A 57,671-nucleotide genomic window follows, 5' to 3' on the forward strand; every position below is an offset into this window, starting at 1 on the left:
TCAGGAACCGTCAGACATGATAATTATTATGGATAACATCTGATGAAGGAAGAACGCCTTCTTCTGTTATCTATATAGAAACTTGTTAACCAAGCAGTCTTATTGATTACATCATTATTATACTAGGGGGGTGATAAAGTGGAAAAAGATTTGCTTGAACAAGTGTATATAAAGTATATGAAACCGGTATACCTTTATCTTTTTTCCCTTTGTCACAGCCGTGAGACTGCCGCAGATCTGACGCAGGAGACGTTCCTGAAGGCACTTTGTTCCCTCGAACAGGCAGAGGAGGTACTTCCATGGCTGCTTAAGGTGGCTAGAAATCTATATATAGACCTGTGGAGAAAGGACCGCAGGATGGATGCCATGGAGGAAATGGCATTGACAGACGAGGCGGAGGAAGTGCTGGAACAGCTTATACAAAAGGAGCAGAACCGAAGATTATACGAGATGATCTTCCGGCTGGGCAGACGGGAACGGGAAGCGGTCGTGTTATATTACTTTGCCGGCCTTTCACAGGAAGAAATCAGCCGGCAGCTCGGAACAGGACAGGGCAATACCCGGGTCATCCTTTACCGGTCCAAGCGAAAGCTTAAGAAGATGCTGGAAGATACCGACGGGCAGTGTATTGACGAAACGGATTCAGAAAGAAGGTGTGGCAGATGAATTATGCAGAACGGTTCAGGAACTATGTAGATGGAGAGATAGGGGAATAGGAGAAAGCCCGGATAGAGAAAGACTTGGATAAGGCAAGAGTGCTGCTGGAATATCTGGACAGCAGTATGGATGAGGCGCTGTATGCAGAAGAAGAGGGAGCTGCCGGAAAGCTGCAAATGATAGGCTGGGTGACTGGCTTTCCGGCGGACACCTGATGGTCCAAGGAGAAAACGTCACACCAATGCCTGCTCATTATACAGCTTAAACAATGAGAGGATTAAGTCCCAACTGGCTGTTGGGTACTGAAACCCTACACTTATATATTAGGAGGAGAATGACGGAAGGGCAGAAAAGGGCAGGGCTTACAACGAAATGGGCCGCAGGATATCCCGAGCAGTAAACAGAAAGCTGCGGCGCTATGCAGTGGTGACAGGTTCGGTCGTGCTGCTGCTCGTATTTATCGCTATTCACGCCCTGTCTCCTGTTATGGATGCCATATATTATAACCCGTCCAGTCACAGAAATACACAGCCGCCGCTTGATTTGAACATGGCTGTATATATGGAGCTTGTGTGCGGGGACAAAGGATTCGCCTCTGTCAACGTACGCCCGGAGGGGTACGGAAGGCATTCCCTGGACGTACAGACGCAGATAAGCGGCAGGATAAGCCATCATTATCTAGAACTGAATAAAGACCACCTCTACTGGACGGATATGAGCTGGAACCAGCCGGATCTTCCCGTAAATGCATTTACCTACTCGGTGGAAGACAGGGAGACATACGCCGGAACGACAGTAGAGGAAGCTGCCGGAAAACTATGCGGTTTGTCCGAATCTATGGTCGTGCGCGCGGCCCTGTCATTCAAAGAGGCAAAAGATACGGAGCAGCTTGCAGCGTTCATGAAGAAATACAGCGGGGAATATCTCTACGTTCCTTTCGAGACCTATGAGGACCAGAGAGGGACCATGTCCGGTTTCATGGGATACAGGCCGGATGCCGCAGGCTACGTAAGGACAGACAGCTATGACCAGATAAGATACCCATATCTGGATCTGGCACAGTACGAAGAAGAGGGAGAGATAGGCGCAGATGTACCGACGCAGCATGTCACCTCCATGCTGGCTTACATGAAAGATAACGAAAAGTTCGGACAGATATTTACATCAGACGTACCGGGGGAGAACGTGTTCAACAGACAGAAGTATGAAAACGCGCTGGACTACGTGCAGAAGAATGGGGCAAACGGATATGGCGTGGTGGTAAATGCGGGCAGGGATGAACTGCTGCAAATGCTGTCAGATTCAGATGTAGACGGCATATACCTTATGGACGCTCAGCTCAAATTGTGAAAATTATGTGAATAGGGACGTAACCTTTTTGAATTTAGTTACGTCCCAAATTGACTTTTGACCTGTACCGGATTGATACGGCAGCGGGTTTTAGTGCAGGTTTTCGATTGTCTCCCAGAATGTGGGATAGGATACATCTACACATTGGCTATTATGGATCTGGGTCTCGCCTTCGGCCGATAAGCCTGCTATGGCAAAGGACATGGCGATGCGGTGATCCATGTGGCTTTCGATAGATGCCCCTTTTAGCATGTGCCCCCCTTCTATCACCATGCCATCTTCTGTCGGGGCGATATGTGCGCCCATGGCGCGAAGATTTTCGGTAACGGTTTGAATACGGTCTGTCTCCTTGACCTTAAGTTCAGCAGCATCGCGGATGACAGTAGTTCCTTCGGCGCATGCAGCCATGACAGCAATGACCGGAATCTCGTCAATGAGTGACGGGATAAGGTCTCCTTCGATAACGGTTCCGTGGAGCCGGTCTGGCTTTACGAGGATGTCCGCGCGTGCCTCGCCGCTCTGTATGGTCTCGTTTTCTAGGGTGATATCTGCCCCCATGTTCTGGCATACGTTCAGGAAGCCGGCTCTTGTAAAGTTGGTACCTACATTTTTAATCAGGAGTTCGGAACCGGGTACGGTGAGCCCGGCCGCGATAAAGTATGCTGCGGATGAGATATCTCCGGGTACATCGATCTGCTGGCCGTATAGCTCCCGGCAAGGTGCTACTGCAGCGGTGGCACGACCGTCCGGATGCATCGTTGCTGTCAGAGCAGCACCGAAGCTCTGGAGCATCAGTTCCGTATGGTTTCGTGACAGGGTCGGTTCTGTGACAGAAGTTTCGCTGTCCGCATATAATCCGGCCAGCAGGACAGCAGACTTGACCTGCGCGGATGCCACAGGGGATTCATAGTGGATGCCGTGTATATAGCCCGGCTCGATTTTCAGCGGCGCACAGCCGCTGCCATCCACGCTTGTGACCGTAGCACCCATGTTCCGAAGGGGAGTGATGATACGTCCCATGGGACGAGAATTTAATGATTCGTCGCCGGAGAGGACGGACGTAAAATTCTGTCCACTGAGTATTCCGGATATGAGACGGGTGGTCGTACCGCTGTTTCCAACATCTAATATCCCTTCAGGTGCGTGCAGGCCTCTGAGGCCTTTTCCATGTACGAGGATGCTTTTGGGCTTATGTTCAATCTCTACGCCCATGTTCCGGAAGCAGCCTATGGTTGCCAGACAATCTGCGCCTTCCAGAAAATTAGTGATTTCCGTCGTTCCAAGTGCTATGGAGCCAAGCATGACGGCACGGTGGGAGATGGACTTGTCGCCAGGAACATTTACAGTTCCTCTCAGCCCGGAAGTTTTACTGATATACTTAACGCTCATATACGATATACCTGAATTTCTGCAGTAAATCCGCCGCTCTTGAGGATGATACCTCATCGTAGAATTCAATGCGCAGAACCCCTTCTTCAAATTCTCTGTTGTGTACGATTCCTATATTTTTAATATTCAGATTGTTGGATGCCAGTATGGTAGCGATAGCGGCGATACCGCCTGCTTCGTCTATGATGTCACAATATACGGCAAAGGCCTTCTTGATTGGACCCGCGGAAGATTCTGGTATGGAATTGCGGTAGCTGCGGGAGCTGTCGAACAGATGATAAAGCCCCCGTTCATCACCGGCGTCTACAGTTCTTTTGGCCTCTTGAAGCGTTGCTATATAATCCTCCAGAATTCTGGAGATGTTTTCCTTATTCTTCAGGCAGATGTGCTGCCACATAGTAGGAGAGGACGAAGCTATCCGCGTTATGTCTTTGAACCCCCCGGCCGCCAGCTGCTTCATCATCTCTTCTTCCGTATCCGTGTCCCTCACAAAATTTACAAGGCTGGAGGCGATGATGTGGGGCAGATGGCTGATCGTACCGGTGACATAATCGTGTTCCTTGTAACTGAGAATGACCGGAATAGCCTTCAAGGCTTCGACGAATTTCCGGTACCGTTCTGTCTTTTCCTCCGGAACCTTTGCGGATGGCGTCAGGACATAGTACGCATTTTCGATAAGCATGGCTTTGGAGTTCACATAGCCACTCTTTTCAGATCCTGCCATCGGGTGGCCGCCGATAAAGTGCTCCTCAAGCCCTAATGCTTCCACCTCCTCATGGATGTTCGTCTTTACGCTGCCCACGTCTGTCAGGATGCATCCATCATCCACATATCCCGCAATCTGTTTCAGATAAGCGGTATTGTAAGAGACAGGAGCGCACAGGAAAATGTAGCTGCAGCCTTTAAAATTGTCGTCAATAGAAGTTGCCGCCACATGAATCAAAGACTCCTGCGTGGCGAGGGCAAGCGTCTCCCTGTTCTTGTCAAATGCTATGATCTCATAATCCGGAAAATACTGCCGGACAGCTTTCGCGATAGAACCGCCGATAAGGCCTAGACCGATAAAACCAATTTTATGATACATAGGTACACACCTTTCTTCAAATGGGTACAGGTCAAAGTTTAATTTGGGACGTAACACTTTTCAAAAAGGTTACGTCCTAAATTCTATCTTTTCTTCTATCTTTTGTCAATACTATAGCGCTTTAAAGTAGAGAAGCACTATTTATTGTAAAGCATGCATAAAAGAGTTGTAAAAACGTACAAGTTTTAGTACAATATATACATGAGATTCTACCAATATAAGGAGGCAGCGAATTATGAAGGTTTACAGAACGGATGAGATTAGAAACGTAGTCCTTTTGGGGCACGGAGGAAGCGGTAAGACGAGCCTTGCAGAGGCTATGGCGTATGTATCAGGAGCAACAAATCGGATGGGAAAGATATCGGATGCCAACACGATTAGTGATTTTGATAAAGAGGAACAGAAACGTAAATTTTCAATCAGTACAACCTTAGTGCCTGTCGAGTGGGAGAAGGCCAAGATTAACGTACTTGACACTCCGGGATATTTTGACTTCGTGGGCGAAGTAGAGGAGGCGGTGAGCGCGGCGGATGCAGCGGTTATCGTGGTATCGGGCAAAGCAGGAGTGCAGGTAGGGACAGAGAAGGCATGGCAGCTGTGCGACAAATATAATCTGCCGCGTATGGTATACGTAACAGAGATGGATGTGGATGATGCCAGCTTCCGCGAAGTGGTGCAGGAGCTCACAGACAGATACGGGAAGGTGATAGCCCCTCATTTCCAGCCGATTCGTGAAAATGAAAAGCTGGTAGGCTATGTCAACGTCATAAAAAATGCAGGACGGCGCTATACAGGAATCGGCGAGCGTGAAGAATGCGAGATTCCGGATTACTGCAAGCCAAATCTTGAAATATATAGGGAAAAGCTGCTCGAAGCCGTTGCCGAGACGAGTGATGAATTCATGGAACGCTATTTCGCGGGAGAGGAATTCTCTGTGGAAGAGATTCGTGCGGCTATGAGGACAGAAGTTATGGACGGAAGCATCGTGCCGGTATCCATGGGATCCAATATCCAGGCACAGGGCGTTGCCAACCTGCTTTCAGATATCGTAAGGTTCTTCCCGAGCCCGGCCAACAGAGAATGCGCGGGCATCAACCGCAAGACGAATGAGATATTCGAGGCCAACTACGAGTTCTCCAAAGCGAAGTCGGCCTACGTATTTAAGACGATGGTGGATCCGTTCATCGGAAAGTATTCTTTTATCAAAGTGTGTTCCGGCGTACTGAAAGGTGAAGATGTGCTTTACAATGCAGACTCGGATACGGAAGAGAAGCTTGGAAAGATATATACGATGGTAGGAAACAAGCCGGTGGAAGTCACAGAGATGTTTGCAGGCGACATCGGGGCGATTGCCAAGCTGTCGAGCACAAGGACCGGAGATACGCTCTCTGCGAAAGGGACCCCTGTATTGTACGGAAGGACAGAATACTCCAAGCCGTACACATATATGAAGTATATATGCAAGAATAAAGGCGATGAGGATAAGGTATCCCAGGCGCTCCAGAAGATGATGGCAGAAGATGTCACGCTGAAGGCTGTCAACGACAGCGAGAACAGGCAGACGCTGCTCTACGGCATGGGCGATCAGCATCTCGATATTGCGGCCAGCAAGCTTGCGGCAAGATATAAATGCGAGATCAGCCTGGATACGCCGAAGGTTGCTTTCCGCGAGACGATAAAGAAGAAATCCGATGTAGATACGAAATATAAAAAGCAGTCCGGCGGACACGGCCAGTATGGCCACGTCAAGATGACATTCGAGCCGTCCGGAAATCTGGAGACGCCTTTCGTATTCGCAGAGACGGTCGTCGGCGGAGCCGTGCCGAAGAACTACTTCCCGGCAGTGGAAAAGGGACTTCAGGATTCTGTCGTCAAAGGTCCTCTTGCCGGCTATCCGGTAGTCGGTGTCAAGGCCACGCTGTATGATGGTTCCTACCATCCGGTTGACTCTTCTGAGATGGCGTTCAAGACTGCCACGGTGCAGGCATTTAAGAAAGGCTTCATGGAGGCTGCCCCGGTGCTGCTGGAGCCAATCGCCTCTCTGAAAGTCACGGTTCCGGATGATTACACCGGTGATGTCATGGGTGACCTGAACAAGCGCCGCGGACGTGTGCTCGGCATGAATCCGATTGCCGGGGGCCGGCAGGTGATTGAAGCCGACATACCGATGACGGGACTGTTCGGTTATTGTACGGTCCTTCGCTCTATGACAGGCGGAAGAGGCACGTATGAATATGAATTCAGCCGCTATGAGCAGACTCCTTCTGATATCCAGGAAGCTGAAGTTGCAAAGCGTGCTGCTGAGAGCGAGTAATAATTATAGAAGAAAAGCCCTTAAGGGCTTTTTTTCTTAATACAAAAGTGCTATAATCTCTATGCTATACCGAAAACATTAGAGAATAAATAAGAGGAATAGAAAATGAAAATAGTGATCATAGGTGACGGCAAAGTCGGCCATAAGCTGACCTCTCAGTTATCCGAAGAGAATTACGACATTGTGCTGATTGACCAGAATGAAGGAAAGTTGAAGGAGGCGCTGAACCAGCTGGATATATTCTGTATTACAGGAAACGGAGCGGATGTTGAGATTCAGAGGCAGGCCGATGTGCCCCATGCAGATCTTGTCATTGCCTGCGCGTCGACAGATGAGCTCAATATGCTCAGCTGCCTGCTGGCAAAGAGGCTTGGTGCAAAACATACGATTGCGAGGGTCAGGAATCCAGTCTATTACCGGCAGATCGATCTGCTCAAGGAAGACCTTCACCTGAGCATGGCAGTAAACCCGGAGCTGGCGGCGGCCAATGAGATAGCACGGGTGCTGCTTTTCCCCGAGACGAGCAAAGTGGAGACATTTATGAAGGGGAGGGTAGAACTCGTCGAGTTCCCTGTCCGCGAAGAGAGCCATCTCGTAGAGCTGTCACTTGCTGAAATCTACCAGAAATATCAGATAAAGATTCTCGTATGTGCGGTAAAAAGAGGAACGGAAGTGTTTATACCGGACGGTGACTTTGTACTGGAAAAAGGTGACAAGCTGCATATCGCGGCGGCCCACCAGGAGCTGAAGTCATTCTTCTGTGCACTTGGGCGCAAGACGACAAAGGTGAGGAAAGTGCTGATCTGCGGTGGCGGGCACGTGTGCTTCTACCTTGCGGGGCAGCTGCTGCAGGCGGGCATGCAGGTAAAGATCATTGAGAAAAATGAGAAGAGATGCGAAGTGCTCTGCGAGAATCTGCCGCGTGCGACAGTAATCCACGGCGATGCGGCAAGCCATGAGCTGCTTCTTGAAGAGGGCATCCAGAGCGCAGACGCGGTAGTTGCCCTGACCGGGATGGATGAGGAAAATATCATCATGGCGCTGTTTGCCAAGACGCAGGGTGTCAGCAAGATAGTAGCCAAGGTAAATGAAGATACGAGGGCGCAGATGGTGGAAGGGCTTGGGATAGACAGTATCATCTCAGCCAAAAGCGCGACCGCAGATGCCATACTTGGATACGTGAGGGCGAGGAACAATTCGGCCAGAAGCGTGAACATGGAGACGATGTACCGGCTGATCAACGGCAAGATAGAGGCACAGGAGTTCATTATAAAAAAAGAGGGCCCATATACGAACGTACCGCTGAAGGACCTGCCGACGAAGCCGAATAACCTTATCGCCTGCATCGGGCGTAAAAGAAAGATTATCATTCCGGGAGGGGAAGACCATCTGGAAGTCGGGGACAGTGTGATTATCATTACAAAAGAACATGTCATCAATGATTTGAGCGATATACTTGCATAGGGAGTCTAAAGGAAAGTTATGAATACGAAAATGATACGTTTTATATTGGGCAAGATGCTTGGAGTGGAAGCGATTCTGTTGCTTCTTCCGGCACTGGTGGGTGCTGTCTACGGAGAGAAGGACGCCATTTATTTTCTGCCGGTATCGGCGGTACTGCTTGTCTTTTATTTTATCGCGGGGCAGCGGAAGCCTCAGAACCGTACGATTTACGGGAAAGAGGGCATGATAATCGTTGCAAGCGCCTGGATTCTCTGGTCCCTGTTCGGAGCCCTGCCCTTTACGCTGTCCGGCTGCATCCCTTATTATCTGGATGCGGTGTTTGAGACGATATCCGGCTTTACTACGACGGGTTCTTCTATACTGATAGATATAGAGGCTCTTCCCCAGTGCATGCTTTTCTGGCGGAGCTTTACACACTGGGTCGGCGGCATGGGCGTGCTCGTGTTTGTCATGGTCCTCACAAGCCTGGATAAGAACAATACGATGTACCTCATGCGTGCTGAAGTACCGGGTCCTGAAAAGGATAAGCTCGTGCCGAAGATGATGTCCACGGCACGGATTTTATACGCAATGTATCTCGGGCTAACGCTCATAGAAGTCATACTTCTGCTATGCGGCGGCATGGATATGTTTGACAGCCTGATCCATGCTTTCGGAACAGCCGGGACCGGCGGTTTTTCAAATTATGCCGCCAGCGTCGGGCATTTTGAAAGCGCATATATCGATGGTGTCGTCACCGTCTTTATGATATTGTTTGGTATTAACTTCAACCTCTATTTCCTCCTTCTGCTTGGCGAGGCCAAATCCGTATGGAAGAATGAGGAGCTCAGGGTGTATCTCGGAATCATAGCCGGTGCGATTGCCATCATAACGCTGAATATAAGCGGCCAGTTCCCGAACCCGCTGAAAGCGTTACGATACGCGGCGTTCCAGGTAGCCTCCATCATAACGACTACCGGATACGCGACGGCTGATTATAATGGATGGCCGATGCTGTCGCAGTGCATATTGATTCTGCTAATGATCATCGGCGCCTGTGCGTCCTCGACCGGCGGCGGTATCAAGGTATCCCGTTTCATGATCGTCATCAAGAGCATCAGACGGGAGATGAAGCAGATGCTGCATCCGAAGTCCGTCAATATCATCAAGATCAACGGCAAGAAGATTGGGCCGGACGTGCTCCGGGTCGTGTATATCTATCTGCTGGCATATATGGGGATTGTCGTGGGCTCTGTACTGCTTATATCCATCGACAATCTGGATTTTGGAACTACATTCAGTTCAGTCATGGCGACGCTGAATAATATCGGTCCCGGTATCAATGATGTCGGACCGGCAGGCAACTTTGCAGAATTTTCACCACTTTCCAAGATAGTATTCTGTTTTGACATGCTGGCAGGAAGGCTTGAGATATTCCCGTTCCTCATGCTGTTTACACTGTCCGCATGGAGGAGAAAGTTCTAGAGGAGGGAATCAAGAGAAGGAGAAGTTTATGAAAAAGTCTAGGAAACTTATTGTCGCAATCATTATCATACTGGCAGCAGGTCTGTATTATTACGTCTCTTTGCCGGCTATCAACATCCATTCTACCGATGTCTGGTTTTTCATCCTGTTCCTGCTGGCTGCCGCGGCAGTGCTGTATGCAGTGCGTAAGAAGCTGGGAAGAGGGGAGCTGAAACAGAATAAAGTGATGAAGACGCTTGGATTTCTTGTTCTTGGCGTAGGCGTGATATATCTCATCGGGGCACTGCTATCCTCCCCTATCATCAACGCCAAGAAATACCAGAAGCTGATGAAGGTGGAAGAAGGAGAGTTTGCAGAAGACGTAGAGGAACTGTCCTTTGACAAGATCCCCCTGCTGGATAAAGACACGGCAGAACTCCTCGGCGACAGGAAGATGGGAAGCATGGTAGACATGGTATCCCAGTTCGAGGCGGATGAAATATACAGCCAGATCAACTACAAAGGCAATCCGGTGCGGGTGACGCCGTTGAAGTATGCAAGCGTAATCAAATGGTTTACGAACCGGTCCAAAGGAATACCGGCTTATATCCGTATCAATATGGCGACTCAGTCTACAGAGCTGGTTAAGCTCGAAGACGGGATAAAGTACACGACGAGCGAGCATTTCAACCGGAACATATACCGGCATCTGAGATTTGCCCACCCTACGTATATCTACGACGATTTGAGTTTTGAGATAGACGAAGAGGGGACTCCGTTCTGGATCGCTCCGGTCAAGAAGTTCAACATCGGCCTGTTCGGTGGAGAGACGGTAGGCAAGGTCGTGCTCTGTAATGCAGTTACCGGAGAGACGGAGGAGTATGATATCGAAAACGTACCTCAGTGGGTAGACCGTGCCTATTCGGCAGATCTGCTCGTAGATCTGTTCGATTATTACGGAACGCTGAAGCATGGCTTTTTTAACAGCGTACTTGGACAGAAGGACTGCCTGAAGACGACGGACGGCTATAATTATCTGGCGCTGGACGATGATGTGTGGATGTATACAGGCGTCACTTCCGTGAACGGAGACCAGTCCAATGTCGGGTTCGTCCTGTCGAACCAGCGGACGATGGAGACGAAGTACTATAAGGTGGAAGGTGCCACGGAGACATCGGCCATGTCTTCTGCAGAAGGGCAGGTACAGAACCTGAAATACACAGCGACCTTCCCGCTGCTCTTAAATATATCAGATGAACCGACGTATTTTATGGCGCTGAAGGACGATGCCGGGCTTGTGAAGAAGTATGCCATGGTAAACGTACAGAAATACCAGATCGTGGCTATCGGAGACAGCGTAAGCCAGTGTGAGGAGAATTATCTTGAACTGCTGCTGAGCAATGGCGTGAAAGAGGCGGAAAAAGACACGAGAGAAGTGATGACAGCCACCGGCAAGATAACAAAGATCGCCCAGGCGGTGATCGAAGGCTCGTCCCACTATTATATTATGCTGGAAGGCTCGGATGAGATATTTGATGTATCTGTAGTCGACTTTATCGATATCGTCAAATACGACGTAGGGCAGGAAGTCACGGTAGAATATAAGCAAGGGGAGAAAGCCAACACGGTAATGTCTCTTGCGGAAGGCAATGCAGAGGATAATACGAAAGCGGAGGAATAATGGAACTTAGTATCTTATTGGCTGAACAGATCGTAGCCCTGTTCCTGATGATGGCGGCGGGCTATGTGCTGGTAAAAGCCGGCTTGTTTGAGTCGAAGGACAGCAAGGTCCTGTCCAATATCGTAGTATATGTCTGTTCCCCCTGCGTAGTGGTGAATTCCTTTCAGATAACACTGACAAAAGATAAGATAATGGGGCTCCTGCTGGCAGCAGCAGGAGCTGTTATCGTCCATGCCCTTCTTGTGGGCCTGACGAGGCTTGTGCAGAAGCCCCTGCACTTGAATCCTATTGAGAAGATGTCGGTTATCTATTCCAATTCGGGCAACCTGATCGTCCCGCTCGTTTCTTCTGTACTCGGCCAGGAGTGGGTGTTCTATTCAACCGCGTATATGGTCGTGCAGACGCTGCTGCTCTGGACGCACGGAATCGGGGTCATTGACCGGGAACCGCAGAAGAATTATAAGAAGATACTTCTGAACCCCAACATAATAGCTATATTTGCAGGCGTGGTCCTCTTTGCAGGCGGCATACGCCTTCCGGTTCCGCTACGGGACTGTATCGGGGGCTTCGCGGATATGATAGGGCCGGCCAGCATGCTCGTCATAGGAATGATAATAGGAAATATCGATTTGAAATGGGTATTCCGGCAGAAGAGGCCGTATTTCATCTGCTTCATCAGGCTGATCGCATTCCCCCTGCTGTTCATCGCAGTATTCTGCTTCGCCGGAATGCAGGGGCTGCATAAAGACGCAGAGTACATACTGCTCGTGGTCCTGCTGGCGGGGTCGGCTCCGGCTGCGGCGATGGTGACACAGCTGGCACAGATATATAATAAGGACGCGATGTATGCAAGCGTCATAAATGTAATGTCCATCATCTTCTGCATTATATCGATGCCGGCCATGACATTATTGTACGAATATTTAGTGTAATTTGAAATATTTTGAAAGGGGTCAGACTTCCTGCCGCAGCAGGGGTCTGACCCCTTTCAAAATTCATTCAATTGCCTGACTATATTCGTCTATCTTGTTCAATACTCTCTCTTTTTCTGAACCTTCCAATGGAACCGGGCTGTAATCGTTATATCCGTTCGCCGATGACAAGGAACACGGTATCATATTGATATTTTCGTCCTTCTTAACGCCGTCCTTTGTTATGGTGAACGTCTGCTGGAATATCATCGTGTCCTTATCTTCCGGGTTGGAGTTTCCGCCGAAGCAGAAGTTGCCCAGGCTGTAGGCGATATATCTTCCTTTGTACTTTTCCACGCCCTGCAGCACATGCGGATGATGTCCGATGACGAGGTCAGCCCCCTCGTCGACGGCCAGACGTGCCAATGCCTTCTGCGTGTCGTTCGGGACATATTCACGCTCGATGCCCCAGTGGAAGTTGACGATGATAAGCTGCGCTCCGGCCTCCTTGAGGGCTGCGATGTTTTCCTTGACCTGCTGCTTCTTCTCCATATGTTCCGCCAGTTCATAGATGCCTGTCAGCCCGACCTTGACACCTTTGATTTCCATGATATCCGCCCGCTCATAGCCGAAGGTGGCAATTCCGGCATCCTCCAGGGCTGTGATGGTATCCGTATAGCTCTTCTCACCGTAGTCCCGGCTGTGGTTGTTGGCAAGGTTGGCCGCCTCCACCGAACTGCCGGACAGGATGGCGGCATATTCCGGCGGCCCTTTGAACGCGTACGTCTTGTCTTCGCGCTGCTCCTCCGTGGTTAGCGTTCCTTCCATGTTGACGATGGTCAGGTCGTCCGCTTCTAGTATCGGCCGAACATTCTGGAAAAAATAGTCGGCGCCCCGGGCGTTATAATACGCGTTCAGGCTCGTGTCGGGGTTGAAGTTCGCATCCGTGCCGAGCGTACAGTCGCCGATGGAGCTGACGGTGATGGTGGTAGACTTGGCGGAGTCTCTTTTATCTTTTTTCGTATGGATGACAATATTTTTAATCTCAACTTTGGAAGTGTCAGGCTTGTCTTTCTTTATCTCTTTCTTAGCCGTATTCTTCCCGCTGTTGGGCGTGCTCTTCGTAATCATGCTCTTTACGCCGGCAACGACCGCAACACACAATATGACGGTGAAGAGGGCGCCAAGCATCAACGTCAGCTTCCTCTGCTTCCTGCGCCTGTCCCTTTTCCGTTTTGCGTCTCTAATCCCACTCATAATTTTTTTCTCTTGTAAAATGGGCAGTTCATACCTGAACTGCCCCGCATTCTCTTATTTATGTAGTTACAGATAAATTATATCTTTGGAACATCGCCTCCATAGCCTAGTTCAATAACGTACAGTCTGCCATGTCTATTCCGGACAGCTCATCCTTCGTAGCACTGAGACTTACGTAGAATTCAATGTCGCATTCTCTCGAAACCTTTTTCAGCCTCTCAATAAATTCCGGTACGTTGTCTAATGATATATCGGCATGCTTTAAAAGTCCGTCGATAAATACACATTCAATATCGTGGTTGGAACTATACATGCCATATAAAAATCCGATGTACTCATCAATATTCTCGATAGATTTGAAGTCATCCATACAGATTGTGCGGATATCAAACGCCACGCTTGCCGTATCACGATGTGTCTTCTTAATAAATACTACATTGCCGTTGCAGACTTTCACCTGGCTGTTAGCCTGTTCGATCATCTGCTGTGTCTTTCCGCTGCCTTTCGGGCCAATCAATAAATTTACCATGGGAAACACTCCTTTTTTATGTATTTGACATACGTATTTTCTTGTCTTTTATTATACATTAATTCGGCATGATAGACAACCAGAAAAGTGAAATAAATTGAGGGTAATAACTTGACACAAAAAACGCATGTGGTACAATTAAAAATAGTGTTAAAATAGGAGGAATGAACCATGAGCACACCTTATAATCATAAGGCAATAGAGAAGAAATGGCGCGAGCGATGGGGGCAGGCCCCGGTGAATGTCAAAGAAGATGAGAATGGAAAACGCCAGAAATATTATTGTCTGGACATGTTCCCATACCCGTCGGGAAACGGGCTCCATGTGGGACATTGGAGAGGATATGTGATTTCTGACGTCTGGAGCAGATATAAATTACTACAGGGGTATTATATTGTCCATCCGATGGGATGGGACGCTTTCGGCCTTCCGGCGGAAAACTATGCCATCAAGATGGGGGTGCACCCTGCCAAATCTACGGCGGAGAATGTGGAGAACATCAAGCGCCAGATCAATGAGATAGCGGCTTTGTACGACTGGGATATGGAAGTGAACACGACAGACCCGGAATTCTATAAGTGGACACAGTGGATATTCGTGAAGATGTTTAAAGAAGGTCTGGCATATGAAAAGGAATTTCCTATCAACTGGTGTCCTTCCTGTAAGACCGGCCTTGCTAATGAAGAAGTTGTAAACGGCCAATGTGAACGCTGCGGCACAGAGGTGACGAAGAAGAACCTGCGCCAGTGGATGCTGAAGATTACCGCTTACGCGGAACGTCTGCTGAACGACCTCGACAAGCTGGACTGGCCGGAAAAGGTCAAGAAGATGCAGGCAGACTGGATCGGCAAGTCATACGGTGCAGAAGTAGATTTCCCGGTGGATGGAAGAGACGAGAAGATTACCGTATATACGACGAGGCCGGATACGCTGTATGGTGCGACGTTCATGGTACTTGCGCCGGAGCATGAGCTTGCCGCAAGCCTTGCCATTCCCGAGACAAAAGATGCGGTTGAGAAATACATCTATGATGCCTCGATGAAATCGAATGTAGACCGTATGCAGGATAAGGAAAAGACCGGTGTATTTACCGGCAGCTATGCAGTCAATCCGCTCAATGGAGAGAAGACGCCTATCTGGCTGTCCGACTATGTCCTTGCAGATTACGGTACCGGTGCAATCATGTGTGTTCCTGCCCATGATGACCGTGACTTTGAGTTTGCGAAGAAATTTGGCATACCGATCGTACAGGTCATTGCCAAGGACGGTAAAGAGATCGAGCATATGACGGAAGCTTACACAGAAGCGAACGGAACGATGATCAATTCCGGCGAGTGGAACGGTATGGAGTCCGCCGTTCTGAAAAAGGAAGCGCCACATACGATAGAAGAGCGGGGAATCGGAAAAGCTACTGTTAATTATAAGCTGAGAGACTGGGTGTTCTCACGCCAGCGCTACTGGGGCGAGCCGATACCTATCATCCATTGTCCGGATTGCGGTGCCGTGCCGGTGCCGGAAGACGAACTTCCGCTGACGCTGCCTGATGTAGAGTCGTATGAGCCGACCGGCACAGGCGAGTCTCCCCTCGCCGGCATCGACGAATGGGTGAACTGCAAGTGTCCGGTATGTGGCAAGCCGGCGAAGCGTGAGACGAACACGATGCCTCAGTGGGCAGGTTCATCATGGTATTTCCTCCGCTATGTGGACAACCACAACAGCGAGGCGCTCGTATCGAGAGAAAAAGCAGATGAGATGCTCCCGGTAGACATGTATATCGGCGGCGTGGAGCATGCGGTTCTTCACCTGCTGTACTCCCGTTTCTATACAAAGTTCCTCTGTGACATCGGAGCCGTTGACTTCGACGAGCCTTTCAAAAAGCTGTTCAACCAGGGTATGATTACCGGCAAGAACGGCATCAAGATGAGCAAGTCTAAAGGAAATGTAGTATCACCGGACGATCTGGTGAGAGATTACGGCTGTGATTCCCTGAGAATGTATGAGCTATTCGTCGGTCCTCCGGAGCTGGACGCCGAGTGGGACGACCGCGGCATCGATGGCGTGAACCGTTTCCTGAAGCGTGCCTGGAATCTCGTGATGGACAGCAGGGACAAAGACATCAAAGCGACCAGGGAGATGATAAAGGTACGCAATAAGATGGTTTATGACATTACGACGCGCCTGGACAGCTTCAGCCTTAATACTGTAATCTCCGGATTCATGGAACACAACAACAAGCTGATTGACATCGCCAGGAAGGAAGGCGGAGTAGACAAGGAGACACTGTCAACACTGGCAGTCCTGCTTGCCCCGTTTGCACCTCATATGGGGGAGGAGCTCTGGGAGCAGCTTGGACATGAAGGCAGCGTATTCCACGCCGGATGGCCGTCATATGATGTCGATGCCATGAAAGATGATGAAGTGGAAGTTCCGGTTCAGATTAACGGCAAGACAAGAGCCGTCGTAACGGTACCCGCGGATGTGTCCAAGGAAGATGCCATCGCGGCAGGCAAGGCGGCTGTTGCTGACAAGCTGACAGGTACGATAGTCAAGGAGATTTATGTGCCGAAGAAGATTATCAATATCGTGCAGAAATAATTTGAGAGAAAATCTCACAACAGAATAAAGTGCTTGAAAACATTGAAAAGTTCGCTGAATATCAAGGATTACAAGGATTTTGCTTCAAGAAAAAGGTATCGTAAAATACCGCAAAATATCGTAACAGATTTTTAAAATGGAGTAAATTTGGAGTAAAAAGCGAAAGAAAATGGAGTAAATATTTCAAGAATATGATTTGAAAATTGACGTAGGTAGTGAATAGATTACCTACGTTAGTTTGATATTATCGGAAAATATAAGTATAATTGTTATGGGAATAGACGAGGAATATAGATATTACAAGATATGGTATAGGGCTATTGAGATTTTCTTTGTTTTTTCGTATAATATCTATTGATAGATTATTTAATGTAAGAGAGGAAAATGATATGTTTGAAAATGTTGATACAAGAAAAGATAATGAGGATTTTGAAAAGAAGATAACACAAATATATAACAGATATTCTAAAATTGAAATCAGTGATAAATATCTTGAATTGTGGAATGGATTTGTTGAATTGATTCAATATGTACAAGGCCAGGATACCATTAATAATATGTCTCCAATGGAAGTGATAGCATTAATGAAAGAAATAGGACTTGAAGATTATGAAATTAAGGATTTATTTTTGCAACAGATAAAAGGGAAGTAATCTATGGATAAGATACACACAATTTCAGAATTGCTGAAAGAAATTATAGAATTTAAATCGGTAGTTTCAAATGAACAAATTTACTATAGAGGTCAAAAAAATGGGAAAAGGGCAGGCTGGACGTTACTGCCGACGTTTTATAGAGAGAGAAAGGACTATCCTAATATTTCATTTTATTTTGATAAGCAAGAAGAGCTAAATACAATATATAAATTTATTGAAAAAAATTATGATTATTTTAAAAATATTGCATTTAATGACTTGATAAGCATAATTAATATTTTGCAACATTATGGATTTCCAACGCGAGTTCTAGATGTTACTCAGAATCCATTGGTTGCACTGTATTTTGCTTTAGAGAAAGTTGAAAAAGATGATGGGAATGAACCAGTTATTTATTTGATATATGCTGAGAAATCCAATGCAGGGTATCTGATTAATAATGAATTGGAGAAATTTTACAATGAGGAGTTTGGGCAAAAAAAGAGATTAAATCCAATGATTCTTGTAAATGGATGTGTGTTATCAGAGCGAATACGGAATCAAAAGGGGGACTTTATTCTCTATTTTGAAGAGGGAGATATTAATGAAAACCGTAGTTTTACAATAAAAGAGCTTCAAATCTCTACAGATTCTATAGAAAGCTTAAAGGAAGAGTTAAATTTATTAGGAATAAGCGAAGCTACAATATATCCATCGCTAGCTACAGAAACACTTATATTAAAAGAGCAATTGCAAAATAGTGCACAACAAAGAGATATAAAAGAAAAAGTTAAGATTTCTATGTCAAAAGGATTATCAGATACAAAAGAGGTTGTTTCAAATGTTTTAGGTGATAAATTGGCGGATAGAAAATTCTTGGATAAGAAAAAAATGTTTGCAGAAATAAATATAAAACAATAATGTGGTTAGTAGTGTTTAAAAGAAGAGAAGAATTGTATTGTTACAAAGGAGAAATGAAGTGTCAAAATTAAATATAGACCAACAGACAATAAAAGAACTTTTTGAAAATAAAAAATCTGATTTTTTAATTCCAGACTATCAAAGACCATATGCATGGGGAGAAATGGAGTGTCAGACATTATGGGATGATATTTTTTCATTTGCTTTCCCGGAAAATGATTATTCCAAGTTCGATAGTGAAAATGATGAATATTTTTTAGGACCGATAGTTACGTACAAAAATAATAATAAATTAGAGATTATAGATGGACAACAAAGATTGACAACGCTAATGTTGCTCCTGCGTGCATTTTATTCTAAATTCACGAATATGCAAGATGAAAATTCAATTAGTACAAGAGATGATATTGCAAGATGCATTTGGAAAACTGATGAATTTGGAAAGCCTGATAAAAATAAACTAAAAATTGATTCAGAAGTATCAACAGATGATGATAAAGAAGAGTTCTTGACTATTTTAAAAACAGGAGTAGTGGAAAGCGACCATAAAAGTAGGTATGCAAAAACGTATAGATTTTTTGAAATGAGAATAAATGAATTTTTACAGGAGTATCCATCTTACTTTGCATATTTACCTACACGCATATTGAAAAATTGTATTTTATTGCCTATTGAAGCTGAATCACAAGATACGGCATTAAGAATTTTTTCTACTTTAAATGATAGAGGAAAGCCTTTATCGGATACAGATATTTTTAAAGCACAGTTTTATAAATTTTATTCGGATCAGGGCAGAAAAGGAGAGTTTATTAGTCGATGGAAAGCACTCGAAGAGTTAAGCGATAAGATTTTCCAAGCACCGTCAGGTTCTCCCATGGATGAGTTGTTTACGAGATATATGTACTATGAAAGAGCAAAACAACGTAATCGTAAAACCACAACGGAAGCATTGAGAAAATTTTATGAAAAAGATAAATATAGTTTGTTAAAAAAAGAAGAGACGTTAAAGAACTTAGAAGATTTGGCAACTTTTTGGAGTAATGTAGTATATCAAGATGATACATTTTCTGATAGAATACTTAGAAAACTTTTTGTTTTGAAATATGCTCCAAATGGTATGTGGACATATCTGGTAAGTGTATATTTTTTGAAAAATAAAAATGAAAACGGAGAATTGGATGAAGAAAAGTTTTATTATTTCTTGAATAAAATTATTGCATTTATCTGGACATATGCATTAGTACATCCGGGGGTTAATGCCTTGAGGACACCAGCTTATCCAGAAATGATAAATATAATAGATGGCTTACAGGTGGAATTTAAGGATTACAAATTTGATGTTGAACAAGTTCAAAACGTTTTAGATAATTATAGCTTTACAAATGGAAGACCTATTACAAAATCAATGTTGGCTTGGTGGGCATTTCATGATGAAAAGCAGATATTGCTAAGTTTGGATACTCAATTGCAGATAGAACATATTTTCCCTAAAAAAAGACAAGAAAATGAAAAAACATTGAAAGATAAAAATAATCTTGAATCCATAGGAAATAAGGCATTATTAGAAGAGAAAATCAATATTAGAGCCTCCGATTATCGTTTTCAAGATAAAAAGAAATATTATCAAGGGTTTCATACAGATTCTGGAAAAGTAAAAGAAGGAACAAAAATTCAAGAGCTATTGTCTTTAGCTATTGATAATGATAGCTTTACAGAAAGTAACATAGTAGAACGTGCAGAAAGAATGAAAAAAACGTTTATTGCTTATCTTAAAGAAACGGATTTACTTATAATTTAGTGATGTCAAGGAACAAGGCGAAGCCGATACGCCGTAGGGCAGTCCTTGACAGAACGGACACAGCCAACAACATCATGATACAACAGAGGACTTGAAAGGTCAGAACCTTGCAAGTCCTCTTGTCTGTTACTGGGCGTTCTGTTTTAGATACAGTGATTCTTTTTTCAGTTCTTTCAGAAATTCGGGAATAGCAGATATGTTTTGTTTTGTGGTGGTTTGGTAACACCTTTCTGTTTGTGAATAGGTCAGTTCTGTGATTCTCGGTTTATGTGTTTCGTTGTCAATTCCGTAGTAGTAGACAATAGAGGTTTCTAAAACCATGTGAATGCTGTCAAAATCTTTTGTGAAAATGCTGTGGCTGTCAGTATTGAAAAATTCACTCGGACATTCATAAAATTTAGAAGAATCTTTTTTGAAGAACATAGGGAGTATGTGCATTTCATTCATACTACGGTTTACAAGAACGTAGAACCGTGGAATGAGGGCAGAATGTTCATTCATCATACCGATATACACATCATGCAAATCATCAAGAAGATATTCCGTACACTCGTTGTTGTAAAAGACATATTGAGGTAAAGTGTCTGTTTTCTGCGTTGGAGTTTGCATAGGCACATTTTCTCCATTGAGCCATTTCACATCTACAGCTAATGAATCGGCAATTAGTTGTAGTTTATCTAGTTTTGGATTGTACTGTCCCGAAAGATAGGAACTAAACGCACCTTTGCTGATTCCTGTATCACGGACAATTTCTATCTGTTTTTTATTTCTTACTTTCATGGCAAATTTAATACGTTCTGAGATTGTATTCATCTGAAAAATCCTTTCTTTCCATATCTTGTTATAACTTCTCATATCTTATCGTTTAAGAATACTATACCACATGTTCAGAAAAAAGAAAACAAAAAGTTTATAAAAAACTAAACTTTCTATTGCAGAACGAATAATGCTGTGCTAAGATATAGTTAGTTCAGAAATAACTGAACCTATAACGACGTCGTAAATTGCAATATAAATAAGTGTGGCTGTCCTATCGGCAGAACGGGGAGAAAGGAAGATGTATGCAGATTACATTGACAAAGGAACAAGTGAAAGAAGCCTTTGGAGAACTTCGCTTTATGGGTGCGGATAACTGTTACCGCTATGACAAAGACAGCAAAAAGAAAACAGAGGAAGTGGAAGCTTTAAAACTTCATCTTGGAAGTATGAAACTAGGAAATAGTGTGGATATTCGTTTAGAAGCAACGGAACTTCCAAAGATTGAACCTTATGCGGTGGTGGAGTTGGAAGAAGCGGTCTATTCTCCTTATGTGCAGAGAGGCAATTTTCCTGTGTTAGTAGAACGGATTGTCTGCAAAGGTATTCGTACCATTTCAAATAAGCAGATGTAAACAGATTTTTGCCCCTTGTTCTGCTCCGTACCAAACGGACAGGTTGAGGGGCAAGGCAGTAGCTTTGGCTATTGCGGATAAAGGAGAGTGATAGATTGGACGAAAGAAACGAAAGTTTTCTTTCAGAACTCCCCTATACTAACAGGGGAGTAATACGGCAGAAAGAGGAATTGACAGCATTAATTGATTGGTGTCAGATAACCATAAAGGAAATTTCCCTTGAACAAGTGATAGAGGAAGTGTTGAGAATACCGTTAGAACTTATGGAAGTGTCAGATTATCAGAAAGGCATTGCAGGACATGAACTGGTGGGTGTCTTTGATAATATTAAGGTGTTGAAGCCGACTGGAAAGGCACAATATCAGGGATTTCAGATTTTAATGAGCGGTACAGGGTGTAGAAATTATGAGAACTTTCTGCAAATCAATGAAGAAACATGGTTTGATTTCTTGAAAAGAGTGTGCAGATATAATGTGAATTTTCCACGAATTGATTTGGCGATTGATGATAGAAAACCTTATTTGAATATCCCAACACTTATACAGAGGACAAAAGAGGGACTTTTATCAAGCAAATTGAGGGAGATAGATTTCCATGATTCGGGAGAACTGAAAGAGGAAGTCTTTCAGAGTAAAGGTGGCAGTCTGTATATCGGAAGTTCTGCAAGTAACCTACGACTGGTATTTTATGAAAAAGGATATGAGCAGAGCAGAAAATATGGTATAGAGATTGATACAAACTGGAATCGTTACGAGTTGCGATTTCGACAGGAAATGGCAGTCAGCGTGGTAAAAGAATTGTTACACTATCAAGATGTGGCAAGACTGGCAATGGAAGTGCTGAATAGTAAGATACGGTTTTTAGAGAAGCCGACAGACAGCACAAACACTCGGAAAAGGCTTTATCCTACTTATGGTGCATGGGCAGACCTGATGAATGATATTGGAAAAGTCAAACTGGTTATGCAACCACAAAAGAAAAGTCTGCAAAGGATATGGGAGTGGTTAGAGAAGTACGTTGCTCCGTCTTTGAAATTGTTTTCAGAGTTGGGAAAGATTGAAGAAAGAGATTATATCGGGAATTTGATAAAGAATGGAGAAATGAACAAAACGCAAAGACGGTTATTTGATGATTACAAAAAGGCTCAGTATTTTAGCGAAAGGGGGAAAACTACATAGAGAAAGCATTATTGAATTTAGAGGAATTTTGCGGATATATGGGGATTGGAAAAACAAAGGCAAGAGAGTTATTGAATAACCCGAAGAATAAATTTACAGTCCGCATTGGCAATCGGTTGTATGCAAACAAAAAATGCCTTGATGAATGGTTAGAATATCAATGCAAAAGGTCTTGAAAAGAAATGGGGGCACAGATATAATGAAAATTGAAATATTTACGTTACCATTTTTCTTTCATTAGCAGAAAGGAAAGTAGGTATGGGTAAAGATTTAAAAGGCAAAGAACTTGGTAAAGGGATTTCACAAAGAGCAGACGGGCGTTATATTGCACGATTCACAAGTAAAACAGGAAAAAGAAAAACGCTTTATGATTTTAAACTGAATGAGTTGAAACGGAAATTGCGTGAAGCGGTTTATGAAGATGAACATGGTTTGAATGGCAATGGCGAAAGTATCACTTTAAATGCATGGTATGTAACGTGGACGGAGTTGTATAAAAAGAAAACGGTCAAAATGACTACGATTTATAAGAATCACAGTTACTACAATGCAAGAGTGAAGAACTCTATCGGGAAAATGTATTTGCAGGACATCAAGACATATCACATTCAAAAATTTCTGAATGATTTAATGGATACTGGACTGGCACATGGAACAGTATCAAATATTCGATTTATGCTGAGTGATATGTTGGATAAAGCAGTATTGAGTGAGTACATTAGAAAAAATCCTTGTATCGGTGTGGAAATGCCAAAAAAAGTAAAAGCCGAAAGGCGTGTATTGATGAAAGAAGAACAAGAGAAGTTTTTTGCATTTGCTTCTTCTTACATACACATCAATGTATTGAAGTTTGCTGTGACCACAGGGTGTCGAATTGGAGAAGTGCTTGGACTAAAATGGGAAGATTGTGATTTTGAGAAAAGAGAAATTACAATCAATAAGACAATTCGTTATTCAAAGGCTTCCAGTCCTGTTGAGGGTTCAAAATTTTTCTATACGACGGCAAAAACGACATCAAGCAATCGTGTGATACCTATGACAGATGAAGTGTATGAGATTTTGCAGAATCAGAAGATAAAGCAGATGGAACAGAAGATGTGGAAACGCTCAATATGGAGACAGCATAAAGAATTTCAAAATTTGGTGTTTACCTGTTCGGACGGTTCGCCAGTTTACTATTACAACGTCAATAGTGCAATCAAAGACTATGTGACAAAAATCAATGTAATAGAGATTGAACTGGCAAAGGAAGAAAAGAGAGAGCCGAAGATATTTGAACTGTTTACCTGTCACACTCTGCGACATACATACGCTACAAGGTGCTATGAAAACGGAGTAGACCAACAGGTAGTACAGAAACTCTTAGGTCACTCCACATTGGCAACGACAACCGATTTATACACGCACGTTTCAGAAGAAAAGAAAAAGGAAGAAGTAGTCGAACTGAAAATAGTGGCTTAAATTTGGAGTAAAAATGGAGTAAATCAGAAGATAGATAGCGGAAAACAGCGTAAAATCAACATTTTTGAGTAGAAATAAATATTGTGCAGAAATAAAGCAATCGAAAGAAGATAGGGTAACTATTTCAAAGCAGTGGTGGAATAAGGCGTAGATAATGGAGACATTATCTGCGTCTTTTATAACATACGGATTTGTAGTCCGGTGTATAAAACAACATTGTCATATCTATCCGCCATATTATACTTATGTTTTTAACGGTACCGATTTGGTTTTCATGGATGAGGTGAGGCGGGATATCTGACATCAATTTACCATTGCTAGCCGGTCGAAGTTTCTGTATTATTATAGGTAGCAGACTGTAATCTTAAGATGAGAAAAGGATGGCAGGACGATGGTAGTAATAGACGATAACGCCAAGGCTTATATGCAGAAGTACGGGTGGAAACATATTGTGCTGAACATAGAGGACATCACGAGCTGATGCGCACCTCCGTACAAGGAGATGTCGGTAAGCTTTATCGACGAGGACAAGGATGTTATGTTGGAAAAAGGATACGACGTGGACGAAAGTGAACTGGGCAATGTATATTACCCGAAAGAAGGTATCATTATTCCGGGGCAGATAACTGTACGCTATGAAGAGTATCCGTGGATTACCTGTTTTGAGGTAGAGGGAATCGAGATTAAGAAGAAAGTCGGCGGTGAATCTGAAGAGAGGCCGGAGTGTTCTGGCGATATATGATATAGGTGGCCTTGACGGAAGGAATCAGAGGGAATGATAATGAAGATAGAAGGAAAATGGACCGGCTATCTTGGGCTGGGGCTGCATTCATCCTGTCTGTATTGGCTTACAGCAGAAGGCGTTATCATTATCCGGAAGGCAGAAAAGGATCGGGCAGGATACCGGCCAAAGGCTGGAAAGATGCTTGGATATGTCTGGCCCTCTGTAAGGTGATGACCTTTATTGACTGGCACACGCTGAAGATAATCGGGGAATCACGGGGACAGGACCTGTCCCGGATTGTTACACAGTATATATACTATATATTTGAAGTCGGCCTTGTCCTGCTTATCATCTTATATGGGCAGAAAGCAGCCGAAGTGATGCTTGGAAGAGAGAGCGGCATACCTTTTGGAGGCATCCTGCTGGCTCTGACGTGGGGAATGTTTCACTTCATTTCCCGCGGCGTTGGTATTGAATGGTGGAACGGGATTTCCTGCATGATTTTTTCTATATTGAGTGGTTTGATATATCTGAAACTAAAAAGAAGACCCATGTGCAGCTACCTCATGATAGCGGTAGGTTATCTTCTTTGATTTGCAATTCGCGGCGGGGAGTATTTATGGAGATTATAAGATTGGAAAATGTTACGAAAAGCTACGGAGACAAGCTCGTTCTGGACCATATAGACAAGGTGTTCCACCGGGGAGAAGCGCGGCCTTCGTAGGGCATAACGGCTGTGGAAAGAGTACGCTGCTTCGGATAATCGCGGGTCTTACGGTACCGTCGGACGGAAGAGCCGTGCAGGCGCCTGGGCTGCTGTTTCATTATATCCCTGAGAAATTCCCGCCGATACCGGTGACTGCAAGGCAGTATCTGCAGAACATGGGCATTCTTGACGGCATGAGAAGGGATGAGGCCGGAAGAAGGATAGAATCGCTCGGAGAGGACTTTTTCCTTAGCGAGCTGCTGGATGTCCCCATGAAGTCACTCTCAAAAGGTACGCTTCAGAAGATTGGGGTCATCCAGGCGCTCGTGACGAGGCCCGATGTACTGCTTCTGGACGAACCAGTGTCAGGACAGGACAAGGAGCCCCAGAAGGTGCTGATTGAGAAGACGAACGAGCTTCGGGGAAGAGGATGTGACGATACTGCTGTCGTGCCACGAAGAGCATATAGTGAATGCCATTGCACAAGACGTATATACCATACGGGAGGGAAGGCTGGAGGCCTATAAATCCGCCGGTACAAAAATGTGTACCGTCATATTGGAAAATGCAGGAGGTCTGGCGGCTGCCGGGAATATGATCAAATATGGCCGCTACTACCGGCTGAAGGCCGAAGAGCCGGAATGCGACCGTATATTGCCGGGGCTGCTTTCCCGTGGCTGGAGACTGAGAGGGATGTATAATGAAGAAGATAGCTGAACTGACAAGATATGGGCTGCACATCTACTTTAAAGGGAACAAATTCATCATGCCGCTTGTGGTCATTATAGTGTATCAGTACACGATGTATACCATCATGCCGGTTGGCATCGTGGACAGCTTTGTAATGGCGTCCTATCTCGTATTTTTCGTCCTTGTCTGGACAGGGCTCAGTGTATCAGCGGATGAAAATCCGGTGATGGAGCAGATTCAGCTGCTGCGTGTCAGGACAGCCTCTGCTACTATTTAAGCCGGGCGGCAGTTCTTGCAGTGCTTGGCCTGTCTGCGAGCACGATATGTGTGTTGTTTCCCGTTATCCAGAATCTTCTGAACCATAAGGCACTATTTCTAAGGCCGCTTACGGCATATGATGTGCTGAATGCTTTTATCCTTGTGGCAGGCTGCTCATTTGCGGGAGGTGCTTTAGGAAGCCTGCTGCATCCGAGAGTGATGGAGGACCGAAAGCTTGCGGTCGTGCTGACGGTGCTGTTCTCGGTTCTGACGGTAGTCAGAACCGGTCTTGTCCAGGAGATTACATCCCTTAAGTATGTGGCATGGATTCTGCCACCTGTGGACAGGGTATCATATATATATGGCAATGCAGATGAATTCCGTCTCATTCAGACCGGGATACTATTTGCAGCTCTTGCTGCATATGGTGCAGCCCTTGTCATTATCAGAAGCTGCATATGCCAGAAAAGAAAATTTTAAGCGGAAGGGGATGAGTTATCGTGGCGATGTGGAACCCATGGCGTGGATGCCATAGATACAGTGAAGGATGCATGTACTGTTATATTCATAAGGGAGATGCGAAGAGGGGGATGGACACCGGAGCAATCGTAAAACTGGACGGCTTCGACGCCCCGGTCAGAAAGACCAAAAAAGGGGAATATAAAATGAAGCCAGGCCAGACGGTCTATGTATGCTTCTCCACCGATTTTTTTATCGAGGAGGCAGACGAGTGGAGGAAGGAATGCTGGGAGATGATGCGGGAGCGACCAGACCTTCACTTCCTCTTTTTGACGAAGCGGATCGAGCGCTTCTGGAACTGCATCCCTGACGATTGGGGGGACGGGTATGAGAACGTGACGATCGGCTGTACGGTGGAGAATCAGGCGAGGGCAGACGAGAGGCTTTCTCTATTTAAGACGCTCCCGATCAGGCATAAGAATATTATCTGCCAGCCGCTGATTGAGAGAATCGATATCCGGGAGTATCTGGACGGAGTAGAACTGGTCGTTGTCGGAGGTGAGTCGGACCGGAACGCCAGGCCGCTTGATTATGAATGGGTGCTTGCTGTCAGAGAGCAGTGTATCAGTGCGGGGGTCCATTTTGAGTTCCGGCAGTGTGGGACACATTTTATAAAAGACGGCAGAGAATATACGCTCGATGTCCGGGAACTGGGCAGCCAGGCACGGAAGGCTGATATCAACTGCTGATGTAGATGGCTGCCTGCCTTTAATAGGGCTAACGGCAGAATGTGGCAGCAGAGCTCCGTGCCGTTCTGGATTGCCGGTCTGATAAAGCTCTGGTATCCGCAGGCGGCGTTGATTTTCTTTGCGCTGGCATGTACGGTTGGCATAGCGTGGGTTATGTGGTATCATAATATAATTGATGAAAGGTACAAGAAACTATAATAACGCCCAGATGGAGGAAGCAGCAATATGCTTGCAGAAGATATAGCGTATGCCCGGACGGATGAGTATCCGCTGCGGGACAGGGAATACAAGGATGAATGTCTGGCGGAAGAAGATATTCTGAAAATAGAATTCATTCATATCAAATTCATGCGATGCAGGTTCACTGGCTGTGATTTCAGCGGGGCAGGATTTTACAGCGTGGAATTTGATAAATGTGATTTTTCCAACTGCCGGTTCGGCGGAAGCTACTGGAAAGACTCCACTATAAAGGAATGCAAAGGGAACGGAGCTAAATTTGATATGGCGGTGCTGAAGCATGTAGGACTGGAGGACTGCCGTCTGGATCTCACTAATTTCACAGGCTCTTCATGGGAGAGATGCAGCGTGCGGGAATGCGGCTTCCGGGAATCTTTTTTTTCAGAAGTCCGGTTTCGGAAGGTCCGTTTTGAAAAGTCGGATTTATCAAAGACAGATTTTTTCCGGACGTCTCTGAAGGATATAGATTTTTCCGACAGCGTGATAGAAGGCATCACCGTATCGGAGGAGTACAGGGAGCTTCAGGGGATGAAGGTCAATATGTTCCAGGCGGCAGAGCTTGTAAAGCTGCTCGGTGTAAAAGTCATATGACATGGCTTGAAAATATGAATGTAAGAGGAGACAGGATATGAAGGTTGGATTTTTAGGGATGGGAAGCATGGCGCAGGCTATGATAGAAGGATTCCTCAAAAGCGGGGCGCTGGAAGGAAGAGACATATATGCAAGCGGAGGGAATTATGAGCGGCTTGAGAAGAACTGCAGGAGGTTCGGATGTATTCCGTGCCGGACTAACGAAGATGTGATTGAACATTCTGATATGGTCGTCATATCGCTGAAAGCCGCTATGGTGGCGGATGTCATACGCCCGCTTGCGGAGTCGATGAAAGGCAGAATCGTCGTTTCCATAGCGGCAGGCTATACATTTGACACGTTCAGGGATATACTGGGCCAAGACGTCCACTATATCTGTACGATACCAAATACACCGGTATCCGTAGGGGAAGGAATCACCGTATTCGAGGACAGGCATTCGCTTGAGAAAGAAGAGTATGAGGCATTCTACACGTTGTTTTCTGCCATCGGACTGGTACAGCCTGTCGAGACGGGACTTGTAGGTACGGCAGGTACCGTGGCTGGCTGCGGCCCCGCATTTGCCAGCATGTTTCTGGAAGCGCTTGGAGACGCGGGGGTCAAATACGGCCTGCCGAGACGTACGGCATATGAGCTTGCCGCCCAGATGCTCTGTGGGACCGGGAAGCTATACACGGAGAAGAGGCAGCATCCGGGCGAGATGAAGGACGCCGTCTGTTCCCCCGGCGGGACGACGATAAGAGGCGTGTCCGCGCTGGAACGCGCCGGTTTCAGGGATGCGGTGATTCGTGCGGTGGACGAGATAGAAGGCTGATCCTTCCGCTATGCGGCAAGGGCGGGAAAAGGAGTGGTGACGTTGAGGTTTTTTCATTTATCCGATCTACACATAGGCAGGCAGCTGCATCATTATAACCTGATGGAAGGCCAGAGGAAGGTGCTCGGGGAAATAGCCGCGTATGCGGCAGACCTGCATCCGGACGCCGTAGTCATAGCGGGAGACATATACGACAAGTCCGTACCGTCTGCCGAGGCGGTCACGGTATTTGATGAATTTCTGACAGCGCTGTCTGCGATAGAGCCATCCATTCCGATACTGGTAATAAGCGGGAACCATGACTCGCCGGAACGGCTCAGCTATGCGTCCGGTTTTTTGAGGGCGCATCACATCTACGTAGCCGGAACCGCGCCCGAACATGGCGGGGAACATATCCCTATGGTGACGCTGTCGGATGAATTTGGGGAAGTGGATTTTTATCTGCTTCCATTTTTAAAGCCTTCCTATGTAAAGAACGTATGGGAAGGCGGTGGACCGGAAAGCAGCAGTGAAGCCGTACGGATGCTCATAGAGCGGGAGGACATCGATTTTGTGGGGCGCAGGAACGTGCTCGTATCCCACCAGTTCTATACAGGGGAGGGAATCAGACCCGGCACATGCGATTCTGAGACGGTTGCAGTGGGCGGTGCCGACAACGTGGATACCGGTCCGGTAAAGCCGTTCGATTATGTAGCGCTTGGACATCTGCATGGTGCCCAGAAGGTGGGGGAAAACCATATACAGTATTGTGGGACTCCTATGAAGTATTCTGTCAGTGAGAGCGGGCACGATAAATCGCTTGCTATGGTTATTTTACGGGAAAAAGGGGAAGAAGCGGAAGTTGTCAGACTACCCCTTCACCCGGTGCGGGATGTCCGGAAAAAGAGAGGGAAGCTTCAGGATATCCTCAGCCGGCCGCAGGAGGACGGGCGGGATGATTACGTGAGCATAACGCTGACAGATGAGAAGGAGCCATATAAGCCGAAGGAGCAGCTGGAGCAGCTGTATTCCCATATCCTGGAAGTGCGGATTGACAATGAGCGGATAAGGCAGAAGCTGACAGAATTTGACGAAGAGCTTGTGTGGAAAAGCCCGATGGCCGCATTTGGCGATTTTTACGAGGAGATGCAGGGAAGAGAGCTGGACGAAGAGGAAGAGAAGATTCTGGAGCAGGTAATAGACTGGGCAGGAGAAGAGGAGAACCGCAGATGAAACCATTGAGATTAGTAATGTCGGCTTTTGGTTCGTATGCAGGCAGGACAGAGCTTGATTTCACCAAAGTGCAGGCGGGGATATTTCTGATTACGGGAGACACGGGGGCCGGAAAGACGACCATTTTTGATGCGGTCACCTATGCGCTATACGACCAGACAAGCGGAGGCAGACGGGACGGCAGCATGATGCGCAGCCAATATGCTTCCGAAGATGTGGAGACTTATGTGGAGTATACATTTTCTTACCGCGAGGACGTATATACCGTCCGGAGGAATCCGGAGTATATGCGGCTTGGCAGGCGGCGCCATGCAGACGGCTCCCCCCGTCTCGTCAGAGAAGCCCCGAAGGTAGAGCTCACGCTTCCGGACGGAAAAGCATATCATGGCAGGAAACGGGAGATTGACCAGAAGATTGCGGATATCATCGGACTGGACGCTGACCAGTTTACCCAGATAGCGATGATAGCACAGGGGGATTTTCTGAAGCTTCTGCATGCAGAGTCCAAGGAACGCAAGAAAATATTTACTAAAATATTCCATACACGGCTATATTACCGTGTGCAGGAGGAATTGAAACGGCAGGCATCGAAGCTGTACAGTGAGCTGGAGGACAATGCGAAAAGTGCACGGCGGGAGGCGGAAAGGGCAGAATGCGAGGCGGACAGCCAGTACAGCGAGGACTGGGAGGCTCTGAAGAGGCTCCCCATTCCGGACAGTGAGGAGACGCTTCGGCTGCTGGGGCTTATAATAAGAGAAGGGACGGAGAGAGAGCAGGTTAAGAAAAAGGAGGCAGCCCGTCTGCAGGAGCAGCTGGATAGGGTCAACGGCGCAATGAAAGAAGGGGAGACGCTGAACCGTCTGTTCCAGGCTTACGAAGAGGCGGGAGAAGAGGAAAGGAGGCTCCTGGATGAAAAAGACGCTTTCCGTAAGATCGCGGCTGACGTGTCCTGTGCCCGGAGGGTGGAAAGGGTATGTCTGAAAGAGGAGGAGCTCCATAGCATCAAGGCTTCGGCGGCGGAGTCGGGGCAGAACCTCATCCGGCTGGAGAGAAAAGGAAGGGAAGCGGCGGGGGCGGCACGTGCAGCGGCGGCGGAAGAAGAACGGGCGGAGGAAGAACTCGGTCGGAAGGAGCCTGCGTATACGGAAGTGCTCATGCGGCTGAAAGACGCGATGCAGCAGTATGATGAGCTGGAGCAGTATGAGGCTGAGACGGGAAGGCTGTCGGGGCTTCTGGATGAAACGAGAAGCCAGTCCGCCAGGGCGGAGGAAGAAGAGCAAAGGCTTGCGGCATACTGCGGCAGCCTTAAGAAAGAACGGGAAAGTCTGTCCGGCAGCCCGGCGGAAAAGGAGCGCCTGACCGCAAAGGCAAAAGCGCTGGACGAAAGGGTGAAGGAGGTTGGGGCGCTGGAACAGGCGGCTCAGAATATCCGGACGCTTGTCATGGAATGTGGAGCGAAGCAGCGGCATGAGGAGGAATGCTCGGCAGCTTACCGGGATGCGCTGGAGATTTATGAGCAAAAATACCGGGCATTTCTGAACGAGCAGGCAGGCGTATTGGCGGACAGCCTCGTCAAAGGGCGCCCGTGCCCTGTGTGTGGCTCCTGTGAACATCCGTCCCCTGCGCGGCTCTCGGAATCCGCACCTTCACAGGAAGAGGTAGAGAAGGCAAAGGAATCGAGGGACGAAGCGGAGAGGATACGTCAGGGTGCTGCAGAAGAGCTGCGGGAGACGGCCGGAAGGCTTCGGACGGAAAGGGAATTATTTGCCAGGGCGTATGGGAAGCTGTTCGATATAGAGAAACCGGCAGACTGCGAAGAGAATCTTCCTGATATGGAGAGAAGGATCAAGGCGGCAGGTGAAGCCTGCCTTCAGGATATGGCAGATTTAAAGCAGGCGCTTCTTCAGACTGAAAGGAATGTCAGCCGATATGGCTTTGTGTGCACGGAATATGAAGAGGCAGAGCATAAGCTTGCACAGAAGCAGAGCGAGATAAAGGATATTGACGGGAGGCTGCGGCAGCTGGAGGGCAGGTACGGCCGGCAGAGCGCTCTGGCAGAAGAGAGGAAGAAGCAGCTTGACTTCCACTCTAAAGAAGAGGCTGAAGCAAGGCAGAAGGATGCGGCTCATCAGCTTGAGGAATTGAGGAATCGTCTTAAACGGGCACGGGAACAGCATCAGAAGGTACTGCACGAACTAAAGAGGACCGAGGGAGAGCGGGACGGTGAATTAAAGCGCAGGGAACAGCTGGAAACGCTGTGCCAAAAAGCGGAAGAGGCATACAGGCGTACTCTTGCGGAAGAGGGATTCGCAGAAGAAGAGGAGTATGAGAAGAAAAAGGGGCTCTTAGATACGAAGGAGGAGATGGCAGCCTCCCTGGAACGTTACGAAGCGCAGGTCAGAGAGAACAGAGCGGCCCTTCAGCTTCTCGGTACCCAGGTAGAAGGGAAGAAGAGGATAGATATAGCGACTCTTGGAGAAGAAGCAGACAGGATCGCCCGCAAGCTGGAGGGACTGAGAGGAGAGCAGATCCGGCTTGCCGGAATAAACAGCAAGAACAGGGAGATAAAAGAAGAGCTGAGAAAGACATTTGAACGGAAGGGCGGGCTGCAGAAACGCTACGAGCTGGTCGGAAACCTGAGCCGTACGGCCAACGGCAACCTGAGCGGCTCGGTCAAGCTGGATTTTGAGACGTATGTACAGCGGCAGTATTTTAAACAGATCATCCAGGCGGCAAACAAGAGGCTAGTGCAGATGACGAACAACGGATTCCTATTACAGTGCAGGGATATGAAAAGTCTCGGAAGCCAGGGGCAGGCAGGGCTGGATCTGGATGTCCTGCATCTGCTCAGCGGCGCGGTGCGCGACGTGAAGACGCTGTCGGGCGGCGAGTCATTCATGGCAGCCTTGTGTATGGCGCTTGGCCTGGCTGATATTGTACAGAATACGGCAGGAGCAGTCCATCTGGATACGATGTTCGTGGATGAAGGCTTCGGTTCCCTGGATGATACATCGAGGGATCAGGCTATCAGGGTTCTGAACGAGCTGGCCGGGTACAGCAGGCTCATCGGAATCATTTCACATGTAAATGAACTGAAAGAGCAGATTGACCATAAGCTCGTAGTAACGAAGACAGAAAAAGGCAGCAGCATACGCTGGTCATTTGATTAAAAGATGGGAGTGAAGACAATGAAACGACGGCGGCCACATGCAGAAGCAGTGCCCATTCACGAGACATTCAGGATAGCGGCGCTGCTTGCCATGGTAGGAGGGTTTCTGGACGCATACACCTATATGCTCAGGGGAGGCGTATTTGCCAACGCACAGACAGGCAACATGGTATTGCTCGGCATATACGCGGCGCAGGGGAGATACCGCCAGGCAGGGTACTGTATCATCCCCATATTGGCTTTTGCTCTCGGAGTCTATATAACAGAGGTATTTAAAAAATACTTCACAGAGAAAGAATTTGATATATATGAACATTGGATAATAGCATTAGAAATCATATTGTTGCTAGCAATAGGATTCTTGCCCGGCACTGTGCCCGACAGCGTGGTAAATGTGACCATCTCGTTCGTCTGCTCTCTGCAGGTCAACAGTTTCCGGAAAATGAAAAACCTGCCGTACGCTTCGACCATGTGCACCGGTAACCTGCGGTCCGGGACAGAGAAGATTTTCCAATTCATGATTAACAAAGAAAAAAGCGCCGGAATACAGGCGGCACACTACTTTGGAATCATCCTGCTGTTCATACTGGGAGCGGCGGCAGGAACGATCCTTGCATTGCTGTGGGGCATACAGAGCATATGGTGCTGCTGCATACTCCTGGGTATCGTATTCATAACAATGTGTCTGACAATTCGTTGAATTTTGAAAGGGGTCAGACCCCCGTGCATACGGGGGTCTGACCCCTTTCAAAATTCATCAATTATTCTGATAATTTAACGCTGCTTCTATGAAGCCTTTGAACAGCGGATGCGGCCGGTTTGGCCTTGATTTCAATTCCGGGTGTGCCTGGGTCGCTATGAACCACGGATGTCCGGGTATTTCTATCATTTCCACGATGTTGCCGTCCGGTGAGAGGCCGGACAGCTTCATGCCGTGGCTGGTGAGCGCTTCCCGGTAGTCGTTGTTCACTTCGTAGCGGTGGCGGTGGCGTTCTTTGATCTCTTCCCTGCCATATAATTCGTAAGCTTTGGATGTCTTGTCCAACACGCACGGGTAAGAGCCGAGCCGTAGCGTACCGCCGATATCTTCGATGCCGATCTGGTCGGGCATGATGTGTATGACAGGATGCGTCGTATCGGGTTTCAGCTCCGCGCTGTGGGCATCGTTAAACCCGAGCACATCCTGGGCAAACTCTACGATGGAGAGCTGCATGCCGAGACAGAGCCCAAGGAAGGGGACATTGTGCGTGCGGGCATGCCGGATGGCCTCCAGCTTGCCTTCTATCCCGCGGTGTCCGAACCCGCCCGGGACGAGGATTCCGCTTACATCTTGGAAAAGCTCGTCTGCATTGTCTGCATGCACTGTCTCGGAATCGATCCATTTGATATTTACCGTTGCACGGTTGAAGATTCCGCCGTGCTTCAGTGCCTCGACTACGCTGATATAGGCATCGTGAAGCTGTATATATTTGCCGACCAGCGCGATGGTGACCTCTGTGTTGGGATGACACAGGTAATCGACCATCTCCTCCCAGTCTTTCAGATCCGGCTCCGGGCACGGGAGGTTCAGGCATTCGCACACGACATTGGCCAGCCTTTCCTTTTCCATCGCAAGCGGGGCTTCATAGAGGTATTCCACGTCCAGGTTCTGGAGCACATGGTTCGCCGGGACGTTGCAGAACAAGGCGATCTTGTCTTTGATGCCCGCATCGAGGGGATATTCGGAACGGCAGACGATGATATCCGGCTGGATGCCCATCCCCTGCAGATCCTTTACGCTTGCCTGCGTCGGCTTCGTCTTCATCTCCTGTGAAGCACGCAGGTAAGGGATGAGCGTGACATGGATAAGCATGGCATTGTCCCGTCCCTTCTCGTGCTGGAACTGCCGGATGGCCTCTAGGAAAGGCTGGCTTTCGATATCACCGACGGTTCCCCCTACTTCTATTATGGCTATCTCCGTATTCTCGGCGGATGGATTGCGGTAGAAACGCCCTTTTATTTCATTGGTAATATGCGGGATTACCTGTACGGTGCCTCCGCCAAAATCGCCGCGGCGTTCCTTCTGGAGTACGGACCAATAGATTTTTCCGGTAGTTACGTTGGAATTCTTGCTCAGGCTCTCATCGATGAACCTCTCGTAATGCCCGAGGTCGAGGTCCGTCTCCGCACCGTCATCTGTCACGAATACCTCGCCGTGCTGTACCGGGTTCATCGTACCGGGGTCGATGTTGATATAAGGGTCGAATTTCTGCATGGTCACTGTGTAGCCGCGGGCCTTGAGAAGCCGTCCAAGAGAGGCCGCCGTAATCCCTTTGCCAAGTCCTGACACGACTCCGCCCGTAACGAATACGTATTTTACTGCCATATGTTCCTCCTTGTATAAAATGTTTTAGCCTAAGCTAATCTTATCGCAATTGATATCTTTAGCTTAGGCTATGTAAAGTTGGTGAAAAAATACTTATCTATTATATACCTTTCCCATTAAAAAATACAGAACTTTTTTCAAACTTTGCCTCAAAGGTGGCCTGGATGGACAGCTTCTTGAACTGTTTCATATCAACAGAGCCTACCATGACAGACGTATGGGCCTGGCAGCCTTTTAATTTCGGAATCTGGTCAAGCGCAAGCTGGGCGGTCTCGTCATTTGCAGCACTGACCGAAAGGGCAATCAATACTTCATCCGTGTGCAGACGTGGATTACGGCTTCCGAGATACTGGGTTTTCAGCTTCTGGATCGGCTCGATTGCATCCGGCGATATGACATGCAGCTCGTGCTCGATGCCGGCCAGCTCTTTCAGCGCATTGAGCAGAAGGGCAGCGGACGCGCCCAACAGGTTTGACGTCTTGCCGGTAATCATACGTCCGTCGTGCAGCTGGAGCGCAGCAGCCGGACCGCCTGTCTCCTGGGCCCGCTGCAATGCGGCATTCACGACCGGACGGTCACGGACCGTGATGCCGGCCTGGTTCATCAGCATCTCTATCTTGTAAGCCTCATCGTCCGGGCAGGCACCGACGAGCAGCCGCCGGAGAGAGTCGTAATAGCGTCGGATGATCTCCTGGCAGGCCGCTGCTTTGCACACGTCATCGTCACAGATGCAGTTGCCGGCCATATTAACGCCCATATCGGTCGGTGATTTGTATGGGCTCTTCCCGTAAATGCGCTCGAACATGGCGTTCAGCACAGGGAATATCTCTACGTCCCGGTTATAGTTTACCGTCGTCATGCCGTATGCTTCCAGATGGAAAGGATCTATCATGTTGACGTCATTGAGGTCTGCGGTAGCTGCCTCGTACGCCAGATTGACCGGGTGCTTCAGCGGTATGTTCCAGATAGGAAATGTCTCGAATTTGGCATAGCCCGCGCTTATCCCTCTTTTATGCTCCAGATAGAGCTGGGACAGGCATACAGCCATCTTTCCGCTGCCAGGTCCCGGGGCGGTGACGACAACAAGCGGCCTCGACGTCTCTATAAAATCATTTTTTCCATAACCTTCATCGCTGACGATGAACGGTACATTGGAAGGGTAGCCGGATATCACATAGTGCCGGTATACTTTTATGCCCAGCTTCTCCAGCCGGTTTTTAAACAGATCTGCGCTGCTCTGCCCACTGTATTTCGTGATGACGACGCTGCCGACGTAAAGCCCGTTTTCACGGTAGGCATGCATAAGCCGCAGGACATCGGAATCATAAGTGATGCCAAGGTCGCCGCGGACTTTGTTTTTCTCGATATCCTCAGCGCTAATTACGATGATGATTTCTGCCTGGTCGGAAAGCTGCTTGAGCATGCGCAGCTTGCTGTCCGGCTGAAATCCCGGAAGTACGCGGGAGGCATGGTAATCATCGAAAAGCTTTCCTCCAAATTCCAGATACAGCTTGTTGTCGAACTGGTCGATGCGTTCCCGGATATGGGATGACTGCATTTGCAAGTATTTTTCATTGTCAAATCCTTTTTTCATTCGTAAATTCCCTCTTAATTCCTCTAAATTAGCTATCACGTCAGTATAAGCAATCTCATTCCAAGTATACTACAAGATATAGGAAGTTTACAATCTTTTCATAATGTTTTTATTGATTTCTAAGTAGGCTGTCCGTATAATGAAAGAGTGATGCAGGAGGATAAAAATGGACAACCAGAATAATCAGAATAAAAATAATCAGGGGCCCGGCAATAAGAATAACAAGCAGGGTTTTTCCTTCATTATTTTAGTAACATTGATCACTACGATACTGGTGCTGGCGCTGTATCAGTTCCGGGGTTCTGCGGGGACCCAGGAGATCAGTTATGACCAGTTCCTGAAATACGTGGACGATAAAAAGGTGGAAGAAGTCATCATCAGCAGTGACAGGATCACCATAACGATGAAGAAAGAGAAAGGCGCCCGTACAGCCAAGCAGTATTATACCGGCGTGGTAAGGGACGATACGCTGGCGGAAAGGCTTGACAAGACCGGCGTGAAGTTCGGCCAGGAGATTCCGGACACGACCTCCGCCGTGATACTGAACGTGCTTCTGACCCTTCTTCCGATAGCGCTCATCGTAGGCATGTTCGTCTGGATGACAAAGCGGATGTCAAAGGGCGGCGGCATGATGGGTGTCGGAAAAAGCAATGCCAAGATGTATGTGGAGAAAGAGACCGGTGTCACATTCAAAGATGTGGCCGGGCAGGATGAGGCGAAGGAATCCCTGCAGGAAGTGGTAGACTTCCTGCACAATCCGGGCAAATATACCCAGATTGGCGCCAAGCTGCCGAAAGGTGCATTGCTTGTCGGCCCTCCGGGTACAGGAAAGACGCTACTTGCAAAGGCTGTTGCGGGAGAGGCGAAGGTCCCGTTCTTCTCGCTGACAGGCTCTTCCTTTGTGGAAATGTACGTAGGTGTCGGTGCGTCGAGGGTGCGTGACCTGTTCAAGCAGGCACAGCAGATGGCGCCGTGTATCATCTTTATCGATGAGATTGACGCCATCGGTAAGAGCCGTGACAACCAGCTCGGAAGCAATGACGAGCGGGAACAGACGTTGAACCAGCTGCTGTCGGAGATGGATGGGTTCGACACGAACAAGGGTCTTGTACTTCTGGCAGCTACCAACCGGCCGGAAATCCTGGATCCGGCGCTCCTGCGGCCGGGCCGTTTCGACCGCCGGATTATCGTTGAAAAGCCGGATCTGAAAGGCCGTGTGGATGTACTGAAAGTACACTCCAAAGATGTAAGGATGGACGAGACCGTCGATTTGGAAGCAATCGCCCTTGCCACGTCAGGAGCCGTCGGCTCCGATCTGGCCAACATGATTAACGAGGCGGCCATCAATGCTGTCAAGAATGGAAGAAATGCGGTATCACAGGGTGACCTGTTTGAAGCAGTGGAAGTCGTCCTGGTCGGGAAAGAGAAGAAAGACCGGATTATGAGCACGGAGGAGCGGAAAATCGTTTCCTACCATGAGGTAGGCCACGCGCTGGTCAGTGCATTGCAGAAAGACGCAGAGCCGGTACAGAAGATTACGATTGTGCCCAGAACGATGGGCGCGCTCGGTTATGTAATGCAGACGCCGGAGGAAGAGAAGTTCCTGAACACGAAGAAAGAGCTGGAAGCAATGCTTGTAGGCATGCTGGGAGGCCGTGCGGCGGAGGAGATCGTATTTGACACGGTGACGACCGGGGCCGCCAACGATATTGAGAAGGCGACGAACATAGCGAGAGCGATGATCACCCAGTACGGTATGAGCGAGAAGTTCGGGCTCATAGGGCTGGAGTCGATCCAGAACCGCTATCTGGACGGCAGAGCCGTAAGCAATTGCGGCGAGGCGACATCTGCCGAGATAGACAGGGAAGTCATGGGCATGCTCAAGAGTGCATATACGGAGGCCAAACGGCTGTTGAGCGCACACAGGGAGTCGCTGGATAAGATAGCGGCATTCCTGATAGAGAAAGAGACGATTACCGGCAAGGAGTTTATGGAAATCTACCATGAGGTGGAAGGCATAGATCCAGAAATAGAGAAAAAGCCGGAAGAGCGGATCACGGTCAGAGAGACGGAGCCGCAGATTGAAGCAAAAGCAGAAGTGAAAGAAGAAGTCAAAGAAGAAGCAGCAGAAGTGAAAGAAGCAGCGGGAGAGTAATGGAAAGGGGCCAGGTCCTTTCCGATTGGGGCCAGACCCCTTTCGGAAGGGTCTGGCCCCTTTTGAATTATTTAACTTTTCGGCCGGACTATGGTATGATATTGTAGATTTGGAGTACGGCGCATGTTCCATATGGCACGGCCTCTGAAGCGTGGACAAGACAGAGAAGGAGACGGCAGACAGATGTTTGATATTCAGGAAGAATTGAAAAAACTGCCCGGCAAGCCGGGTGTCTATATCATGCACGATGAAAAGGATGATATTATCTATGTGGGCAAGGCTATCAGCCTGAAAAACAGGGTACGGCAATATTTCCAGAGCAGCCGCAACAAGGGGATCAAGATAGAGCAGATGGTGACCCATATCGCCAGATTTGAATATATCGTGACGGACTCTGAGCTGGAAGCACTTGTACTTGAGTGCAATCTGATTAAGGAACACCGCCCGAAATATAATACGATGCTTATGGATGACAAGAGCTATCCATTTATAAAGGTTACGGTAGATGAGCCGTTTCCGAGAATAATGCTGGCCAGAAAGATGGTGAAGGACAAGGCGAAATATTTCGGCCCTTATACGAGCGCGGGTGCTGTAAAGGATACGATTGAACTTATCAGGAAGCTCTACAATATCCGCAGCTGCAACCGGAAGCTCCCACAGGACGTTGGCAAGGAGCGCCCGTGCCTGAATTATCATATCCACCAGTGCAAAGCACCGTGCCAGGGATACATATCCCAGGATGAATACCGGAAATCTATAGATGAAGTAATCCGTTTCCTGAACGGTAATTATGACCTGATATTGAAAGAGCTGGAGGAGAAGATGCAGAGTGCGTCTGAGGCTATGGAGTTTGAGAAGGCTATCGAGTACCGGGAACTTCTGAACAGCGTCCACAAGATAGCCCAGAAGCAGAAGATAACCGACACTGCAGGAGACGACCGCGATATCCTGGCGGTTGCTACCGAGGAGGAAGACGCGGTCGTACAGGTATTCTTTATCCGGGGCGGCAGGCTGATTGGACGGGACCACTTCTACCTGAGGATTGCAAAAGGCGAGAAAGAATCGGAGATACTGTCCAGCTTTATCAAACAGTTTTATGCCGGGACACCGTATATCCCGTCCCAGCTTATGCTCCAGGAGGAGATAGAGGACCAGGAGGTCGTGGAAGAGTGGCTGACAAGGAGAAGAGGCCATAAGGTCCATCTGCGTGTACCAAAGAAAGGCACGAAAGAAAAGCTTGTCGAGCTGGCCCAGAAGAATGCGGCCCTCGTGCTGAGCACAGACAAAGAACGTCTGAAACGGGAGGAAGGGCGTACCATAGGCGCGGTAAAGGAGCTGGAAAAGCTGCTTGGGCTGAAGGGCATCGTCCGCATGGAGGCATATGATATTTCCAACACGAACGGATTCGCTTCCGTCGGTTCTATGATCGTCTATGAAAAGGGGAAGCCAAAACGGAACGACTACCGCAAGTTCAAGATCAAAGGCGTGCAGGGCGCGGACGACTATGCCAGTATGGAGGAAGTGCTTACGCGCAGGTTCGTGCATGGCATGAAAGAGATGGAGGAAGGAAAAGAGATGGGGAGCTTTACTGCATTTCCGGATCTGATTCTCATGGATGGAGGGAAAGGCCAGGTGAATGTAGCGCTGCAGGTGATGGACAAGCTGCGGCTCAATATACCAGTGTGCGGGATGGTGAAGGATGATAGCCACCGGACAAGAGGGCTGTTCTATCAGAATATCGAGATACCGATTGAAAAGGATTCGGAAGGATTTAAGCTTATTACGCGGATTCAGGACGAGGCCCACCGGTTTGCCATCACATTCCACAGAAAGCTGAGGAGCCAGGGGCAGGTACATTCTATCCTGGACGATATACCGGGCGTCGGACCGGCGAGGAGAAAAGACCTGATGAGCCATTTTTCCAATCTGGATGCCATTAAAAATGCTACAGTGGAAGAACTGGGCAGGCTTCCTTCCATGAATGAAAAATCGGCCCGCGACGTGTACAATTTTTTCCACTGATATGATATAATAGTTGCAAAGAAGGAAGACTGAGAAGGAAAAGGAGACTGCCATGGGGAATAAAGTAAAGATGAAGAAAATTGTCGAAAAGATGAATCTCCGGAATCTGACGCCGGATGTCGATTTGACAGAACGAGAGGTGGAGGTACCGGACATCAACCGGCCCGCGCTTCAGCTGACCGGTTTTTTTGAACACTTTGATTCTGACCGTGTCCAGATAATCGGGTATGTCGAGTATACATTTCTTGAGACGCTGGATGAGAAGACGAAGGAACATATCTATGATACGCTGCTGTCTTACCAGATACCAGGCATCATCTTCAGCCGCGACCTCGCACCGGAGCAGATGCTTCTGGACAAGGCCAATGCCGCCCAGGTTCCGATATTTTCAACGGAGAAGAAGACGTCTGAATTTACGGCAGAGATTATCCGCTGGCTGAATGTGGAGCTGGCTCCATGTATTTCCATCCATGGCGTCCTGGTAGACGTGTACGGCGTAGGGGTTCTTATTATGGGAGAAAGCGGCATCGGCAAGAGCGAGTCCGCACTGGAACTCATTAAGAGAGGGCACCGCCTCGTCAGCGATGACGTGGTGGAAATCCATAAGGTCAGTGATGAGACGCTTGTAGGGACAGCTCCGGATATCACACGGCATTTTATCGAACTGAGGGGAATCGGCATTGTTGATGTGAAGACATTGTTCGGTGTACAGAGCGTCCGGGAAACCCATAATATCGACCTCGTCATTACGCTTGAGGATTGGAACAAAGAGAAGGAATATGACCGCCTTGGCATGGAAGAAGAATATACCGAATTTCTCGGAAACAAAGTCGTATGCCATCAGCTTCCGATTCGCCCGGGACGTAATCTTGCTATCATCGTCGAGACAGCGGCCATCAACCACAGGCAGAAGAAGATGGGCTATAACGCGGCTCAGGAACTTTACAAGCGCGTACAGCAGAATCTTACGAAGAAATAGGAGGGGTTATAAAGGATGCAGTATTGTTTTGGAGTAGATATCGGAGGCACCACCGTCAAGATGGGGCTTTTCAGGACAGAAGGCACGCTCGTCGACAAGTGGGAGATCAAAACCCGTACAGAAAACAGCGGGGAGGCTATCCTCTCTGATGTTGCAGCGTCCTTGAAGGCGAAGCTGGAAGAAAAGGAGATAGGACATCTGCAAGTTGCAGGAATCGGTATCGGGATACCTGCACCGGTGGATGACTGTGGTATCGTCAGGAATACGGCAAATCTTGGATGGGGCTATAAAGAGGTGAAGCGCGAGATGGGAGAGATCACCGGCTTGAAGGTTAAGGCGGGAAATGATGCTAATGTTGCAGCCCTCGGAGAGATGTGGCTAGGCGCGGGCAAGGGCCAGAAGAACATGATTATGGTTACTCTCGGCACAGGCGTGGGCGGCGGCGTCATCGTAAATGGCAGCCCGATTGTCGGCGAGCACGGTGCCGGCGGAGAGATCGGCCATATATGCGTGAATTATGAAGAGGATGAGAAGTGCGGCTGTGGCAGCAGAGGATGTCTGGAGCAGTACACATCTGCCACGGGAATCACAAGACTGGCGAGACGCAGGCTGGCAGGCCAGAGTGGCGGTACGGTGCTGAAGATGGAGCACCTGAGTGCGAAATCGGTCTTTGACGCATTGAAAGAAGGGGACAAGGTGGCGGAAGAGATCGTGGAAGAGTTCGGCACTTATCTCGGCCATGCGATGGCGAATCTGGCGGCAATCACCGATCCGGCAGTAATCGTTATCGGAGGCGGCGTATCCAAGGCCGGTAATATCCTGCTGGAATATGTGGAGAAGCATTTTAAGGAACGGGCATTTTTTGCTAATAAAGATACGAAGTTCGTCCTTGCGGAACTTGGCAATGACGCGGGAATCTGCGGGGCGGCAAAGCTGATAATAGGGTAAGCCACTATACGTTCATATACTGGATTAGAGAAGACGAAAGGCATCTGAAATTTATTCAGATGCCTTAACTATTATAATTTATGGTGTAGCTGGTGGAGTAGTGGTCCCTCCTTCCCCACCAGGAGGAGTAGTAGTGCCGCCTCCGTCACCCCCTCCGTCACCGCTGCCAGTAGGAGGAGTAGTGCCTCCATCGCCGCCGCCAGTAGGAGGAGTAGTGCCTCCATCGCCGCCGCCATCCGGTGGCGTCGGAGTATTATTCCCCTGGTTCGGATCAGTCGGAGTCGTATTTGCATCCGGGGTATCGGTTGTATTCTCGTCGTCTTCCGCGTTTTCCTTCGGAGCGCTCGTATTTACATGGCCCGGACAGGACTCTGTCGGAGCCGTATCCTTCGCGAAATATTCAGTGATGCTCGGACAGCCCGGGGCCGCAAGTTTTCCGGTCCTGGTACATACCGTTTTCTTCTCGATGGAATTAGGCATCTCAAAATCTTTGTATTCCAGATTCTCATGAATCCGGCTCATGATTCCGCGCCATATGCGGAAACGGAAGTTCAGGTCATAGCCGTTTACCTTGTTGTCGTCATATCCGCCCCATACCGCACATGTGTAGTACGGCGTGAAGCCGCAGAACCAGAGGTCCTTGTTCGAGTCGGTCGTACCGGTCTTGCCGGCTACCGGCATGTTATTAAGGCTGCAGGCTGTACCGGTACCGCTTTCTACGACCGTCTCCATCGCGCTTGTGAGAAGAGCAGCCGTACTGTCCTTGATGGCAGTATGTGATTCTCCGGCGCCTTCCAGCAGTACATTGCCATCATGGTCAAGAATCTTCGTATATAAAGTCGGACTGTTGTATACTCCGCCATTTGCAATAGCTGCATAAGCGGCACAGAGCTGGTAATTGTATACACCATTGCTCAGTCCTCCGAGAACGAGCGTGTCATATACGTCATTCTGCGGATCCAGCGAAGTGATGCCAAACTTCTCTTTACAGTAGTCATATCCCAGCTTTGGGGTCACCGCTTCAATCGTCTTGACCGCGCATACATTGACCGACCACTGGATGGCCTCGCGCATCGTGATATCTCCGCGGTGCGTTGCGCTTGCATTTTTCAGAGGAGTACCGTCCCGGTACGAATATGGTTCGTCTTTTATGATCGTAGCCAGCGTCTGCCCCGCAGAGTCAAGAGCCGGCGCGTAACCTGCCAGTATCTTGAAGGTGGAGCCTGGCTGCCTTGGGGAACCGGTATATGCACGGTTCAGGCTTCGGCTCGTCGTCTTGGCACCGCGACCGCCTACCATGGCCTTGATCTGGCCTGTGTACTGGTCCATGACAGTGACAGATGCCTGAGGCTGGGGAGAGATGTTGATATATTCATCATAAGCATCATCCTCCTGGGCAATCGTCGCTTTCCATTCCTCGACCATAGCCCGCGCTTCGTCCTCGCTGGAGTAGAGGAGCCCCTGCTCTTTGCCGTATGTCTCTTTCACGTACTGCTTAATATGCCCGGAACTGTAGTTTTCAACGGTTCCGTCTGCACGGGTGACGGTTAAGGCATAGTCAAGCCCATATTCCTTCAATCCCGGGTAATTGGAATCGTCATTCATCTCCTCGTCACAGATTTGCTGCATAGCAAGGTTCTGTGTGGAGTATATGCTAAGCCCTCCGCTGTAGACGGCGTTGTATGCCTGCGTCTCCGTATAGCCTAGCTGGTCTATGAGATCCTGCGTTACCTGATCCGCAAGCGCATCGACAAAATAGCTGTAAGGCGTATCGTCCGTCTCCGAGTTGTTTACTGTCTGGATGCGGGAATATACGTCGTCTGCTTTTGCCTCATCATACGCTGCCTGGTCGATATAGCCCTGGTCAAGCATATTCTTTAATACTTTATCCCGGCGCTTTGCATTGAGTTCCGGGTTGGTAATCGGGTTATAGTCCGACGGATTCTGGGTGATACCTGCGATTACAGCGCTTTCGGACAAGGTAAGTTCGGATACGTCCTTATTAAAATACCTTTTTGACGCTGATTGTACCCCAAGGCAGTTCTGCCCGAGGTTGATCGTGTTCATATAGCTTTCCAGAATCGTATCTTTGTCCATCTGCTTTTCGATGGCGACGGCCAGGTACTGCTCCTGGATTTTACGTTCGAGCTTATCAAAAAATGTCTTCTCTTCCGTAAAGTTAGGGAATACATTATTTTTTATGAGCTGCTGCGTTATGGTGCTGGCACCTTCTGAGAAGCTGCCGCTCGTCAGGCCGACTACGGCGGCTCTGGCGATACCCTGAAGGTCGATTCCGTTGTGATCGTAGAAACGCTCGTCCTCAATCGCGATGAACGCATGCTGAAGATCCTTCGGCACTTCGTCTATCTTCTTATATATACGGTTGGAACCCGAAGCGACAAAACGTTCTATCTCAGTCTTGTTATCATCGGCGTATACCATGGTGGTAAAGCCTTTTGGCTGCACATCAGCCGGGGACACGTCCGGGGTATTGTCTAATATCTTCTTTAAAAACAGTCCGCCGCCGATGACGCCGACAACTGCTACGACAAGCAGGCAGAGCAGAAATGCTTTAAAAAGTCTTACACCAACTCTTTTACCCTGCATGGTTGATTTGGACGTTATTTTCTTTTGCTTCTGCGAAGCTTTCTTTTTACCATAATTCATGAGTGTCTGCCTCCTTCATACCAAGTCATTATAGCAAATATAATAATTGAAATAAAGAAAAAAATGAAAACTTCATATATTCAGTAGGAAAAACTTAAGAAATTCGCTATAGTATTAGTTGAACCAGTATGTAATATGAAAGAAAGGTGCAGATTATGACGACGGAATATAGGACAGTTTATGAGGGTGGAGAAGAGGAAATCGTGGAGAAGAGATCCAGGTTTATCGCTGCGGTCAAGCCGGTCTCTGCGGAGGATGAAGCGTTGGCTTTCATAGAATCCGTGAGGAAGAAACATTGGAATGCCACTCATAACTGTTATGCATATGTGATTGGAGAGCGTTCGGAGCTGGCCCGCTGCAGCGATGACGGAGAGCCGAACGGAACCGCCGGCAGGCCGATGCTCGATGTACTGCAGGGAGAAGAACTCCGCAACACTGCCGTAGTAGTGACACGCTATTTCGGAGGTACGCTTCTCGGGACAGGAGGGCTGGTCCGTGCATACGCTCAGGCAGTGAAGGCAGGCCTGGCTTCTTCTGTAATTATAACCAAAATCCGCGGGGTTAAACTAAGGATTGGCACGGATTATACCGGTCTTGGGAAAATTCAGTATATTCTCGGCCAGAAAGGGCTTAAGATTCTCGACTCCGAATATGCGGACAACGTGAAGCTGGAAGTGCTTGTGCCGGAGGATGCAGTTGAAGCGGTACACTCTGACATCACGGAAGGAACAAACGGACAAGCGTCCATGGAAGAAGGAGCGAAGTGCTGGTTTGCACAGATAGACGGCCAGCCTGTGGTGCTGGAAGAATATACAGACTGAGACGAGTAAAGCAGGCAGCCGAGGGGAGGTATGGGGCAGATGCCCATACCTCCCCCTCGGCGTCCGCTTTACGAAACTCCCGATAAAGATATCAGCCTTTTACTTTCCCAGATGCCGCTTTTGAAAAATATCAATCATTCTGCACTTTACTGGAACTCAGGCTCTATAAGGCCAAAGGTTCCGTTCTTCCTTCTGTATACTACATTTACTTCATCCGTCTCCGCGTTGCAGAAGACGAAGAAGTCATGACCAAGTAAATCCATCTGTATGCACGCGTCTTCCGGATACATAGGTTTGATACCAAAGCGTTTGGTACGAACGATTCTTACCTCATCATCATCTTCTGTGGCATATTCGCTTTCGAAAAATTCCTGGCGGAAGTTGCCGCCCTCCTGATGTCTTGCGACCAGTTTGTTCTTGTATTTGCGAAGCTGGCGTTCAATTACCTCCTCTACCAGGTCTATAGAGACATACATGTCATTGCTTACCTGTTCAGAACGGATGATATTTCCTTTCACAGGGATAGTTACCTCAATCTTCTGACGTTCTTTTTCGACACTTAAGGTAACGATAATTTCCGTATCGGAAGTAAAATACTTCTCTAATTTCCCTAATTTGTGCTCTACGGTTTCCCTTAAGCCAGGTGTTACATCGATGTTCTTTCCGCTAATAATAAACTTCATGCTGTCCAACTCCTTTTCGACATAATTTCAGATGTCTATAGTCTGACAATTTGGCTTTCAACTAAGAATCTATCTGATATATGTAGTATAACATGTTTGGACACTAATGTATAGAACGTATTACTTCAATTCTTGAAATTTTTCCTTCATGCATCTTGGCAACTCTGAGGCCGAAATCCGAAAAGTATACGCATGCACCGACGCCGGTCTCTATGCCATACTCCTCAAATTTCTGTTCAATAATGCTTAGCAGGGTTTCATTCTGTTCATGTGGTATGCTGATGCCGAGTATCTTGTTCACCGTCTTGACTCTTGTGCTGGCACGGAAGACAATCTCGTCAGCCACGTCAAACTCGCAGAACAGGTACTTGCGGGTGGCGAAAAGCACTGCAATGGCGCAGACGCCGATGAGGCTGCTCCAGATGGAAGAGTGGTCGATGATAATCTGCCTTGCGATGGCAAAAAGCAGAACCTCAAACACGGTGTTGGGCGTATGGTAGTACATCATACGTATCAGCTCAACTCCGATAATCAGGTTAAAACAAGTCTCGAGAAGATCATCATAGTTCGGCCACACGTCCAGATTCGGTATGTGTACCATAGATACCGCCATACGCAGGCAGAGCAGGATGATGCCGAGCGCCAGCATGACGGATATGAAAAATTCCAGTGTTACAGCAAGTCGTTTTAAAAATTTAGCCACGTAATGCTTCATATATTTCCCCCTTTAGGCCGGTTTTCATCGTACGCAGGGCATACCGGACAGAATCATCTGGGCGGTATGCGTACAGTACAAGTATAAATTATCCCGGAGAATTTGCCAAGACTTAATAATTGGGATTATACCTGCCGCCTGCCTAATCTGCTGAACAGATAAGGATAGAGGACGAGCACCCATAAGACAAGCACGAAATACTCGGCCATCTTAGCGATGATGGAGGCCCCGGATAAAAGGGAAAAGACTTCCTTGATGACAAGTGCCAGCAGAAGCCCGGCGATGAGCTTCACGGCCTGGCTGCTGAAATGGCCTGTGCGGGTGCTGAACTTAAGACGGGTCCGCTCTATATAGTATCCGAGAGCGAAGCCAAGGCCGGCACCGGCGGCTTTGCAGCAGTCCGCCGCATATTTCATATCAATCGTGCCCCTGCCCTTCATTACTAGTGCATAGGCGGCGACGGCGAACGATATGGCTGCCAGCACACCGGCAATCATCTTTACATGCTGCGTTCCGTCCAGATAAAATCTTTGATAATGCCAGTTAATGCCGGAGACGGTTATGGATATGAGCATCGACACGATGACATCCTTCGGCGTGTGGACGCCGAGGTACATTCTGGAGAAGCCGATCAGCATAAATGCAAGTACGCAGAATACTTTGATCCAGGCTCTCCTTGCCTTAAGCGCAAGAGGGAAGAACAGGCAGGTAGCCCCCTGCGTGTGCCCGCTCGGAAAAGAATATCCCGTGGCACCGGGGACGGCGCTTTCCACAGCTTTGAACTGGGGGTCGAGCACCCACGGCCTCGGAACGCGGAATGTGATCTTCAGGCTTTGGACGAGCAGCCCGGCCGTGAAGTAGGTAAAGCCGAGCATATAAGCAAAGCGCTTATCCACGCACCAGTAAAGGGCGCAGATAACCGCTATGATGATGATTTCCTGTCCAAAATAAGTGATAAACTGCATCAGCCTGTCTAGGAAGGGTGTCCGCATGCCTTCCAGAAACGTTAAAAATGCCATTATTTTATTCCTCTTTTTCTCATTTTCGGATCTAAAATCTTTTTACGTATTCTGAGATTCTCAGGAGTGACCTCCAGAAGCTCATCGGTATCGATGAAGTCGAGGGCCTCCTCCAGGCTCAGAATCTTCGGCGATGTCAGACGGAGCGCTTCATCCGCTCCGGAAGAGCGGGTGTTGGTCAGATGCTTCATCCGGCAGACATTCAGCTCGATGTCTTCCGCCTTGCCGTTCTGTCCGATAACCATGCCGGAATATACCTTTTCGCCGGGACCGATAAAGAGCGTCCCCCGCTCCTGGGCACTGAAGAGCCCATAGGTGACGGATTCCCCTGTCTCGAATGCGATGAGCGAGCCCTGCTTTCTGTACTGGATATCGCCTTTATACGGTGCGTAGCCGTCGAATGACGTATTCAATATGCCGTTGCCCTTCGTATCGGTAAGAAATTCGCCCCGGTAGCCGATAAGCCCGCGTGCGGGGATGGAGAATTCCAGTCGGGTATACCCCCCGTTAGACGTTCCCATGCCGCGCAGCTCCCCTTTCCTCTGGCCGAGCTTTTCGATGACGACGCCGGTAAATTCATCCGGTACATCAATATATGCAGCTTCCATCGGTTCCAATAACTTGCCGTTCTCATCTTTTTTATACAGGACTTCCGCCTTGCTCACTGCAAATTCATATCCTTCGCGCCGCATGTTCTCGATAAGGACCGACAGGTGGAGCTCGCCGCGTCCGGACACCTTGAAGCTGTCCGTGCTGTCGGACTCTTCCACGCGCAGGCTTACGTCTGTATTCAGCTCTTTATAGAGCCTGTCCCTGAGGTGGCGGGATGTTACATACTTGCCTTCCTGTCCTGCGAATGGGCTGTCGTTTACGATAAACTGCATGGCGATGGTCGGCTCCGATATCTTCTGGAACGGAATAGCCTGCGGATTGTCCGGTGAACAGAGCGTATCTCCAATCGATATGTTAGAGATGCCGGAGATAGCCACGATAGAGCCTACGGAAGCCTCTTTTACATCTACCTTGCTCAATCCGTCAAATTCATATAATTTGCTGATACGTACCTTCTCTTTCCGTTCCGGGTCATGAGCATTGACGACGACCATGTCCTGGTTGACGCCGATCGTACCATTGTCTACCTTGCCGACACCGATCCGTCCTACATACTCATTGTAGTCGATCGTGCTGATCAGTACCTGGGTATCGGCATCCGGGTCACCCTCCGGCGCGGGAATATAGTCCAGTATCGTCTCGAAGAGCGGAAGCATGTTCTTCGGGCTGTCGTCCAGTTCTACGAGAGCATAACCCGCCTTCGCGGAAGCATAGACGAACGGACAGTCAAGCTGCTCGTCGTCGGCGTCCAGGTCGATGAAGAGCTCCAGCACTTCATCGATGACTTCTTCCGGACGCGCTTCCGGCCGGTCGATTTTATTGATACATACAATAACCGGGAGCTTTAATTCCAGCGCCTTTCTAAGTACGAACTTCGTCTGCGGCATGGCGCCTTCAAAGGCGTCTACTACGAGGACGACACCGTTAACCATCTTCAGCACGCGCTCCACCTCGCCTCCGAAGTCGGCATGTCCGGGGGTGTCGATGATATTGATTTTCGTCCCTTTGTAATAGACGGCGGTATTCTTAGAAAGGATGGTAATTCCACGTTCCCGCTCGATGTCATTAGAGTCCATGACACGTTCTTCTACTTCCTGATTCTCCCGGAATACGCCGCTTTGTTTCAGCAGCTCATCTACCAGAGTCGTCTTGCCATGATCGACATGGGCGATAATGGCTATATTACGTACATCTTCTCGTTTTGTCTTCATAAATAATTCCCTTTTCCTATACGATTTCTACCTATTTATTATATACAACTTTATTAGTTTACCACATTCTGCAGAATTTACAAGTACTCAATCGATTATAGATATTGCCTATATGACACATGGGAATTATGAATAAGCAAAAATATTGATACTTTTATAAGGATATAATATAGTGAAAAACGGTCATAACGTACCAAAGAGGAGGAAGAAGATGAATCTTAAATGGAAGACAAAAGAAGTAGTAATTGTAGCAATGGTTGCAGCAGTGGTAGGTGTCGTATATACGATTATGGATTATCTGTATATGCCGCTGTCCTCTCTGCTTGGGCCTGTTTTCATGGAATTGACGTTCGGCATATATCTGCTGTCTGCATCCCTGCCTATGTATATCGTCCGAAAGCCCGGCTTTGCATTGTTCGGCGCGCTTGTCACAGCATTTGTCAATCTGCTGATGGGCAGTGCTTATGGAATCCAGCTTATTCTTGCAGGTACGCTGCAGGCAGTTGGAATGGAAATCGGCTATGCAGTCTATAAGCGCTACGAGGGGAATATGGTCAATATGACAGTGGGGGCTGTGCTCGGCGCACTCTGTGTGCTTGGAAGAGACTGTGTAGTATTCGGCTATCTCACGTTAGGGGCAGCAACATTTACAGGTATTGTAATCGTAAGGCTTATCAGCGCAGTTGTCATCGGCATGCTTTTGACAAAAGGCATTACGGCAGGACTTAAGAAGACAGGGGTGCTGCGCGGCTTTAAGTGTGCACAGGTATAGCTGTTATGGAACAGTCGGTACATAAAAAAATAATTGAAATGGAACAGGTAAGCTTTGCCTATGACGGGGATGATTCCCCGGTATGGCAGGGCTTAAACTGTTATTTTGAGGAAGGTACGGTCAATCTGCTGCTTGGACCGAGCGGGTGCGGGAAAAGTACGCTTCTCTATATGCTGAACGGGATTGTCCCTAACTTTTATGAAGGAAAGGCTGAAGGACATATATGGTTTAGGGGAGAGGATATCCTGGAGAAGAAGACGAAAGATATGGTGCAATACGTGGGAATGGTATTCCAGAACCCGGAGACTCAGTTCTGTACATTTACGGTAGAGGACGAGCTTGCGTTTGGGCTGGAGAATGAGAATGCTCCAAGAGACGAGATAGACAGCCGCATTGACGAAGTGCTTGACATGGTAGGGATGGGGACGTTCCGCAAATCTCTGCTCACAAGCTTGTCGGGAGGGCAGAAGCAGAAGATTGCCATCGCATCCGTCCTCGTGATGCAGTCTGAGATTCTCATACTGGATGAGCCGACGGCAAACCTGGATGCAGTAAGCAGGACAGAAGTGTTCTCCCTTCTTAAGCAGCTGGTGGATAGGTATGGCAAGACCATCATACTCGTGGAACATAATCTGGAACAGCTGCTTGACAAGACTGGACATGTAATCGTGCTGGACGGTCAGAACAAGGTATGTCTGGAAGGCAGCGCGTCCCATGTTCTCCGAAACCTCGTGTACAATCCTGAATTCCGTAATCTCAATATCTTTCTCCCGGAGAAATATCTCATAGTGAAGGAGTGGATAAACGCGCTGGACCGTGTCCCCCAAGTGGTGGATTTTAGGGAACGACAGCTGGCGGGCAGAGGGGAAGCCATCTTGCCCATAGACGAGTTTGCAGGACTTTTCCAGAAACTGGCGGTGTTTTCTTCCGTGGATACGTGTAGCGGTACGGTTCATCGGCCCGGGGACAAGGTGGTGGAGGCATGTGGTCTCGGCTATGCATATCGGGGCAGGGAAGATGCTGTGCTGAAGCGTATTGATATAAGGATTGAAAGCAAAGATTTTGTTGCCGTCGTAGGAGCTAACGGAGCGGGCAAGTCAACATTCCTCAAAGTGCTGTTCCGGGTGCTTTTTCCGTATCAGGGATCTCTCCGGGTGGGTGGAAAAGAACTGGACGGTTATGACAAAAAATTGCTGTATCGTGATTTTGGCCTCGTATTTCAGAATCCGGAGGATCAGTTTGTGACGAACAAAGTTTATGATGAGCTGATGTTCAGCCTGAAGAAGTCAGGCATGGGTGAGGCAGAGAAGGAAAAGCGGGTAACCGATATGCTGGAAAGGTTCCATCTGTATTCTGAAAGGGAAAAGAGCCCGTTTCTCCTAAGCCAGGGACAAAAGCGCAGGCTGAGTGTGGCGGCCATGCTGCTGACAGGGCAGAAGGTTCTGATACTGGATGAGCCTACCTATGGTCAAGACTATGACAATCAAAGGGAACTCATGGAATTGATGCGTGAACTTAACAAGGAGGGTGTCACGATTATCGTTGTTACCCACGATATGGCGCTTGTGGCCGACTACGCAGATAAGGTAATCGTACTTGCGGATGGAAAGACAGAATTCTGCGGCCCCCCAGAAGATATATTTGATAACATGGACGCGGTTAAAAAGGGAAAGCTTCAGATCCCTTCTTCCTTGAGCTTTTCAAGAGAACTGCGCAGTTACGTGGAAGAGATTCCATCTTTTTTCAGCAGAGGCCGGATGACAGATTATCTGATTCGGTGTGTAAAGGAGGTCTGATCATGTTTACGTATGAGTGGAAAGATTCCTTCCTGCACAGGAGAAATCCTATCATAAAGTTAAGCCTGATAATTATTGTCACGATACTGATCAGCCTGTCACTGTTTCCTGCGCTGCCGCTCTGCACCTTTCTGATGACACTGTTGCTTGGGTGCATTGGAGGAAAAATCCCTATTGGAATCATACTGAAGAAAATGCGGGTATTTCTCGGCATAGGTATCGCCTTTATGGTATTTATGCTGATTATGAAAGGAATGGACGGAGGAGGAGATACCTGGCATATATGGATCTTCCATTGGAGCAGCAATGATCTGGTCAGCATACTGTCGCTTGGCATGAGGATCATATCCATTTCGCTCATGTCGCTTCTGTTTGTCGTTACTACAGACCCGAACGATCTTGTGCTGAGTCTCATCCTACAGATGGGCCTGTCTCCGGTACACGGCTATGCCGCGCTGGCGGCCTACCGTTTTCTTCCTACGCTGCAGGAGGAAATTGAGAACATAAAACTGGCACAAGAGATTCGGGGAATTGAGTGGGACAAAGGAGTTTTACGTCGCCTGGGCACTCCACTGCGCATTATGCTCCCGTTGTTGTGCAGCGCCGCCAGAAGGGGAGAACGTGTCGCGGCTGCTATGGAAAGCAGGGGGCTTGGCGCAGATATTGACAGAAGCTATTATAAGAGGACACAAATAGACAGGGCAGACTGGTTCTTCGCAGGCGGCACATGTCTGATATATGTGGCGTTGATAGGTATATTGATACATGCCGGCATGTTCCGGTTCAGTTTTGGATTTAATATAAAATGATTGGAGATGAAAGACGATGCCGTTTAAAAGTGAAAAGATAACATATGGACTTCCACGCGACGCATATGAGCAGGAGAAAATGAATGCACTGGCTGATGACTTGAAGGGGGCGGTAGGACTGGAAAAACAGCTGGCTGGCGTACAGTTTTTCTTTACGAAAGAAGCTTACGATGCCTGTGAGGTCCAAGAGATAAAAGGAGGGGCCCCATATTGCGTCATGGTTCAGAAGGCAATAAGAGGAATGGAGTTCAAATCCAGACTTGAGAACCACAAATGCGACGGGGGAACGACTGCCCTTGCGTTAGAAAAGAGTACGGACAGAATTGAAAGCGGAACAGAATACTATTCATATAACCTGTACGATTCTCCGGCAGCTGCAAGGAGGCTCAGAAACAGTATTAAAAGCCTGCATGCATACCAGCCGCTTACATATGGGATTGTTGTCCGTCCATTCGTAAATTGTACGGAGCAGCCCGATGTCATAATCGGAATTGTCAACGCATACCAGACGATGAGGATTATCCAGGGCTATGAATATTATTCGGGGATAAAACCGGAGATAGATATGGGTGCTATGCAGGGCATGTGTTCCGAGGTGACCGCAGTTCCATATATCACTGGGAATATGAACGTCAGCGTCCTCTGCCCAAGTACGAGAATGCTCTGCAGATGGAAGGAGTCTGATATGGCTGTTGGAATACCGTTCCATCAGTTTGAAAATATAGTAAAAGGGGTAATGGCAACAAAATATTAAAAAAAAAAGTTCTAAATCAGAATCTCTCTTCATAGACTAAATAGTGACCGTGAAATACGATTCAGAGGAAGGGAGATTGTAAAATTATGTCAGATAAGATTATTGAAAACAACCAGGTAACTATTATGGGAGAGGTAGCAGGAGGATTCACATTCAGCCATGAAGTATTCGGTGAAGGATTCTACATGGTGGATGTGCTCGTAAAGCGCCTCAGCAACTCGGAGGACCGGATTCCGCTCATGATATCAGAACGTCTCATCGACGTGACCCAGGACTATACCGGGGAATTTGTCATGGCAAGCGGACAGTTCCGCTCTTATAACAGACACGATGAACAAAAGAACAGGCTTGTGCTATCCGTATTCGTAAGAGAAGTGTCTTTTATAGAGGAAGAACTGGACGGTGCGAAGACGAACAGCATCTTCCTGGATGGTTACATATGTAAGCTGCCGGTGTACAGAAAGACTCCGCTTGGAAGAGAGATCGCAGACCTCCTGCTGGCGGTGAACAGGCCGTACGGCAAGTCAGATTACATACCATGCATATGCTGGGGCAGGAATGCCAGGTTCGCGTCTACTTTTGAGGTGGGAGAGCACGTGCAGGTCAACGGCAGGATCCAGAGCAGGGAATATGTGAAAAAGCTTTCTGAGACAGAGACTCAGAAACGCATCGCCTACGAGGTGTCGGTCAGCAAATTAGAATGTGTAGACGAATAGGAGCATTCAAGCCGGACAAGAGACTTTCATTGACATATTTTAGTATTAATGATAAAATTTTTATGAATCTTAATAATACATATTGGTGAAGGTCAGGAGGTTTAATATGGCTATATTTAAAGGTGCCGGGGTGGCGGTTGTCACACCGTTCAATGAAGACGGAAGCATCAATTATGATAGACTGGATGAGTTAATTGACTATCACTGTAACAATGGTACAGATAGTATTATAATATGTGGTACTACCGGGGAATCAGCCACGATGACAGAGGAAGAGCATCTGGAGTGCGTGAAGTTCGCGATAGAACGCACAAAGGGCAGGATTCCGGTCATTGCGGGGACGGGCTCCAACTGTACGAGGACAGCGGTAGATATGTCAAAAGATGCAGCCTGTTATGGGGCGGACGGCCTGCTTCTTGTGACGCCTTATTACAACAAGGCTACGCAGGCGGGGCTTATCGCTCATTACAAGGCAGTTGCGGAGGCTGTATCGGGGACACCGATTATTATGTACAGCGTTGCCAGCAGGACGGGATGCAATATCGAGCCGGCCACAGTGGCAGCATTAGTGAAAGAGACAGATAACATCGTGGGCATTAAAGAAGCGTCGGGAAACATATCTCAGATTGCCAAGATCATGTGTGCGACAGACGGCAATATCGACCTGTATTCCGGCAATGACGACCAGATCGTGCCGCTCATGTCACTGGGGGGGATAGGTGTCATCTCGGTACTGTCCAATATCGCCCCACAGCAGACACACGATATCTGTGAGAGATATTTAAGCGGGGATGTGCAGGAAAGCGCGAGGCTTCAGCTGAAAGCAATTCCGCTTGCCGCCGAGCTGTTCAGCGAAGTGAACCCGATTCCGGTGAAGCGGGCGATGAAGCTTATGGGAATGGACTGCGGTCCGGTCCGTATGCCGCTCACGGAACTTACGCCAGAACACGAGAAGACGCTGGCACAGGCGATGAAGGATTATGGAATCAAAGTAGTTCAGTAAACATAGATAGTAAATGAATGTGAAAAGGATATCATATGTTGAGTTTGCATGACAGATATGATATCCTTTTTTTAATAGTAAGTAAAGGAGATTATAAGATGGTCAGAGCGATAATGCACGGGTGCAACGGCAGGATGGGCCAGGTGATTACAGGACTTGTCCGTGAAGATGAAGGGATTGAAATTGTTGCGGGAATTGATGCATATACCGGGAGGGAAAATGCGTATCCTGTATTCGAGAGCATAGATAGCTGCGATGTGGAGGCAGATGTGGTCATCGACTTTTCCAACGCAGGGGCGACGGACGCGCTGCTTGACTACTGCACCGGCCGGAAGGTGCCGGTCGTGCTCTGTACGACAGGGC

52 protein-coding genes (1 of these 52 running past the window's edge) are annotated in these 57,671 nt (G+C 48.0%); 40 read left to right on the top strand and 12 right to left on the bottom strand.

Annotation, left to right across the window (positions count from 1 at the left end):
- Positions 1-138 precede the first annotated feature (138 nt).
- From E1963_RS00005 to E1963_RS00010, 3 genes are all read left to right on the top strand, one after another.
- A complete protein-coding gene (locus E1963_RS00005) occupies positions 139-666 on the top strand; it encodes an RNA polymerase sigma factor (protein ID WP_132273692.1) in 528 nt (175 codons plus the stop codon).
- 74 nt (positions 667-740) lie between these two features.
- Entirely contained in the window at positions 741-872 is a 132-nt protein-coding gene (locus E1963_RS21190) for a hypothetical protein (protein ID WP_279230664.1), read from the top strand.
- A 157-nt stretch (positions 873-1,029) separates the two neighbouring features.
- Positions 1,030-2,007: an anti sigma factor C-terminal domain-containing protein gene (locus E1963_RS00010; RefSeq protein WP_132273694.1), complete on the top strand. Its 978-nt coding sequence runs from the start codon at positions 1,030-1,032 to the stop codon at positions 2,005-2,007.
- Positions 2,008-2,097: 90 nt separating this feature from the next.
- Here E1963_RS00010 and aroA read toward each other — a convergent pair whose 3' ends face one another.
- Together aroA and E1963_RS00020 are read right to left on the bottom strand one after the other, a co-directional pair.
- Positions 2,098-3,396 (bottom strand): 3-phosphoshikimate 1-carboxyvinyltransferase, encoded by a 1,299-nt coding sequence (aroA, locus tag E1963_RS00015; protein WP_132273696.1) that lies wholly within the window; start codon positions 3,394-3,396, stop codon positions 2,098-2,100.
- On the bottom strand, positions 3,386-4,480 hold the full coding sequence (locus E1963_RS00020) for a prephenate dehydrogenase (RefSeq protein ID WP_132273698.1): 1,095 nt from the start codon (positions 4,478-4,480) through the stop codon (positions 3,386-3,388). The genes aroA and E1963_RS00020 overlap by 11 nt, the downstream gene beginning before the upstream one ends.
- A 235-nt stretch (positions 4,481-4,715) precedes the next feature.
- Between E1963_RS00020 and E1963_RS00025 the strand changes: the two genes are divergently transcribed.
- The 5 genes from E1963_RS00025 (at position 4,716) to E1963_RS00045 (ending at position 12,314) form a co-directional block, all read left to right on the top strand.
- Positions 4,716-6,794, top strand: a complete 2,079-nt coding sequence (locus E1963_RS00025; protein WP_132273700.1) for an elongation factor G — start codon at positions 4,716-4,718, stop codon at positions 6,792-6,794.
- A 105-nt stretch (positions 6,795-6,899) separates the two neighbouring features.
- A complete protein-coding gene (trkA, locus tag E1963_RS00030; RefSeq protein WP_132273702.1) occupies positions 6,900-8,258 on the top strand; it encodes a Trk system potassium transporter TrkA in 1,359 nt (452 codons plus the stop codon).
- Between the two features lie 18 nt (positions 8,259-8,276).
- Positions 8,277-9,722 carry a TrkH family potassium uptake protein gene (locus tag E1963_RS00035; protein WP_132273704.1) on the top strand — a complete coding sequence of 482 codons (1,446 nt, stop codon included), beginning with the start codon at positions 8,277-8,279 and terminating at the stop codon, positions 9,720-9,722.
- 28 nt (positions 9,723-9,750) lie between these two features.
- Complete coding sequence (locus tag E1963_RS00040; protein ID WP_132273706.1) at positions 9,751-11,382, top strand: CvpA family protein; 1,632 nt, start codon at positions 9,751-9,753, stop codon at positions 11,380-11,382.
- On the top strand, positions 11,382-12,314 hold the full coding sequence (locus E1963_RS00045) for an AEC family transporter (RefSeq protein WP_132273708.1): 933 nt from the start codon (positions 11,382-11,384) through the stop codon (positions 12,312-12,314). Before E1963_RS00040 ends, E1963_RS00045 begins: the two co-directional genes overlap by 1 nt.
- 63 nt (positions 12,315-12,377) lie before the next feature.
- Here the strand turns inward: E1963_RS00045 and E1963_RS00050 are convergent, their stop codons facing one another.
- Complete coding sequence (locus E1963_RS00050) at positions 12,378-13,550, bottom strand: CapA family protein (protein ID WP_132273710.1); 1,173 nt, start codon at positions 13,548-13,550, stop codon at positions 12,378-12,380.
- A gap of 106 nt (positions 13,551-13,656) precedes the next feature.
- Complete coding sequence (locus tag E1963_RS00055) at positions 13,657-14,079, bottom strand: hypothetical protein (RefSeq protein ID WP_049727392.1); 423 nt, start codon at positions 14,077-14,079, stop codon at positions 13,657-13,659.
- Between the two features lie 171 nt (positions 14,080-14,250).
- On the opposite strand from E1963_RS00055, the gene leuS reads away from it, so the two are divergent.
- The 4 genes from leuS to E1963_RS00075 all read left to right on the top strand — a co-directional run bounded on the left by leuS (position 14,251) and on the right by E1963_RS00075 (position 20,028).
- Positions 14,251-16,674, top strand: a complete 2,424-nt coding sequence (gene leuS / locus E1963_RS00060; RefSeq protein ID WP_132273712.1) for a leucine--tRNA ligase — start codon at positions 14,251-14,253, stop codon at positions 16,672-16,674.
- 389 nt (positions 16,675-17,063) lie between these two features.
- Entirely contained in the window at positions 17,064-17,327 is a 264-nt protein-coding gene (locus E1963_RS00065; protein WP_132273714.1) for a hypothetical protein, read from the top strand.
- A 3-nt stretch (positions 17,328-17,330) separates the two neighbouring features.
- Entirely contained in the window at positions 17,331-18,230 is a 900-nt protein-coding gene (locus E1963_RS00070; protein ID WP_132273716.1) for an FRG domain-containing protein, read from the top strand.
- Positions 18,231-18,288: 58 nt separating this feature from the next.
- Positions 18,289-20,028: a DUF262 domain-containing protein gene (locus E1963_RS00075; RefSeq protein ID WP_132273718.1), complete on the top strand. Its 1,740-nt coding sequence runs from the start codon at positions 18,289-18,291 to the stop codon at positions 20,026-20,028.
- 126 nt (positions 20,029-20,154) lie between these two features.
- Here E1963_RS00075 and E1963_RS00080 read toward each other — a convergent pair whose 3' ends face one another.
- On the bottom strand, positions 20,155-20,841 hold the full coding sequence (locus E1963_RS00080; protein ID WP_132273720.1) for a transcriptional regulator: 687 nt from the start codon (positions 20,839-20,841) through the stop codon (positions 20,155-20,157).
- Positions 20,842-21,089: 248 nt separating this feature from the next.
- Here E1963_RS00080 and E1963_RS00085 point away from each other — a divergent pair, with 248 nt between their 5' ends.
- The 16 genes from E1963_RS00085 to E1963_RS00155 all read left to right on the top strand — a co-directional run bounded on the left by E1963_RS00085 (position 21,090) and on the right by E1963_RS00155 (position 34,367).
- Positions 21,090-21,419, top strand: a complete 330-nt coding sequence (locus E1963_RS00085; RefSeq protein ID WP_132273722.1) for a hypothetical protein — start codon at positions 21,090-21,092, stop codon at positions 21,417-21,419.
- A 95-nt stretch (positions 21,420-21,514) separates the two neighbouring features.
- Entirely contained in the window at positions 21,515-22,597 is a 1,083-nt protein-coding gene (locus tag E1963_RS00090) for a replication initiation factor domain-containing protein (RefSeq protein WP_132273724.1), read from the top strand.
- A gap of 258 nt (positions 22,598-22,855) precedes the next feature.
- Positions 22,856-24,058, top strand: coding sequence for a tyrosine-type recombinase/integrase (locus tag E1963_RS00100; RefSeq protein WP_132273726.1), 1,203 nt, complete (start codon positions 22,856-22,858; stop codon positions 24,056-24,058).
- 502 nt (positions 24,059-24,560) lie between these two features.
- The gene (locus E1963_RS00105; RefSeq protein ID WP_243117498.1) at positions 24,561-24,800 is read left to right on the top strand and encodes a hypothetical protein; all 240 of its coding nucleotides are present in this window, start codon (positions 24,561-24,563) and stop codon (positions 24,798-24,800) included.
- A 5-nt stretch (positions 24,801-24,805) separates the two neighbouring features.
- Positions 24,806-25,375 carry a hypothetical protein gene (locus E1963_RS00110; RefSeq protein WP_201271973.1) on the top strand — a complete coding sequence of 190 codons (570 nt, stop codon included), beginning with the start codon at positions 24,806-24,808 and terminating at the stop codon, positions 25,373-25,375.
- A 157-nt stretch (positions 25,376-25,532) separates the two neighbouring features.
- The gene (locus E1963_RS00115; RefSeq protein WP_243117525.1) at positions 25,533-26,015 is read left to right on the top strand and encodes an ATP-binding cassette domain-containing protein; all 483 of its coding nucleotides are present in this window, start codon (positions 25,533-25,535) and stop codon (positions 26,013-26,015) included.
- 16 nt (positions 26,016-26,031) lie between these two features.
- Complete coding sequence (locus E1963_RS19515; RefSeq protein ID WP_167482072.1) at positions 26,032-26,205, top strand: hypothetical protein; 174 nt, start codon at positions 26,032-26,034, stop codon at positions 26,203-26,205.
- Positions 26,189-26,455, top strand: coding sequence for a hypothetical protein (locus E1963_RS00120; RefSeq protein WP_132273732.1), 267 nt, complete (start codon positions 26,189-26,191; stop codon positions 26,453-26,455). Before E1963_RS19515 ends, E1963_RS00120 begins: the two co-directional genes overlap by 17 nt.
- A 20-nt stretch (positions 26,456-26,475) precedes the next feature.
- Entirely contained in the window at positions 26,476-26,916 is a 441-nt protein-coding gene (locus E1963_RS00125) for a hypothetical protein (protein ID WP_167482073.1), read from the top strand.
- Between the two features lie 20 nt (positions 26,917-26,936).
- Complete coding sequence (locus tag E1963_RS00130) at positions 26,937-27,644, top strand: DUF5131 family protein (RefSeq protein ID WP_132273736.1); 708 nt, start codon at positions 26,937-26,939, stop codon at positions 27,642-27,644.
- Positions 27,645-27,683: 39 nt separating this feature from the next.
- Complete coding sequence (locus tag E1963_RS19520) at positions 27,684-27,842, top strand: hypothetical protein (RefSeq protein WP_167482074.1); 159 nt, start codon at positions 27,684-27,686, stop codon at positions 27,840-27,842.
- A gap of 27 nt (positions 27,843-27,869) precedes the next feature.
- Positions 27,870-28,472: a pentapeptide repeat-containing protein gene (locus tag E1963_RS00135; RefSeq protein WP_132273738.1), complete on the top strand. Its 603-nt coding sequence runs from the start codon at positions 27,870-27,872 to the stop codon at positions 28,470-28,472.
- Between the two features lie 37 nt (positions 28,473-28,509).
- A complete protein-coding gene (gene proC / locus E1963_RS00140; protein WP_132273740.1) occupies positions 28,510-29,286 on the top strand; it encodes a pyrroline-5-carboxylate reductase in 777 nt (258 codons plus the stop codon).
- A 42-nt stretch (positions 29,287-29,328) separates the two neighbouring features.
- Positions 29,329-30,498, top strand: coding sequence for an exonuclease SbcCD subunit D (locus E1963_RS00145; protein WP_132273742.1), 1,170 nt, complete (start codon positions 29,329-29,331; stop codon positions 30,496-30,498).
- A complete protein-coding gene (locus E1963_RS00150; RefSeq protein ID WP_132273744.1) occupies positions 30,495-33,668 on the top strand; it encodes an AAA family ATPase in 3,174 nt (1,057 codons plus the stop codon). Before E1963_RS00145 ends, E1963_RS00150 begins: the two co-directional genes overlap by 4 nt.
- A gap of 3 nt (positions 33,669-33,671) precedes the next feature.
- On the top strand, positions 33,672-34,367 hold the full coding sequence (locus tag E1963_RS00155; protein WP_243117499.1) for a YoaK family protein: 696 nt from the start codon (positions 33,672-33,674) through the stop codon (positions 34,365-34,367).
- A gap of 57 nt (positions 34,368-34,424) precedes the next feature.
- Here the strand turns inward: E1963_RS00155 and E1963_RS00160 are convergent, their stop codons facing one another.
- On the bottom strand, positions 34,425-36,032 hold the full coding sequence (locus tag E1963_RS00160; RefSeq protein WP_132273748.1) for a CTP synthase: 1,608 nt from the start codon (positions 36,030-36,032) through the stop codon (positions 34,425-34,427).
- 100 nt (positions 36,033-36,132) lie between these two features.
- Positions 36,133-37,626: a DUF1846 domain-containing protein gene (locus E1963_RS00165; protein ID WP_132273750.1), complete on the bottom strand. Its 1,494-nt coding sequence runs from the start codon at positions 37,624-37,626 to the stop codon at positions 36,133-36,135.
- Between the two features lie 166 nt (positions 37,627-37,792).
- Between E1963_RS00165 and ftsH the strand changes: the two genes are divergently transcribed.
- The 4 genes from ftsH (at position 37,793) to E1963_RS00185 (ending at position 43,730) form a co-directional block, all read left to right on the top strand.
- Positions 37,793-39,781: an ATP-dependent zinc metalloprotease FtsH gene (gene ftsH / locus E1963_RS00170; protein ID WP_132273752.1), complete on the top strand. Its 1,989-nt coding sequence runs from the start codon at positions 37,793-37,795 to the stop codon at positions 39,779-39,781.
- A gap of 183 nt (positions 39,782-39,964) precedes the next feature.
- Complete coding sequence (gene uvrC / locus E1963_RS00175; RefSeq protein ID WP_132274471.1) at positions 39,965-41,803, top strand: excinuclease ABC subunit UvrC; 1,839 nt, start codon at positions 39,965-39,967, stop codon at positions 41,801-41,803.
- 52 nt (positions 41,804-41,855) lie between these two features.
- Entirely contained in the window at positions 41,856-42,782 is a 927-nt protein-coding gene (gene hprK / locus E1963_RS00180; protein WP_132273754.1) for an HPr(Ser) kinase/phosphatase, read from the top strand.
- A 15-nt stretch (positions 42,783-42,797) separates the two neighbouring features.
- Positions 42,798-43,730 carry an ROK family glucokinase gene (locus E1963_RS00185; RefSeq protein WP_132273756.1) on the top strand — a complete coding sequence of 311 codons (933 nt, stop codon included), beginning with the start codon at positions 42,798-42,800 and terminating at the stop codon, positions 43,728-43,730.
- 78 nt (positions 43,731-43,808) lie between these two features.
- Here the strand turns inward: E1963_RS00185 and E1963_RS00190 are convergent, their stop codons facing one another.
- Entirely contained in the window at positions 43,809-46,397 is a 2,589-nt protein-coding gene (locus E1963_RS00190) for a transglycosylase domain-containing protein (protein WP_132273758.1), read from the bottom strand.
- 155 nt (positions 46,398-46,552) lie between these two features.
- Between E1963_RS00190 and E1963_RS00195 the strand changes: the two genes are divergently transcribed.
- Positions 46,553-47,218, top strand: coding sequence for a YigZ family protein (locus tag E1963_RS00195; protein WP_132273760.1), 666 nt, complete (start codon positions 46,553-46,555; stop codon positions 47,216-47,218).
- A 146-nt stretch (positions 47,219-47,364) separates the two neighbouring features.
- Here the strand turns inward: E1963_RS00195 and hpf are convergent, their stop codons facing one another.
- The 4 genes from hpf to typA form a co-directional block, all read right to left on the bottom strand.
- Positions 47,365-47,901 (bottom strand): ribosome hibernation-promoting factor, HPF/YfiA family, encoded by a 537-nt coding sequence (gene hpf / locus E1963_RS00200; protein WP_066578466.1) that lies wholly within the window; start codon positions 47,899-47,901, stop codon positions 47,365-47,367.
- Between the two features lie 103 nt (positions 47,902-48,004).
- On the bottom strand, positions 48,005-48,616 hold the full coding sequence (locus E1963_RS00205) for a transporter (RefSeq protein ID WP_132273763.1): 612 nt from the start codon (positions 48,614-48,616) through the stop codon (positions 48,005-48,007).
- 125 nt (positions 48,617-48,741) lie between these two features.
- Positions 48,742-49,635, bottom strand: a complete 894-nt coding sequence (locus E1963_RS00210) for a phosphatase PAP2 family protein (protein WP_132273766.1) — start codon at positions 49,633-49,635, stop codon at positions 48,742-48,744.
- Positions 49,635-51,458 carry a translational GTPase TypA gene (gene typA / locus E1963_RS00215; protein WP_132273769.1) on the bottom strand — a complete coding sequence of 608 codons (1,824 nt, stop codon included), beginning with the start codon at positions 51,456-51,458 and terminating at the stop codon, positions 49,635-49,637. Before typA ends, E1963_RS00210 begins: the two co-directional genes overlap by 1 nt.
- Positions 51,459-51,669: 211 nt before the next feature.
- Between typA and E1963_RS00220 the strand changes: the two genes are divergently transcribed.
- From E1963_RS00220 to dapB, 7 genes are all read left to right on the top strand, one after another.
- Complete coding sequence (locus E1963_RS00220) at positions 51,670-52,230, top strand: ECF transporter S component (RefSeq protein WP_132273772.1); 561 nt, start codon at positions 51,670-51,672, stop codon at positions 52,228-52,230.
- 5 nt (positions 52,231-52,235) lie between these two features.
- On the top strand, positions 52,236-54,026 hold the full coding sequence (locus E1963_RS00225; RefSeq protein WP_132273775.1) for an ABC transporter ATP-binding protein: 1,791 nt from the start codon (positions 52,236-52,238) through the stop codon (positions 54,024-54,026).
- 2 nt (positions 54,027-54,028) lie between these two features.
- On the top strand, positions 54,029-54,835 hold the full coding sequence (locus E1963_RS00230; protein WP_132273778.1) for an energy-coupling factor transporter transmembrane component T family protein: 807 nt from the start codon (positions 54,029-54,031) through the stop codon (positions 54,833-54,835).
- 16 nt (positions 54,836-54,851) lie between these two features.
- Positions 54,852-55,589 (top strand): DUF169 domain-containing protein, encoded by a 738-nt coding sequence (locus tag E1963_RS00235; RefSeq protein ID WP_132273781.1) that lies wholly within the window; start codon positions 54,852-54,854, stop codon positions 55,587-55,589.
- A gap of 86 nt (positions 55,590-55,675) precedes the next feature.
- Positions 55,676-56,305: a single-stranded DNA-binding protein gene (locus tag E1963_RS00240; protein ID WP_049727416.1), complete on the top strand. Its 630-nt coding sequence runs from the start codon at positions 55,676-55,678 to the stop codon at positions 56,303-56,305.
- Positions 56,306-56,411: 106 nt separating this feature from the next.
- Complete coding sequence (gene dapA / locus E1963_RS00245; protein ID WP_049727417.1) at positions 56,412-57,308, top strand: 4-hydroxy-tetrahydrodipicolinate synthase; 897 nt, start codon at positions 56,412-56,414, stop codon at positions 57,306-57,308.
- Positions 57,309-57,406: 98 nt separating this feature from the next.
- A protein-coding gene (dapB, locus tag E1963_RS00250; protein ID WP_132273784.1) for a 4-hydroxy-tetrahydrodipicolinate reductase crosses the window boundary here: on the top strand, positions 57,407-57,671 show its start. The gene runs 494 nt beyond the window's last position; only the first 265 of its 759 coding nucleotides appear in the window; the start codon lies at positions 57,407-57,409; its stop codon lies beyond the right edge, outside the window.

Source organism: Extibacter muris, from assembly GCF_004345005.1.
Taxonomy (GTDB): Bacteria; Bacillota; Clostridia; order Lachnospirales; family Lachnospiraceae; genus Extibacter; species Extibacter muris.

Bases quoted from the DNA above. Each gene is read 5' to 3' on its own strand.
- E1963_RS00020 (WP_132273698.1), bottom strand. From the start codon at position 4,480: ATGTATCATAAAATTGGTTTTATCGGTCTAGGCCTTATCGGCGGTTCT.
- hpf (WP_066578466.1), bottom strand. From the start codon at position 47,901: ATGAAGTTTATTATTAGCGGAAAGAACATCGATGTAACACCTGGCTTA.
- E1963_RS00240 (WP_049727416.1), top strand. From the start codon at position 55,676: ATGTCAGATAAGATTATTGAAAACAACCAGGTAACTATTATGGGAGAG.
- E1963_RS00100 (WP_132273726.1), top strand. From the start codon at position 22,856: ATGGGTAAAGATTTAAAAGGCAAAGAACTTGGTAAAGGGATTTCACAA.
- E1963_RS00120 (WP_132273732.1), top strand. From the start codon at position 26,189: ATGAAGAAGATAGCTGAACTGACAAGATATGGGCTGCACATCTACTTT.
- dapA (WP_049727417.1), top strand. From the start codon at position 56,412: ATGGCTATATTTAAAGGTGCCGGGGTGGCGGTTGTCACACCGTTCAAT.
- E1963_RS00210 (WP_132273766.1), bottom strand. From the start codon at position 49,635: ATGGCATTTTTAACGTTTCTGGAAGGCATGCGGACACCCTTCCTAGAC.
- E1963_RS00190 (WP_132273758.1), bottom strand. From the start codon at position 46,397: ATGAATTATGGTAAAAAGAAAGCTTCGCAGAAGCAAAAGAAAATAACG.
- E1963_RS00155 (WP_243117499.1), top strand. From the start codon at position 33,672: ATGGGAGTGAAGACAATGAAACGACGGCGGCCACATGCAGAAGCAGTG.
- E1963_RS00205 (WP_132273763.1), bottom strand. From the start codon at position 48,616: ATGAAGCATTACGTGGCTAAATTTTTAAAACGACTTGCTGTAACACTG.
- E1963_RS00045 (WP_132273708.1), top strand. From the start codon at position 11,382: ATGGAACTTAGTATCTTATTGGCTGAACAGATCGTAGCCCTGTTCCTG.
- E1963_RS00150 (WP_132273744.1), top strand. From the start codon at position 30,495: ATGAAACCATTGAGATTAGTAATGTCGGCTTTTGGTTCGTATGCAGGC.
- E1963_RS00025 (WP_132273700.1), top strand. From the start codon at position 4,716: ATGAAGGTTTACAGAACGGATGAGATTAGAAACGTAGTCCTTTTGGGG.
- typA (WP_132273769.1), bottom strand. From the start codon at position 51,458: ATGAAGACAAAACGAGAAGATGTACGTAATATAGCCATTATCGCCCAT.
- proC (WP_132273740.1), top strand. From the start codon at position 28,510: ATGAAGGTTGGATTTTTAGGGATGGGAAGCATGGCGCAGGCTATGATA.
- E1963_RS00035 (WP_132273704.1), top strand. From the start codon at position 8,277: ATGAATACGAAAATGATACGTTTTATATTGGGCAAGATGCTTGGAGTG.
- E1963_RS00160 (WP_132273748.1), bottom strand. From the start codon at position 36,032: ATGGCAGTAAAATACGTATTCGTTACGGGCGGAGTCGTGTCAGGACTT.
- E1963_RS00105 (WP_243117498.1), top strand. From the start codon at position 24,561: ATGTCGGTAAGCTTTATCGACGAGGACAAGGATGTTATGTTGGAAAAA.
- E1963_RS00185 (WP_132273756.1), top strand. From the start codon at position 42,798: ATGCAGTATTGTTTTGGAGTAGATATCGGAGGCACCACCGTCAAGATG.
- E1963_RS00010 (WP_132273694.1), top strand. From the start codon at position 1,030: ATGGGCCGCAGGATATCCCGAGCAGTAAACAGAAAGCTGCGGCGCTAT.
- uvrC (WP_132274471.1), top strand. From the start codon at position 39,965: ATGTTTGATATTCAGGAAGAATTGAAAAAACTGCCCGGCAAGCCGGGT.
- E1963_RS00080 (WP_132273720.1), bottom strand. From the start codon at position 20,841: ATGAATACAATCTCAGAACGTATTAAATTTGCCATGAAAGTAAGAAAT.
- E1963_RS00135 (WP_132273738.1), top strand. From the start codon at position 27,870: ATGCTTGCAGAAGATATAGCGTATGCCCGGACGGATGAGTATCCGCTG.
- E1963_RS00225 (WP_132273775.1), top strand. From the start codon at position 52,236: ATGGAACAGTCGGTACATAAAAAAATAATTGAAATGGAACAGGTAAGC.
- E1963_RS00070 (WP_132273716.1), top strand. From the start codon at position 17,331: ATGGATAAGATACACACAATTTCAGAATTGCTGAAAGAAATTATAGAA.
- E1963_RS00235 (WP_132273781.1), top strand. From the start codon at position 54,852: ATGCCGTTTAAAAGTGAAAAGATAACATATGGACTTCCACGCGACGCA.
- E1963_RS00085 (WP_132273722.1), top strand. From the start codon at position 21,090: ATGCAGATTACATTGACAAAGGAACAAGTGAAAGAAGCCTTTGGAGAA.
- E1963_RS00220 (WP_132273772.1), top strand. From the start codon at position 51,670: ATGAATCTTAAATGGAAGACAAAAGAAGTAGTAATTGTAGCAATGGTT.
- E1963_RS00165 (WP_132273750.1), bottom strand. From the start codon at position 37,626: ATGAAAAAAGGATTTGACAATGAAAAATACTTGCAAATGCAGTCATCC.
- E1963_RS00065 (WP_132273714.1), top strand. From the start codon at position 17,064: ATGTTTGAAAATGTTGATACAAGAAAAGATAATGAGGATTTTGAAAAG.
- E1963_RS00050 (WP_132273710.1), bottom strand. From the start codon at position 13,550: ATGAGTGGGATTAGAGACGCAAAACGGAAAAGGGACAGGCGCAGGAAG.
- hprK (WP_132273754.1), top strand. From the start codon at position 41,856: ATGGGGAATAAAGTAAAGATGAAGAAAATTGTCGAAAAGATGAATCTC.
- E1963_RS19515 (WP_167482072.1), top strand. From the start codon at position 26,032: ATGTGTACCGTCATATTGGAAAATGCAGGAGGTCTGGCGGCTGCCGGG.
- E1963_RS00040 (WP_132273706.1), top strand. From the start codon at position 9,751: ATGAAAAAGTCTAGGAAACTTATTGTCGCAATCATTATCATACTGGCA.
- E1963_RS19520 (WP_167482074.1), top strand. From the start codon at position 27,684: ATGTGGCAGCAGAGCTCCGTGCCGTTCTGGATTGCCGGTCTGATAAAG.
- trkA (WP_132273702.1), top strand. From the start codon at position 6,900: ATGAAAATAGTGATCATAGGTGACGGCAAAGTCGGCCATAAGCTGACC.
- aroA (WP_132273696.1), bottom strand. From the start codon at position 3,396: ATGAGCGTTAAGTATATCAGTAAAACTTCCGGGCTGAGAGGAACTGTA.
- ftsH (WP_132273752.1), top strand. From the start codon at position 37,793: ATGGACAACCAGAATAATCAGAATAAAAATAATCAGGGGCCCGGCAAT.
- E1963_RS00055 (WP_049727392.1), bottom strand. From the start codon at position 14,079: ATGGTAAATTTATTGATTGGCCCGAAAGGCAGCGGAAAGACACAGCAG.
- E1963_RS00195 (WP_132273760.1), top strand. From the start codon at position 46,553: ATGACGACGGAATATAGGACAGTTTATGAGGGTGGAGAAGAGGAAATC.
- E1963_RS00230 (WP_132273778.1), top strand. From the start codon at position 54,029: ATGTTTACGTATGAGTGGAAAGATTCCTTCCTGCACAGGAGAAATCCT.
- leuS (WP_132273712.1), top strand. From the start codon at position 14,251: ATGAGCACACCTTATAATCATAAGGCAATAGAGAAGAAATGGCGCGAG.